Source organism: Pseudoselenomonas ruminantium, from assembly GCF_900142515.1.
Classification (GTDB): Bacteria; Bacillota; Negativicutes; order Selenomonadales; family Selenomonadaceae; genus Selenomonas_A; species Selenomonas_A ruminantium_D.
In genome coordinates, this window is the sequence record NZ_FRBC01000020.1 from 1 (window position 1) to 55,953 (window position 55,953).

Below are 55,953 nucleotides of genomic sequence, written 5' to 3' on the forward strand. Positions count from 1 at the left end.
CTTTTTTTATTGCGGGCAGACTGGAGCGGGGCAGTTCTACGAAGAGCTTGTTTTCGTTCTGCCAGGCGTGGTCGCGGCTGTCGTGGGGGGGCGGCGTCTGCTTTGTGGCAGCTTTCATTTCCCAGGGGTCGCCGTCCGTGTAGAGTATGGCTTCGTTTTTGAGTTTAGCGCTGTCGTAACGCCAATCCCAGATGGTCAGGACAGCACCTTCCAATTTTCCTTCTACCGTATGTGAACTCTGGAAGTCAATCCGGCAGTATGCGGACAGGCTTTCTGCTGTGCGATGGTCCACATGCCAGGTATAGGAGAGGCCGAAGATGCCAATGATCATCAGCAGGATACCAAGGCCAATAAATGTTTTCTTTATCATTGAATAATCCCCTTTTGCAGTTGAATTGCGAATTTACATAGACAGTATAACATATTCGACTTTTTTCTTGCAATTTCAGCGGGATGTGAGAAAATAGAAGTATTGATTTCCTTGAAATAAGTAAAAATACCACAAGGGGGCATTTTTATGGCAATAAAATTACTGGCAACAGATCTGGATGGTACTTTGCTGCGGAGCGGCAAGCCGGTTTCTGCGGGCAATATTGCAGCAGCACAGGCAGCCGCCAGAGAAGGTACGGTGGTGACCATTGCTACGGGTCGCATGTACCAGGCTGCGTTGCCGGTTGCCAAGGCGCTGGGACTGGATGTGCCCATTATTACCTATAACGGGGCTCTCATCAAATCAACGTCTGGTAAGATTTATTATGAGCATTATTTAGATGAAGATATCTGTCGGAGAATCACGGATTTCTGCGCGGAACGTAAATGGTACCTGCAGTCTTATAGCGGAGATAATCTTTATTATTCTGATTCTGGTGAATTCTCCAAACGCTATGAGCTGAGCCAGAAGGTGATTGGCGAAGAGGTGGGATATGCCGGGATGAGGAAGCAGGTCAGTAGGATGTATAAGATGTTGATCATCACTGCCGGGGCGGATGTGACACAGAACTGGATGGCAGAATTGCGGGCAGAGTTCGGTGACAGCATTTCCCTGACGCAATCGGCACCAGACTTTATTGAAATCATTGCGCCAGGCGTATCCAAGGCGGCAGGCCTGCAGAAATTGGCCGATATCCTGGATATTGATATCTGTGAGACGATGGCTATTGGCGATGCTAACAATGACCTGCCAATGCTCAGAGCGGCTGGTTTCAGCGTGGCTATGGGCAATGCGGCTGATGACATCAAAGCTGTTACCAATGCGGTGACGGGGAATTGTGATGATGATGGCTGGGCGCAGGCGGTCAATCAATATATTCTCAAACAGTAAGGCAGGTGGATATTATGGAAGAAACAGAAGTGTTGGAACAACCCAGGGAAGAAAAATTCCGGCTGGTTATTGTCACGGGTATGAGTGGTGGTGGCAAGACGCAGGCCTGCCGGTATATGGAAGATCTGGGCTATTTTGTGGTGGATAATCTGCCACCGGTCTTTATCCCGAAATTCGTGGAACTCTGCAAGCATGCTGGCGACCATGTGGGGAAAGTTGTGCTGGTTGTGGATACCCGCAGCCGTGAATTTTTCGATACCTTTATCCATGTATTGGATGATATGGACAAGGATGATGTGCCCTATGAGATGCTCTTTATGGATGCCTCTGATCCAGTGATTATCCGCCGGTACAAGGAAACCCGCCGCCGTCACCCTATGGCACCTTCCTCGCGGATCTCGGACGGGATTGCCAAGGAGCGGGAGCGGTTATCTCCTGCTCGGGCAAAGGCTACATACATCATTGATACCTCTGAACTCAAAAAGGTGGAACTGCGGGATAAGATTCACCGGATCTTTGGTAAAAGTGACGAGGAGCAGATGAGCATCAATGTGCTGTCTTTTGGTTTCAAGTTTGGCATGCCGTTGGATGCAGATATGGTCTTTGATGTGCGCTTCTTGCCGAATCCGTTCTACATTGAAGCTATGCGCCATAAGAGCGGTGCTGTGCCAGAGGTGGCGGAATATATTGCCAAATGGCCGGTTACGCAGGAATTTGTGAAACATTTGGATGGTATGATGGAGTTCCTCGTGCCCCAGTATGTGAAAGAAGGCAAGAGCCAGCTGGTCATCGCGGTGGGCTGTACCGGTGGCATGCACCGCAGCGTTTTTATCGCCAAGCATATTTTTGACCAGCTGAAGGACAAGGGTCTGCCAGTCAAACTGGAACATCGGGATTTGATGAAAAACGATGTGTGGGAACACGTGCGTGAGGAGTGCTAAGGTATGCATTTGTTAAAATGGCTCTATCCCGGCATGAAATTCAAGCGTTGGCTCCTGCTGTTTTCAGCGGGGGTGATGCTGGTCAGCCTGGGTTTGGCTTTGATTTTTAACTATAAATACTTGGACGCTATTGAGGAAACAATCTTTCAGGCAGTGTATCTCTGGAAGGGAACTTATGATTATTCGATCACTACCTTCATTGGGATTTTGGTGGTGGTTATGGGCGCTGTGCTTATGCTGGCAGCTACCCGCTATGTGATTCGTTCTGTTATCATGGTGCTTTTGCCAGATAGTTCGGAACGTCTGGTGGATATCATCTACGAGAAGCGTCGTTTAGGCAAAGGGCCTAATGTAGCTGTGGTAGGTGGTGGTCATGGGTTATCGGTACTGCTCAGGGGCATCAAGGCTGCTACCAGCAATGTCACTGCTGTGGTGACCGTAGCTGATGATGGCGGGTCTTCCGGAAGGCTTCGCGAAGAATTCGGGATTATCCCGCCTGGGGATTTGCGCAACTGCCTGGTGGCACTGGCCGATACAGAGCCCTTGATGGAAAAATTGTTCCAATACCGCTTCAAAGGGGACTCGGAATTGGCGGGGCATAGCTTTGGCAATCTCTTTATTGCGGCAATGAATGAGGTTACAGGGGATATGGAACAGGCCTTGCGGGAATCGTCGAAGGTCCTGGCCGTAAAGGGGCAGGTCCTTCCGGCGTCCAAGGACCATGTGCGGCTGGATGCCGTCATGACCGATGGTACCGTGGTGAAAGGCGAATCGCAGATTCCTGAGGTGCACAAGCAGATAAAGCGGGTACGGCTTTTCCCGGAACGGGTACAACCTGTGCAGTCGGCTCTGGATGCACTGACCAATGCCGATGCCATTATCCTGGGGCCGGGCAGCCTCTACACCAGTATTATGCCGAATTTGCTGGTAGATGGTGTAGCGGAAGCCATCCGCAAGAGCAAGGCAATCAAGATCTATATCTGTAATGTCATGAGTCAGCCGGGGGAAACCGATGGTTATACGGCTTCCATGCATGCCAAGGCTATTATCGACCATGGTGGCAAGGGCATTATTGACTATATGCTGGTCAATGATGCAACCATCTCGCCGGAGATGCAGGACTATTATGCGTCCAAGGGAGCATATCCTGTAGAGGTGGATGAGGAAGCCATCAATGCGTTGGGGGTAGGCTTTGTCAAAGCGGACATCATCAACGAAAATGAAGTGATCCGCCATGACCCGGACAAGCTCAGCAAGGCTGTGATGAATATGGTTTATCATCTGCAGCCCAGTGCTTTGAAAAAATTTGAAGTGAAATGATTTAAGGAGGCTGGCATGCCATCTTTTGCCACTGAGGTAAAAAATGAACTGGCCCGCCTGTATTATGAGGATTCCTGCTGCCGTGGGGCGGAATTGGCAGCTCTCCTGCGTATGGGAGCTACGCTTACCATTGGTGCAGGACATACCTTTGGCCTGAATTTTACCTCGAAAAATGCTGCCGTTGCCCGTAAGGTCCTGCAGCTTTTGAAAAGTGAAGGGGAGAACCTGCGGACGGAAATCACCGTGCGCCGCTCGCGGCAGCTCAATAAAAATAACAGTTATACCGTGCGGGCCGTGCCGTCGTTGAAGGTCAATGAACTTTTCCAACGCATTGGTTTCCTTCATGATGACAGCCTCAATATGGGCAATGACCGCGGCATTTTGAAAAAGCAATGCTGCCGGATTGCTTATCTCAGAGGGGCTTTCCAGGGCGGCGGCAGTGTGAACCGGCCTGAAGCGGCTTACCATCTGGAAATGGTGGCCGGCAGTTATGAATTGGGAAACCTTTTGCATGATCTATTGCGCCGTATGGGCTTTCCTGCTGGTTTTGTGGATCGGAAAGATGCGTACGTGGTGTATATAAAAGAAGGGGATTCTGTCATTGATTTCCTGGGGATGTTAGAGGCTGATGAAGCGGTGGAGAGCTTCGAGGTGGCTCGCAATGTCAAGGAAGTCCGTGAACAGGTGAACCGGCTGGTTAACTGTGAGACGGCCAATCTGCAGAAGGCTGTGGATGCTGCCGGCAGGCAGCTGGACATTATCCGGAATCTGGAAAAGAGTGGCCGCCTGGCTAAGCTTCCGCCTAAGGTGCGGGCGGCGGCCAAGGCCCGTCTGGAAAATCCCGATGCCACTCTGCAGGAACTGGCCGAAATGCTGGGCATCAGCAAGTCTGGCATAAACCATCGGATGCGAAAATTAAAAGAAATTGCAGAGTGCGGCTCCGTTTGAAGGGCTGGGTGAAGTCCGGACGGGGCGCTGTTTGCGAGAAGGAAGTGTGATTCGAAATTGCGTTATGTAAAGTACGGCTTGGGGCTTATCGCTTTTGGCCTGTTGGTTTTTATTTCCTGGCTGACCATGACTCCGGCGCCACAGGGAGTGCTGGTGTTGGAATATCATCATATCTGTGATGATATTGGTGATGACGGTGAGTCTTATGCCGTGCCGCCGGCAGATTTCCAGGAACAGCTGGACTATTTACAGCGAGCAGGGTATACTACCATTACCATGCAGGATTTCATGCGGGCGAAGAAGGGCAAGCAGGAACTGCCTGCCAAGCCTGTGATCCTCACATTTGATGATGGCTATGAGGATAATTACACCACATTGCTGCCTATCCTGGAAGAACGCCATATGAATGGTACTGTCTATATGATCACCAATAGCATTGGACGTAAGGGGTACCTCAGCTGGAATCAATTGCGGGATATGCAGAATCGTGGCATCGAATTGGGCAGCCATACGGCAAATCATCAACCTTTGACCAGTCTGGAGCGGGAGAAGCAGATCGAGGAAATGAAACTTTCCAAGCTGCTGATGGAATGGAATGGCCTGAAGACCATATACACATTCTCCTATCCCAATGGAGCCTATGATGAAACGATGCCGGAACTGTTACAGGAAAATGAGTATTTGACGGCGGTGACAGGTGATGGAGGCCTGAATACCTTTCAGACGAATCCCTATTTGCTGCAGCGGATCAATATCCCTCGGCCAAGATTGGGGCTGACGGAGTTCAAGCTGCGTATTTTCAAGGCCGAAGCCTTGACGAAATTAGGAATCAAGCAACATTTAGTGAAGGAATAAGGAAGTTAGGAACGAATGATTTTTTCAAGAAAAATATTAGCTGTGCTGGCTGCAGGGACTTTTTGCCTGCCCCAGACGGCATTGGCCCGGCATGCTGCTACCAGTGGGGCGACTACAGTCGTGCAGCGGCATGCTGTGCAGCAGCCTGCTGCTAAGACGGTGAAAGAGGGTGAGACTACGGATTTCATGGCACGCATCCAACGTATATTGGACGAGAACAAAGCCGCCAAGAAGACTGAGAAGAAAAAGGTTGTCTCCAAACCTGCCTCCTGGCCGCAAAATGTCACCCGTTGGGATATGGAGGCACGGGATGAAGGGGGCACGTTGCTTTTTTCCGATAGCCCTGAGTATGTAACGCAGAACGGGATACTCTATCAGGATACGGTATCCGGAGATGCCCGGGTGCTTTTCTATCATCTGAACAACAGCGATGAGCCGAAGAAATTGGCCGTTGTGCTTAAAAATGAATACAATGGCCGCAATGAGATCACCATCACCCGCAGTGGCAATGGCCAGCCCAGCAGCGACTATCTGCAGGTGGGGAAGGCCACGCAGATGGAATACTTTCGGGAGGAAAAGCGGCAGAAGATAATCCTGCCTGTGGGGACTTCCCGTTTGATTCAGGAAAAAATGAATATGACCATCCTGCAGCCTGGAGAACTGACTTACGGTGTCTTTGACTTCCATGCGGAACATCCTGTGCAGGTGTCCGTGCTGATGCTGGATGCTTACGGTGATCCTGTGACAGCTGCTGAAGTTTTGCCGATATTGCCCAAGGACGAGATGCGTCTGCGGGGGACTTTTCAGGGGATGGACCGTGTCCTGACCGCTAAAAAAGTCTACAATCCGGCTGAGGATGGCGGTGTTTATTTCATGCTGGCTGATGACAAAGTGGATAAATACCGTACGGGCATTGACGCTACGGATGGTAGCAGCGTGATCAATTACGGCAATTACGGCATCAATTATCGCTTGGAACTGCCTGTGGAAGCCGGGAATGTCAAATATTATCTGAGTCCGCTTGGGGGCGTATATGCTGGCGCTGTCCGCAGCTTCCATAGTACGAAAAATTACACGTTGTTCCCCACGCCGGGAGAAAGTGTTTATTTTGGACAGCACACTGCTCCGGAAACAGATGAAGTACAGACCCGCCGTGAAGCCGGTTTTTGGCAGATTGAAAAAAACACGGAGTTGGCACCGTTAGGCCAAAGCAACACGCAGGGCGAGACGGTCTTTGAATTCTCGCCGCCGGGAGCATCCAACCTGCCGGTAGCTATCGTCATGCTGCCGAATAAATAAAGCTGAAATCGTCCGAATCATTTGCGGACGTCAATATAAGGAGGATCATTTTCCATGTCTGAAAAGAAACCATTTTACATCACTACGCCGATTTACTACCCCAGTGCCAAACTGCATATTGGTCATGCTTACTGCACGACCATTGCGGACTCCATTGCCCGCTACCACCGCCTGGCCGGGGATGATGTGTTTTTCCTGACGGGCTCTGATGAGCACGGCCAGAAAATCCAGCAGAAGGCTGAAGAAGCCGGCATCAAGCCTATCGAATACACGGACAAGATCGTGGCAGGCTTCCAGAACCTCTGGAAGAAGCTCAATATCAGTAACGACGACTTCATCCGCACGACGGAGAAACGCCATGAAAAAGTGGTGCAGGAGATTTTCCGCCGCATCTATGCCAAAGGGGATATCTACAAAGGCTCTTACAAAGGCCTCTACTGCACGCCCTGCGAAAGCTATTGGACGGAACATCAGCTCGACGAGAACGGCTGCTGCCCGGATTGCGGCCGCCCCGTGCAGGAAGTTTCCGAGGAAGCTTACTTCTTCAAGATGAGCAACTATCAGGACAGGATTCTCTCCTATATCGAGGAACATCCGGAATTCATCCAGCCGGTTTCCCGCCGCAACGAGATGATCAACTTCATCAAGCAGGGCCTCGAAGACCTCTGCATTTCTCGTACGTCCTTTGACTGGGGCATTCCCGTGCCGATGGATGAGAAGCATGTCATCTATGTGTGGTTCGATGCCCTGACCAACTATCTGACGCCGATTGGCTTCCTGGATGATCCCGAGAAGTTCAACAAATACTGGCCGGCCAATCTGCATCTCGTGGGCAAGGAAATCGTGCGTTTCCACACCATCATCTGGCCCTGCATCCTCATGGCTCTTGACCTGCCGCTGCCGGAAAAGGTCTATGGACATGGCTGGCTGATTGTGGACGGCGACAAGATGAGCAAGTCCAAGGGCAATGTCATTGACCCGATCGGCCTCATCGATGAGTTTGGCGCCGACGCTATCCGCTACTTCCTGCTGCGCGAGATCAACCTCGGCCAGGACGGCAACTTCAGCCGCGATGCCCTGATCCAGCGCATCAACAGCGATCTGGCCAACGACCTGGGCAATCTGCTGCACCGTACCCTCAACATGGTGGGCAAGTTCCAGGATGGCGTGCTCGTGGCACCGCAGGGCGAAAGTGAAATCGACAAGAGCCTCAAGGCTGATGCTGCGGAAACGGTCAGCTATTTTGCGGATAATATGGATAAGATGGAACTTTCCCTGTCCATCAAGAAGGTCTGGGCCTTCATCAGCCGAGCCAACAAATATATCGACGAAACGGCTCCCTGGGCTTTGGCCAAGGACGAGACGAAGAAACAGGAACTGGCTAACGTCATGTACAATCTGGCTGAATCCCTGCGCCATATCAGCGTGCTCATCAGCCCGTTCATGCCGATCACGGCAGAGCGCATCTGGCAGCAGCTCAATCTGCCGGGGCAGTTTGCTGATGTACAGCTGGCGGATATCCAGGAATGGGGCGGCATTGCCGGCGGCCATAAGGTCGGCACGCCGGAACAGCTCTTCCCCCGCATCGAAGTAGAGAAGGAAGAAGCTCCTGCCAAGGAAGCCAAGCCTGTCAAGAAGAACAAGCAGGATAAGAAGGCTGCCAAGGTGCAAGAGAGTGAAGAAGAAGCTGAAGTCAGCATTGACGATTTTGCCAAGATTCACCTGCGGGTAGTCAAGGTGCTTTCCGCTGAACCTGTACCCAAGACGGAAAAATTGCTGAAACTCACCGTTGATTTGGGCGACGAGCAGCGCGAGATCGTCTCCGGCATCGCCAAGCATTACGAACCGGCTGACCTCATCGGCAAGAATGTGGTTATGGTCATCAATCTGAAACCGGCCAAGATCCGCGGCATCGTTTCCCATGGTATGGTGCTGGCCGCTTCTCAGGGCGACGATCTGAAAGTCCTGTCTGTGGATATGCCGGTTGGCTCCACGGTGCGCTAAGATGAGCACGATTGAACTGGTTGATACCCATACCCATCTCAATGATGGCAAATTTGCCGGTCAGGAAGCCGAGGTCATTGCCCGCTCCCGTGAGGCGGGGGTAACCCGGCTGATCAATATGGGCGATACTATGGACTCATCGGCCAAAGCTGTGGAACTGGCAGCGCAATATGAAGGTGTCTATGCCGGTGTGGGCATTCATCCGGAGGAAATATATGAACTCACGCAGGCGGATAATGATCAGCTGGCTGCGTGGGCACAGGAAAAACGTGTGGCAGCTATTGGCGAAATCGGTCTGGACTACTATTGGGAAAAGGATGAAGCCAAACGGGAATTGCAGCGCCGGATGTTCATCCATCAGCTGGACTTAGCCCGGCAGCTGCATTTGCCTGTCTGCATCCATGACCGGGAGGCCCACGGAGACACGCTGGCCATCCTCAAAAAAGAGGGAAAAGGTATCCGGGGCGTGTTGCACTGCTTCTCGGGCAGCTGGGAAATGGCTCAGGAAATCTATAAAATGGGCTGGTATATCGGCGTGGATGGCCCTTTGACCTACAAGAACGCAGCCAAACTTCCCGAGATTGTGGAAAGATTTCCTCTGGAGCGCATTTTAGTGGAAACAGATGCCCCATATCTGGCACCTGTACCCATGCGCGGCAAGCAGAATGAACCCGCTTTTGTGGCCTATGTGGCGGCGAAAGTGGCCGAAATCAAGGGGATTTCCGTGGAAATGGTGGCTAAACAAACCTCAATCAATGCTGAGGAATTATATGGCATCTGAACCCTGAAAATGACCGTTTTTAGGCAAAAGTGGTGGGCGAACACTGAAAAGTGGCGTTCACCGCTTTTTTATTCCCATTTTTCATGTGTTTTTCAGCAAAATGTGGGAGAATAGTAGCATGGAATTTGACAAGGTATTAAATTCCATGCTATACTACGCAAAGTTCTTCACCAAGTTTACAAGGGGGCTTTCAATGAGTATAAAAAAGATATTATCCTTCAACCATAAAGAAAAAAAAGTCATGCTGTGCCTGATGCTCGCAGCTATGATGATGATGACAACGGGGTTTACCAAGACCACGTTGCCGGACGACTGGCATCAAGTGACCATTGTGGCCGATGGCAAGACAATTACGACCACGACGAATCATACGAACCCAGCCTTTATTTTAGGCAAGAATGGTGTGAAACTTAGCGCCAATGACGAATACCATCTGGAAAAGGATGGCAAGAACACGAAAATCACCGTTTACCGCGCGGTCCCGGTAACGGTATCGTATAATGGTCAGGTAAAGAATATCATGACCAGCAAGCAGACCGTAGGCGACGCCCTGATCGAGTTGGGCTACAATCTGGATGATGTGGAGGCATCCCAGGGACTGGATAAGAAGATTCAGGCAAACATGGACATAGTATTAACTGACAGTGCCAAAAAGAAAGCGGCATTGCAGCGTATGCGTGAAGAACAAATGCGTCCTAAAGTACAGACGGAAGAGGGAGTTCTGAATTACTCGGTTGTCTATACGATGGAAGCAACGGCTTACCTGCCTACCGATGGCAGCCCTGAAGGCCTTACGGCCATGGGGATTCCTGCCCGTCGTGGCGTAGTGGCCGTGGATCCAAGGGTCATTCCCTTAGGTTCGAGAGTATTTATTCCTGGCTACGGTGTAGCCATTGCCGCCGACACCGGCGGTGCCATCAAAGGCCAGAAGGTTGACCTGTGCATGGAGACCTATGGCGAATGCATGAACTTCGGCAGAAGAAATATCGAAGTTTACGTACTGGTATAAGAAAAGAGAGGCTTCAGCCTCTCTTTTCTTATGCCGGTTTTTGCTGGAAAGTGTTGCAATTACAGAAAAAGCCACTGCAAAGCAGTGGCTGAAATCTCTAATGGAGCGGGCAATGGGAGTCGAACCCACCTCTAAAGCTTGGGAAGCTTTCATTCTACCGATGAACTATGCCCGCAACGACTTTTTTAGTATAGCATTTTTATTTTTCCTTTGCAAGGGGGAATTTGCAAGGGAAAGCACGAAATTATATAGTTCATAGAGACTGTTAGAGATGAAGGCAGATTATTTTACAGGAGGAAAAGCATTATGGGACTTTTGCAAGCAGGAATGGGTGCCGTAGGCGGCGTGCTGGGCGACCAGTGGAAGGAATATATCTACTGTGACAGTCTGCCGCCTGATGTGCTGATGGCCAAGGGGCACAAAAAGACTGGTTCGGGTTCGTCCAACAAGGGGGATGACAATATCATCTCTCAGGGGTCCCGTGTGGCAGTGAACAATGGCCAGTGCCTCATCATTGTGGAAAATGGCGAGGTAGTGGATATCTGTGCCGAGCCGGGCGAATACACTTACGACAGGGAGACGGAACCCTCGCTTTTTGCCGGTGACTTGTCTAAGACCATTCCCAAGGTCTTTGCGGAAATCGGACGACGTTTTTCTTTTGGTGGGGATACGGGCCGTGACCAGCGTGTCTATTATGTGAATACCAAGGAAATCTATGGCAACAAGTTTGGCACGCCCTCGCCGATTGCCTTCAAGGTGCGGGATGATACGTTGAACTATGAGCAGACCATTCAGATTCGCTGTTTCGGTGAGTATAGCTACAGGATTACCAATCCCATTCTGTTCTATACCAATATCGCCAGCAATGTCAGTGATACATTCAACCGCGAGGAGATTGACAGCCAGCTGAAATCCGAACTAATGATGGCTTTGAAGCCGGCGATGGCGAAAATCTCGGCCATGCGGGTGGGCTATGATGAACTCGAGGCCCATTCGGCAGATATTGCCGATGCCTTGAACGAGAATCTCAGCCAGAAGTGGGGCAATCTGCGTGGCATTGAAGTGGTATCGGTAGCCGTGGCCAGTGTGAGCCTGACGGATGAAAGCCAGGCCGTGCTGGAGAAATTGCAGAAGATGCAGGAGGCCGCAGTATTGGGCCGTGATCCGTCGCTTATGGCTGGTTTTTATGGGGCAGCGCAGGCCGATGCCCTGCGTGATGCTGCCAAAAACGAGGGTGGTGCCGCTGTTGGCTTCATGGGTATGAATATGGTCGGTCAGACTGGTGGCGTCAATGTGGGCGATCTGATGGCACAGGGGCAGGCGCAAAGAGCGGCGCAGGCCGCACAGGCTCGGCCCGCAGCTCCAGCGGCGAGTGCCGGGGGCTGGACCTGTGCCTGCGGCAAGGCTGGCAATACGGGCAAGTTCTGTTCGGAATGCGGGGCAGCCAAGCCGGATGATGGCTGGACCTGTGAATGTGGGGCAAAGAATACAGGCAAGTTCTGTTCAGAATGTGGCAAGCCCCGTCCTGCTGGTGACTGGGTATGCAGTTGTGGGGCGAAGAACAGCGGCAAGTTCTGTGCAGAGTGCGGCAAGCCGCGTCCATGAGTGGCAATGTTGATTGGGAGGTGAATTTATGGCCAGTAATTCTGTGGCTTATAAATGCCCTAATTGTAGCGCGCCACTGGATTTCAAGCCGGGGACTCAGAAGATAACCTGTGATTATTGTGGGACAGAGCTGGACGCGGCAGCGCTGGAAGACCTGTTTGCCAAAAAGGAAGCCATGGCGGCAGAGGCGGCTGATAAACAGGATGAGAAATGGGATACGAAGGTGGCTGGCGGCGATTGGACGGCAGAGGAAGCTGCAGCGTTCAAGACCTTTGTCTGTGAGTCCTGTGGGGCAGAGATCGTGGCCGATGGCAATACCATGGCTACAGAGTGTTGCTATTGTGGTCATGCGGTGATGATTCCCCAGCGTTTTGACGGCATGCTGCGGCCGGATTATATCATTCCGTTCAAGAAAACGAAGGAAGAAGCCAAGGCCGCGCTCAAGGAATTCTACGATGGCAAATGGCTGCTGCCAAGTCTGTTCAAGTCGCAGAACCGTATCGAAGCGATTCAGGCCATGTATGTGCCGTTCTGGCTCTTTGATTCCGATGTGGATGCTTATGCCACCTTCAAGGCAGAGAAGGTCCGTGTCTATGAGACAAGTGATGAGCAGGTGACAGAAACCAGTCATTACCGTTGCCTGCGTTCTGGCAGCATGAGTTTTGCCAAGATTCCTGTGGATGGCAGCGAGAAGATGGCCGATGACTATATGGAGAGCATTGAGCCTTTTGATTACAGCGAGATGGTGCCGTTCAGCAATGCTTATATGACGGGGTTTTTGGCAGATAAGTACGATGTGGATGCAGAGACTTCTGCTCCCCGGGCTGATACGCGCGTGCGGCAGAGTGCTATCGATGTGCTGACGGAGACGGTTGAAGGATTTGATAGCTGTTCCTGTGAGGAAGCCACGGTGAAGAAACAGGCGGGCAATGTGGTCTATGCCATGGCACCAGTATGGATTGTCACCACCCGTTATGAAGGCCAGCCTTATACGTTCATGATGAATGGCCAGACGGGGAAAGTGGTGGGCAGTCTGCCCTATGACCAGAAAAAATCGCTGTTCTATGCAGCATTGGCTTTCGCGGTCACTTTGCCCATCGTTTATTATGTGGCGAAGTTTATATTGAGTCTATGTTGAGCCAGGAGGTATGGATATGAAAAAACTGATGATACACCTGGCTTTGGCAGTGGTCTGTATTGCCATGGTGCTGGGGAGTGCGGCACCGGTTATGGCAGCTGCACAGCAGGCACAGGTGGAGCAGAAGGCTGCCCGCCCTGCAAAGCCGGAGACAGTTGGGCCGGTGGTAGATCAGGCGAAAATCCTGACGCAGGCGCAGGTGGGGAAACTCACAGAGAAAATCAAGGCCGTTGAGGAAAAACATCAGGTCAAAATCGGCATCTATATCATGCAGAGTCTGCCGGCAGGTATGGTGGCTGGCAAGATGGCTAATAATGTTCTGGATAAGTATTATGCCAATGGGCAGAATGGCAGTATCGTGTTATTGCTGGCCATGGGCAGCCGGGACTGGTATATTTCCACAGACAACACGATGCGGCAGCGCATTGTGGATGGTGTGGGCATTGATGGCTTGAAGGAAATGTTCCTGGAAGATCTGTCTGATGGGAATTATGCGGAGAGCTTTGGTGCCTTTGTAGATGGTGTGGATAAATATCTGGCCTATTATGAGGAAACCGGAGAGCCTTATGATCCGGCAGAAGAATTCAGCTGGGTGGCAGCTGTGGTAGCCGTGTTGGTGGCCCTGGTATTTGGCTGGGGGTTCCGGGAATACCTCATCAGCTGCATGAGTAATGTGGCTCCGGCGGCTGAAGCCTCCGCTTATCTGAAGCAGGGCAGTTTCCAGCTGGCGCAGAGCCATGATAATTATCTTTATACTACGGTCACGCGTGTGGCCAAGTCCAAGGATAATGATAGCTCATCTTCCAGCAGTGACAGCAGTCACGGCGGGGGCGGCGGCAAGTTTTGAGCTGAGGTCATAAATCAAACAAGTGGAATAAAAAGACAGGTGGTACTGTTTCTGGCGCGTTTGGCGCGTAAGAAACAGTACCACCTGCTTTTTATGTTTTTGTCAGTCGGCTACGTTTTCCAAAATACGGATTTCATTGCGCATGATATAGGCGGTCTGTTCGGGTTTGCTGCCATTTACGAGGTAGTCGAACATCACCTGCATGGCGCGGCGCCCCTGCTGGTGGGGATGCTGGTAGAGGGCGGCTTTGATCAGCCCTTTCTGCATCATGTCGATGGTGCTGGGAATGGTATCGAAGGCCACGATGGTGATATCCTGGCGGTTGGCTGCCTGAATGGCACGGGCAGTTCCGTAGCCACCGGAGGATACGACAAACAGAGCGTTGATCTCCGGATGTTCGTCAATCAGCTTGCGGGCAGCTTCATAAGCCTGCATATCATCATCGGCAGTCTCCTCGACACCTAACAGGGTGAAGTCATGACCCGCCATAACCTCCTGAAATCCCTGCAGGCGCTGCTGGTGCCCCAGCATGTTGCGGGAGCCAAGGAGCACTGCTGCCTTGAGGCTGGGAGGACAGATCATCTTCATGAGGGCACCGGCGGTGCGGCCGCCCTGCAGATAATCGCTGCCCACATAGCAGTGGCGGCGGCTGGATTCGACATCGTTGTTGAGCGTGACTACGAACAGGCCGTCTGTCACGCATTCATTGATCTTTTCGATAACCCTGGTGTCGTTGACGGGATTGATGATAAGTCCGCTGCATTGCGTTTTGAGTTCGTCGATGATGCGGCACTGTTCAGTGGCATCGAAGCCCTTCATGCTGCGCCAAATGACTTCCAGACCGTAAGAAGCAAAGCGGTCGGCAGCATGGTGCATGGTGGTGAGTACGTCGTCAAAGAATTGTACGCCTTCGGAGGCAATCAGCACGCCTAGTACAGGATGTTTTTTGCGGGCTGCCAGAGCTTTGCCAGCGGGGTTAGGGTGGTAGTTGAGTTTTTTTGCCATTTCTACGATGAGGCGCTCTTTCTCGGGCTTGACGTTGCCACGTTTGTTGAGAACCCGGTCAACTGTGCCCCGGGACACGCCACAGAGCTCGGCTATTTGCTTTATCGTAACCATTGGTTGTACCTTCCTTTGCCTAGTGTTATTCTCTAGTATAGTATATTCGCAAAGGAAGGGCAAATCCCTTTCGTGCTCGGGCAAAAAAGTTATGGGACTTTTACAAATGCTGCGTTATAAAAATATCTTCTCGTAAGAGGCGTTAAAAGCGTAAAGGGGGCAAAAATCCCCCCACAACCGCCATTGTGGGGGGATTTTCTGATTCTATGTTCTCCGTTGATTTCATTAATAGCATTATGTATCAGGAGAGGCAATATTCTTTGTTATTGATATTTCAATTGATCTGTCCGTGGTATTCGACTTCCCGGACTTCCCGGATTTGGTTTTGCTCGTCTACCATAACTACCTTAGGCTTATGGGTACGGCCTTCTTCTTCGGTGAACAGGGCATAGGCCATGATGATGACGATATCACCTGGCTGGGCGAGACGGGCGGCGGCGCCGTTGAGGCAGATGACGCCGGACCCTCTGGGGCCGGGGATGGTGTAGGTTTCGAGGCGGGCGCCGTTGTTATTGTCTACAACCTGTACGCGTTCGTTGGGCAGGATGCCTGCCTTTTCCATGAGTTCCTCGTCGATGGTTATGCTGCCCATGTAGGCGAGGTTGGCTTCGGTTACGGTGGCGCAGTGGATTTTTCCTTTGAGCATATGTAAAAGCATGGTTATTTGTCCTTCCTTTAGGCAGAGAGTATCACATTGTCAATCAGGCGGGTCTTGCCAATCTTCACGGCGATGGCCAGCAAGGTGTCTTCGTTGGCCTCCGTCAGTGGTTTGAGGGAGGGGTAGGCATAGGCCTTGACGTAGTCGATGCTTGCCATGGGTTCCTTATTCAGTTCCTCGGTAACGATGTTTTCCAGCGCCGAAATATTCCGTTCGCCTGCGGCATAAGCCTGCTTGGCAACCTTAAGGCTGCGGGAGAGCACGAGGGCTGCTTCTTTTTCCGTGGCGGATAAATAGGTGTTGCGGGAACTGCGGGCAAGGCCGGACTTTTCCCGGGCAATGGGCACCATGTTGATATGGACATTGATATTGAGGTCTTCCACGAAACGGCGGATGACCGTTACCTGTTGGGCATCTTTCTGGCCGAAGAAGGCTTCGTCAGCCCGGGCCAGGTTGATGAGTTTCGTCACGACCGTAGCTACGCCGCGGAAATGGCCGGGGCGCTGAGCACCGCAGAGCTTATGGGTGATATCGCCGTCCACATTGACATAGGTGCAGTAACCTTCGGGATACATTTCGGCGGGTTCCGGATGGAAGACGGCGTCCACGTTCACGCTCTCAAGCTGTTCACAGTCGGCAGCAAACTGGCGGGGGTAGGCATCGTAGTCTTCGTTAGGGCCAAACTGGGTGGGGTTCACGAAGACCGAAGCGATGACGATATCGCATTTTTCCCGGGCGGCCCGCATAAGGGTCAGATGCCCTTCATGCAGGGCACCCATGGTGGGGACGAGACCAATGGTCTTGCCCTGTTTTTTTGCCTGAGCGGCATATTCTCTGATGGCTTTGACGGTGGTTAAGATTTCCATGATATCTGCTCCTTAAAATAGATTTAAGGCAAAAGAAAAAGCGTATCTTTGGGTAGATAGCCAAAAGATACGCATGTTTACTGATTGCGAGAGTAACCTGAAAAGACGCAGGGTTCCTGTATGCTGTCCTGGTTCCGCAGAATCCCGGCAGTGAAAGGCGTTTGCGTGCAAAGTTATTCTGATTCATAAAAGTATGACTCACAGCAATGATGTCATCTTTTGCCATGAGTCATATTTTAGCACTTATACGCTTATTGGTAAAGAGCGGTTATTTTTTCTTTTTGCTCTTGTTGAATTCGTCGAGGATCTGGCGCTTGGCAATCTTGCCCGTGGAAGTGCGCGGCAGTTTTTCCATCAGGTGGAATTCGCGGGGAATCTTGTAGAGAGCCAGGTTGGCCTGCAGGAATTTCTTGAGTTCCCGTACATTGATATCCTTGCCGTCGTGGGTGCTGTAGAAGCAGGCTCCTGCCTGGCCGCGCAATTTGTCCTCGATGCCGATGACGGCTGCTTCGAAGATACCAGGGAACTGGTAAACAAGTTCCTCAACCTCGCGGGGATAGATATTTTCCCCCATGCTGATGATCATGTCCTTGATGCGGTCCACGATGTAGATATAGCCTTCCTCATCAGCGCGGGCCACATCGCCGGTATGGAACCAGCCGCCGCGCATGGCATCCTGGGTTACATCCGGCAGGTTCCAATAACCAAGCATGATGTTCTCACCCTTGATGATGAGCTCACCGGCTTCGCCCTGAGGTACCTCTTTGCCTTCGCCATCGATGAGTTTCCACTGGATGCCCGGCACGATTTTGCCGCAGGAGCCTACGATGGGTTTTTCCGGTGGGTTCATGGTGACAACTGGCGACGTTTCGGACAGGCCATAGCCCTCACAGATATCTACACCGAACTTGTTGATGAAGTCCTGCTGTATCTGCAGGGGCAGCGTCGTGCCGCCGCTGACCACGAGGCGCAGGGATTTCATGTCCTCAGTTGTGGCAAGCTTCGTCAGCAGGCTGCAGATGGAAGGCACGATATAGAGGTCGGTGACCTTCTCGTCCCGGATGACGGCGATGGTTTCTTTCGGTGTGAAAGAGTCGAGAATGACCACTTCGGCACCGCAGAAGAACGGATAGAGCACGGAGCAGGTCCAGCCAAAAGCGTGGTACATGGGCAGCACACAGAGTACATGGTGTTCGGCTTTGCAGCCCATGCCGTTATCCCGCATCTGCTCGCAGTTGGCCACGAGGTTGCGGTGGGAAAGTACCGCGCCCTTGGGATTGCCCGTGGTGCCGGAGGTGTAGATGGTTGCACAGGGCTTGTGTTCGTCGAAGTCAGCGCGCAGGACTGGCGCCTCTACAGCTTTTTTATCGGCTTTGCCCATGGTCTTGATATCGTACTGAGTGACTTTGAGGTCGCAGCGCAGGGCGGCCAGTGCGTCCACCAGATTCAGCGGCTGGTAGGTAAGGAGTACCTGAATGCCGGAATCCTTGATGATGTAGGCGATTTCGCGATTGCTGAGCTGGAAGTTGATGGGCACGGCGATGGCACCCAAAGAAACGATTGCCATATAAGCGAGTACGAAATCCGCGCTGTTGCGGGAGAAGATACCGACACGGTCACCTTCCTTGACACCAGCAGTGTGCAGGCGGTTGCGGCAGTTGTTGACCGCCGTCTGTAATTCTTTATAGGTAAAGCGACGCTCATGGTCTACAATGGCCATAGCATCTGGTTTTCCTTGTAAAATGAGCTCATGCACAAACATGATATTACCTCTTTCTGTTTTACAAAATTGATTATTGACTTATATAGATAAATTTTATACTAGGTCATAAAGAAAGTAAAGAGATTTATTTTTGTCCATGAATTATCCGTGTTGTTTTGCTTCTAATTTATCGATACGTTTGTAGGCAGCGATAAATTCCTGAGCAATGGTCTTGAACCCTTCGGCGCTCATAAGCTGATCCTCAGCATGCAGGATGAGCAATGATATGTTGATTCCCTGATCTGAACCAGCTTCGCGGGCTAAAAGTTCTGTATGGGCCTTATGTCCCTCTACAAAGTTTTCATCTCCTTCGGTAATAAGTTTTTCGGCTCTTTCGTAGTTTCCGGCTTTTGCTGCCTGAATGGCTTCGATGTAACAACTGCGGGCTGCACCGACACCGGAAATGATTTTAAAAGCGATGAGTTCGAATTCTTCCAAGGGTAAATCCACCTTTCATAAAAGCATGATCTAATCAATAGATATTAGATTCTATAATGGAAATTCCTGCTTTTATATAGCAGGATAAAGATAATAAATTTTGATGATATAAAAACTATTATTTATTTTTTATAAATGTAAACGATATCTATGACAAATGTCATGGGGATTTTTGACAAGATATGACAGACTTCAGCTGACTTTAATCGGGTTTTCTCGTATAATTCTTATTGTCAGAAAAAAACAAAGCTTAAATATCTTGTAGTAATGGGGTTTGGTACAAGATAATGATTCCGAAAGGGGAATGAATTATGGAAATCGCATTTTGCCGTATTGATGACCGTCTGATCCATGGTCAGGTCGCTACTGTTTGGACGAAGGTAACGGGCTGCAACCGTATCATGTGCTGCAGTGATGAAGTCGCGCAGGACACGATGAGAAAGAAGCTCCTGCTGCAGGTTGCTCCTCCGGGAATCAAAGCTTACGTCGTGCCTGTGGAGAAGGCCTGCGAAGCTTATAAGAACCCGAAGTATGATGCGTTCAAGACGTTGTTCCTGTTCACGAAGCCGGCCGATGTGGTCCGTGCGGTGAAGGGTGGCATCCCGTTCAAGTCCGTAAACCTGGGTGGTATGACGTACAAAGACGGCGATACGCTGATTTCCAGTGCGGTTGCGGTCAACCCGGATGATGTCAAAGCCCTGCTCGAACTGCAGGAAATGGGCATCGAAGTGGAAATCCGCAAACTGGCCAGCGAGCCGAAAGGGGATTTGATGTCGGCTCTGAAGGCTAAAGGTTTGGCTTGATTTTTTAGGGAATCATAGAATACTTTAGGGGGAAATATTATTATGACGAGTGTACAATTTATTTTGCTCATCGTTGTGGCCGCCATTGCTGGTATGGGAAGTGTGCTCGATGAAGCGCAGTTCCATCGTCCGCTGGTTGCCTGCACGTTAGTTGGTCTTGTCCTCGGTGATATGACGACTGGTATTATCTTAGGTGGTACGCTGGAAATGCTGGCTCTGGGCTGGATGAACGTCGGTGCAGCCATGGCACCGGATGCGGCTCTGGCTTCTGTCGTTTCGGCAATCCTCGTAATCGTCGGCCACCAGTCCATCGGTGCTGGTATCGCTTTGGCCGTACCTCTTGCCGCTGCTGGCCAGGTGCTCACGATCTTCGTGCGTACGATTACGGTATTCTTCCAGCATTTAGCCGATAAATTCGCGCTCGAAGGCAACGCTTTCGGCATTGAGATGTGCCATATCGGCGGTCTGCTGCTGCAGGGCATCCGCGTAGCCGTTCCGGCTGCTATCGTCGCCGCTGTTGCTGGTACGGACACGGTCAACTCCATGCTGGCTTCCATTCCGGAAGTAATCACCCGCGGCCTGCAGGTTTCCGGTGGTTTCATCGTCGTTGTCGGTTATGCGATGGTCATCAACATGATGAACGCCAAATCTCTGATGCCGTATTTCTTCCTGGGCTTCCTGATTGCCGTATTCACGAACGTCAACCTGATCGGTTTCGGTGCTATCGGCCTCATCGCTGCTTACTTCCACATCCGTGGCCTGCAGCGTGAACTGAACGGTGCTGGCGCTGGCGGCTCTTCCGATCCGCTGGATGCAATCGACGATTCCGATCTGATGTAATAGGAGGCACGACTCATGGAAAAACAGCTCACAAAAGGCGATCTCGTATCGATTTTCATTCGTTCCAACTTCCTGCTCGGCTCCTTCAACTTCGAGCGTATGCAGGCTATCGGCTTCTGCGTGTCCCTGATTCCGGCACTCAAGAAGCTCTATAAAGATGATCCCGAAGAATACAAGCGTTCCCTGAAACGCCATCTGGAATTCTTCAACACCCAGCCGTTCCTGGCAACCCCGATCATGGGTATCATTGCCGCTATGGAAGAGAAAAAAGCCAACGGCGCCGATATCGGTGAGGACACCCTTTCCGGCGTCAAAGTAGGTCTGATTGGCCCTCTGGCTGGTGTGGGCGACCCGATTTTCTGGGGCACGCTGCGTCCGGTGCTGGCAGCTCTCGGTGCTGGTGTGGCTCTCACGGGCAGCATCGTCGGCCCGCTGATCTTCTTCATCGCCTTCAACGTGATTCGCCTGCTGACCAACTGGTACGGCGTAATGTACGGCTATGATAAAGGTACGGAACTCGTCAACGAAGTAGGCGGCAACCGCATGCGCTACCTCACCGAAGGTTCCTCCGTACTCGGTCTTCTCGTCATGGGCGCCCTCGTGGCCAAATGGACGACCGTCAATATGCCCTTGGTACTGTCCTCTTACACGAACAGCCAGGGCGAACAGGTGGTCACCACGGTTCAGAGCCTCTTGGACAGCCTGATGCCTGGCATCGTGCCGCTGCTCATGACATTCGCTTGCATGTATCTGTTGAAAAAGGGTGTTAATCCTCTGGTTATCATCCTGGGGCTCTTCGCCCTTGGCATTGCCGGCTACGCTGTTGGTCTTTTCGCCTAAGATAAGTCCAGTAGTAGTCTACATACACATTCCATTATATATTCATTCCCAAAAAAGCTCCGCGATTTTTCGCGGAGCTTTTAGGTATATATAATATAGAAAGGAGGTCAAATCCACATATGCCGCAGGCACAGGGCGATGAAGCAGACGACAGACACGCCGAAGGTGAAGTATTCCACGCATTTCACGGGATAGGCATAGTGCAGGGGGATATCCATGACCCGCGGCACGTTGCTGGCCAGAAGGGATGAGGCTATGGAAACATAGAGCAGCACGTTGATGATGGGCATGGACAGATGGGCAGAGAAAGCCCGAATCAATAGGTAAAGGGCGAAGGCAATGAAGAAATAGGCAATCTTGTCTCCGTGCAGTTTCATGTTCATAGCATCACTTCCTTGTCAGCAGATTCGATAATAGATTTCGGATAATTATTTATATTCATTCATTCGCTTTATCGGGCGGAAAATCCTGCTGTTGGGCAGGATTTTTGTGTGGAAGCAACGAAAAATATGCAGGGAAATGTTCTATAAAAGTTACATTTTACTCTTGAAAAAAGTTAAAAATATGTTAAAATGTAAAACATATTAATTTACTAGGTTTTATTGATTATTCAGCAAGAGAAAGAAGGAATCATTATGGCAGACGAAAACAAGACCGTGGCCAAGGCCCGGGAAGAGGCCTTGCGGGCTCATAATCCCAAGGCCAGTCGCAAGCAGCTGGTGCTGTGGTTCAGTGCGCTGATCATCGGCGGCTTTTTGGGCTTTTTAGGCATTGCGCCGCTCAATGAATTGTTCAACTTTATCGCCACGGTATTCACGCGGCTGTTCCAGTTCATTGCAGTGCCGACGATTGCGCTGGCGGTCATCACGACGCTGGCCGCACTGGGAGGCCAGAAGGAAACAGGGCGCATCTTTGCCCATGCGGTAAGTTACACGTTCTTGACGACGTTGGCTGCTGCTGCTGTGGGGCTGGGACTTTATATCCTGATTTCGCCGGGCAACCTGCCGGCAGAAATCGTGGGAGCAGGTGCAGCCAACGTGCCCTTGGATAAAGTGGGCAAGCTGACCTATTATGACCATATCCTCTCGGTCATCCCGAACAATGTCCTGCAGCCGTTCCTGGCGGGCAACGTGCTCTCGGTGATGCTGATTGCCGCCTCCGTTGGTTTGGGGCTGGCCTTTATGCCGAAAACAGAAAACCGCGAGGTGCTCCTGAAAGGTCTGCATGGCTTGCAGGAACTGCTGTTTACGCTGATCCGGGCAATTCTCTGGGCACTGCCGGTGGGCATCCTGGCTTTTGCTGGCCAGCTGTCGGCGCAGATCGAAGCGGGTGTGATTGTGGGGGCACTCAGCCAGTATGTGGCGGTGGTCATGGGCGGCAATCTGCTGCAGATGTTCGTCGTTCTGCCGCTGTTTTTGCTTCTGCGTGGACTGAATCCGCTGGATGTGTTCCGCAAGATGTCTCCGGCCATTGCGGTGGCACTGTTTACCAAGAGTTCTGCTGGTACGCTGCCGGTGACGCTGGCTTCTGCTGAGAACAATCTCAAGGTCAATCCCAAGGTTTCCCGTTTTGTGCTGCCCATCTGCACGACCATCAATATGAATGGCTGCGCGGCGTTTATCCTCGTGACTTCGTTGTTTGTGATGCAGAATGCTGGTTTTGAGCTCACGTTAGGTACCATGATTGCCTGGGTGTTTATCGCGGTGCTGGCGGCTATCGGCAATGCGGGCGTACCGATGGGCTGCTATTTCCTGACGCTTTCGCTCATGAGCTCCATGGGCGCACCTATCGGCTTGATGGGAGTTATCTTGCCAATCTACACCATTATTGATATGATAGAGACAGCAGAAAATGTCTGGTCCGATGCCAGCGTTTGCGCCATGACAAATCATGATTTGGCTGGTGAGCTGGAGGAGGCAAGTCCGGTAATCCAGTCCTGAAGGAGTGGAGCGGAATGCCCGTCAAAAAAATAGTTGTTTGCATGCTGCTCCTCGTGCTGTGCCTTTGCGCCGGCTGCGGGGAGCAGTCTGACGTAAAAAAGAGTGATATCGTCCTCGATACGGCGGTGACACTCACGGCCCGTGGCGAGGATGCCCAAGCCGCCATCGATGAGAGCATGGCCAGGCTCAGGAATATCGACAATATGGTCAATCCCAATGTGCCGGCCAGCGATGTGAATAAGCTGGCCCAAAATGCCGGCACGGGCAAATGGGTGGCTCTGCAGCCGGAGACCTTCAAGATGCTGGTTGTGGCGCAGGATTATGCCCGTAAGACTAATGGTGCCTTTGATGTGACCACGAAACCTTTGGTGGATCTATGGGGCATCGGCACCGACCATGCCAAAGTGCCAACGCCAGCGGAGCTTTCCGAGGCGCAGAAAAAGGTAGGCTGGCAGAAGCTGGAACTGGACGAGGGGACGCAGAGTGCCCGTCTGCTCCAGAAGGGCATGGGCGTGGATTTGGGCGGTGTTGCCAAGGGCTTTGCCGTGGACGAGGTACGCAAGATATATGCCCGCTATGGTATCAAGGACGGCCTGATCAACTTGGGCGCCAGCTCCATGTATGCGCTGGGCGTGAACCAGGAGGGGACAGCCTGGCGCATCGGCTTGCGCCATCCCCGCAAGGAGGATGCACAGGAGAAGATGGCCATCCTGCCCTTGACGAATGAAGCGTTATCCACGTCGGGCGATTATGAGCGCTTCTTTGAGGCGGGGGGCATTCGCTATCATCATATCATTGATCCGCGCACCGGCTGGCCTGCTAAGAGCGGAGCCATGAGTGTGACCATCGTAGCAGCCGATACCGTGGAAGATGGCGGCATGCTCACAGATATCCTGACGACGGCGGTATTTGTGCTGGGACCGGAGCAAGGGGCACGCTTTCTGCGCGGGCAGGATGGCATTGAAGGGGCTGTCACGGATGGCCGCTATCAGCTTTGGACGACTGGTGATTTAGCGAAGGAACTTGTGGACGTATCGCCTGATTTTCATTTTTGGCAGGAGAGTGGAGAAGGATTATGATGGATGGAATGTTACAGCGCAAGACGGAAAAGCTCAAGGCTCTGCTCACATCCTATGGACAGGTGGCAGTGGCTTTTTCCGGGGGAGTGGACTCCACGCTGCTCCTGAAGGTGGCGCGGGATGTGCTGGGAAAAGAGCGGGTGCTGGCCATAACGGCGGAAAGTGATTTCGTGCCGGTCAGTGATGTGCGTGAAGCGCAGGACTTCTGCCAGCAGGAAGGGGTACAGCATCAGCTGGCCGTGTTGGAGCCGCTGCGTCATTATGATGTGCGCAGGAATCCCGCTGACCGTTGCTACTTCTGCAAGCGGCTGGTTTTTGGCAGGTTGCGGGAAATCGCCGGTGCCGCAGGTATCGTGCATCTGTTGGATGGTTCCAACGTGGATGATCAGGGAGATTACCGCCCCGGCGCCAAGGCCGTTAAGGAGCTGGGGGTCCTGAGCCCTTTGCTGGAAGCGGGCTTCACCAAAGCTGACGTCCGCGCCCTGTCGGCAGCTTTGGGACTGAAGACCGCGCAAAAGCCCTCGGCGGCCTGTCTGGCTTCCCGCATTCCCTATGGAGAGGAAATCACGCCGGCCAAGCTGAAACGCGTGGAGGAGGCGGAAAATTTCCTTCATGAGGTAGGCTTCCTGCAGGTGCGGGTGCGCAGTCATGCGGATTTGGCACGAATCGAATTGCCCAAGACGGATATCGCCGCCTTTATGGACGGTCATTACGAGCAGGTTGTCCCAAAACTCAGGGCCCTGGGTTTTGCCTATGTGACGTTGGATTTGGAAGGCTATCGTACAGGCAGCCTCAATGAAGCTTTGAAAGGAAAATGATATGCCCAAAAGCAATCTGACAACGTTGTGTTATGTCGAACGCGACGGCAAATACCTGATGATGCACCGGGTAAAGAAGGAAAACGACATCAATAAGGATAAATGGGTAGGCATCGGCGGCCACTTCGAAGCCGACGAAAGTCCCGAAGAATGCCTGCTGCGGGAAGCCCGGGAAGAAACGGGGCTCACTTTGACGGATTACAAGCAGCGGGGCATCATCACCTTTATCTCCGACAGATGGCAGACGGAATACATGTTTCTCTACACAGCCACGGCCTATGAAGGAAAAATCGGGGAGTGCAACGAAGGCACATTGGAATGGATCGACAAGGATGCGGTCTATGACCTGCCCCTATGGGAAGGCGATAAGATATTCTTCCGGCTGCTGGAGGAAAAACATCCCCACTTCTCTCTGAAGCTTCGGTATGAGGGCGAAGAATTGGTGGAAGCGGTGCTGGATGGTAGAGACATCCAGACGCACAATAAAAAAGCTGCCCCCCTTCAGGGGGAAGTGAGTCCGTAGGACTCGAAAGGGGGAACTCTTTGACAAGTCAGGTATTTACCAACTTGTCAGAGAGTTACCCCTTCTGCCCTTGTGGGCACCTCCCCCTGAAGGGGGAGGCAGGATATTTTAGCTTATTTGTTCAAAATCCGAGGCCGGGTGCTTGCAAAGGGGGCAGATGAAGTCGGCGGGGAGTTCGTCGCCGATGTATTCATAGCCGCAGATCTTGCAGCGATAGACATGTTTGCCTGCCGGGGGCGGGGCTGTCTGTTGTGGTTTGGGTTTGATGTTTTGCTGATAGTAGTTATAGGTGGCGGAGGGAATGTTCGTCAGAACATCCATATCTGTGACTGACGCGATAAAGAGAGTATGGGAGCCCAGGTCGATTTCCTGGGTTACCCAGCCGGCGATATAGGCGTTGGTGCTGGCGGTGATGATGGGCGCCCCATTGGCGCCACGTTTCCAGTCCGTAAAGCCCGCAAATTTGTCTACGTTCCGGCCGGATTGGAAGCCGAAGTGTTTGAAGAGGTCGAAACTGGCGGCTTCGCTGATGATGGAGGCGGTGAATTTCTTGCTGGCCGCTACGAGTTCGCGGGTGTAGTTGGCTTTGTTGACGGCAATGGTGATCTGGTCCGGGGTATTGGCCACCTGGCAGACCGTGTTGATGATGCAGCCGTTGTCCTTACCATCGAGGTTGGCAGTGAGGACGTAGAGGCCGTAGGGGATATTGAATAGAGTCTTCGGATTCATGGGGAAACCTCCTTTCGTTTACCGTTTAACTACGCTGTTTATGGGAAAAATCCTGCCACGAAGACGCCTGAATGACCGTAATATTTTTCTTCAGCTGAGGCGGCTGACTCCGCCAAACGCTTCGGAAAAACATCACGTCCAGCCGGGCTTAGTGTATGCAGAAATACGGTGAGGGGAAGAGTAGTTAGAAGCCATCAGGATTTTGTAGGCAAGGTTTATGACTTTGTTCTTCACCACTAAGCAGTGGATGGGACCAATCCAGATGTCCGTCCGCTGTTCCACAGCGCTAGAGGATTTCAATATACAAACAGGAATTTCCACCACAACTTGGAAAAACAAGGAATGACACAAAGTATGTCTCGTGTAGTCCACTGCATTGACAACGGGCCTATGGAAGGATTATGGGGCATTCTTAAACGAGAGATGTACTATGGCCGGCGTTTTACCAGCAAGCGTGATCTTATGTGTTCGATTGAAACATACATTCATTATTACAACCACAAACGTGTGCAACGGAATCTTGGCATCCTGACACCGATAGAGAAATATATCTTGTATTTAGCCGCGTAAAAAGGCCGACAGACGAATCTGCCGACCAAAGAAATTTTATATTTTTTATTGTCCTCTTGACGGGGAACAGCCCATTGTGCTGGGGGTTAATGGTTGGCCAGTTTGTAGATTTCGATGGCCGCTATCTTGTCGATGGGGTGGAAGTTGGCTACTGTTTTGGTGCCGCCGGCGGTGCAGGAGTCGGCAAGTTTCGCCAGAACGTCCTCGCTTTGGATGCCGATGCCCAGTTCGGTGAAGTTGGTGGGCATATGGATTTCTTTGAAGTAGGCGACAGTCCGCTTAATACCGGCTTGGGCACGTTCTTCCTCGGTGCCGTCTTTGATGTTCCAGACTTTTTCAGCGAACTTTGCAAAGCGGGGGATATCATCCCGATAGACGTATTTGGCCCAGGAGCCCCAGACTGCAGTGAGGCTGGCACCGTGGGTGACATCGAAGCGGCCGGAAAGTTCATGGCCGAGCTTGTGGCAGGCGAAGTCTTTGCAGCGGCCTAGTTCAGTGAGGCCGCAATGAGAGATGGTGCCGGCGTACATGATCTCGCTCATGGCATCATAATCGGTCTGATTTTTGATCGCGCGGTAGGAGCAATCGATGACCGTGGTCATAAGAGCCTCGGCGATGCGGTCAGTCAGGGCATTTTCTTCCTTGACATTAGTGAAGTATCGCTCCAGTGTATGCATAAGGATATCTGCGATGCCGCAGACCAGCTGTTTTTTCGGCACGGTGAAGGTCAGCTCTGGATTCATAAAGGCCAAAGCCGGACGGTTGAAGGGGGTATTGAGTCCTGCTTTTTTGCCTGTTTCCTCGTTGGTGATGACGGCAGAATCGCTGGTCTCACTGCCGGCTGCAGAGAGTGTCAGCACGGCGCCAACGGGCAGGCTTTTTTCGAGCTTCACAGTGCCATTCCAGAAGGACCAGACGTCGATTTCAGGATTAGCGGTACCGTGAGCGGTGGCCTTTGCGGAGTCAATAACGCTGCCGCCGCCGATAGCGAGGATAAAGTCTGCCTTGAAGTCGATGGCCTCTTTTACGGCTTCACGAACCCATGAAAGTCGGGGATTTGGCTGGACACCTCCCTTGCTCTTGGTGAACAGGCCGGCAGAGTGCAGCTGGTTTTCGATTTTGCCTAGCAGGCCGCTTTTGACAATGCTGCCGCCTCCATAGACGATGAACACCCGATGGGCGTTATAGGTGGGGAGCTTTTCGGCAACTTTTTCCTCGGCGCCACGGCCAAAAACGATTTCTGTAGGAACTTTGAAGTTGAATGCTTGCATAGTGATACCTCCATAGATTGCTTGCTATCATATTGAGTATTATATAAAAAAAGGAAAAATCCTGCTATATATTTGTGGAAAATACGTCTGCATGCGGGAGGATATTTTCTGGTGTTGAGACGGATAAGCCTTTAGATGCTCCGGGTGACGCCAAGGGATGAGGCAGGGAGAGGGAGTGTGTTTTCACTGGTGTTTTTTGTTGACACTGACTGATGTCTTTGCTATTATAAGAAAGGGAAACTGTAAACAAATTCTCCAAACTCAAAATGAGGCTGGACTTCGCAAGTGGCGGGGCAGTCAATTTGAGTTTTATTTTCGTGTTTTCACTTCCGCGGTACAGAGATGCCGCAAGAATCCTGAGGAGGAATTCACTAATGATTGAACGCTACACCAACCCGGAGATGGGTCATCTTTGGTCCATCGAGAACGAATGGCAGCAAATCCTGAATGTGGAGCTGGCTGCCTGCGATGTTATGGCAGAACTGGGCGAAATCCCGGTGGAGGCTGCGAAGAACATTCGCGCCAAGGCAAAGTTTGACGTGAAGCGCATCAAGGAAATTGAATCCGTGACGCATCATGATATCATTGCCTTCCTGACCAACGTCGCTGAAAATGTTGGTGAAGATTCCAAGTATGTGCATAAGGGGCTGACGTCCAGCGACGTAAAGGATACCGCTTATTGCATGATGATGCGGGATGCTGCAGACATCATCCTCGACGACCTGCGCAAATTCCGTGAGGTTCTGCGCCGCCGCGCCGTGGAATTCAAACATACGCCTTGCATTGGCCGTACCCATGGCATTCATGCTGAGCCCATGACCTTTGGCCTCAAGATGGCTCTCTGGAGTGCAGAGATTGAACGCGATATCGACCGTGTGGAACATGCGAAAAAGACGGTTTCCGTCTGCAAGCTCTCCGGTGCGGTTGGCACTTACTCCAACATCGACCCGGAAATCGAGCAGCGTGTGGCCAAGAAGCTGGGCTTGACTCCGGTTCCCCTGGCAACCCAGGTTATCCAGCGTGACCGTCATGCTGAATTCGTGACGACGTTGGCTATCGTTTCCAGCACGCTGGAAAAAATCGCTACGGAAGTCCGCAACTTGCAGCGCACGGATATCCGTGAAGCTGAAGAGTACTTCTCCCCGGGGCAGAAGGGTTCTTCTGCTATGCCGCATAAGCGCAATCCCATCAACTGCGAACGAATCTCCGGTATGGCCCGCCTTGTACGTGGTAACGCTGTCGCAGCGCTGGAGGATATCACCCTCTGGCATGAGCGCGATATTTCCCATTCCTCCGTTGAGCGCGTGATCCTGCCGGACAGCACCATCAACGTGGATTATTGCACTCGCAAGCTCACGAACATCATCGATAAGCTGCTGGTTTATCCGGATAAGATGCTCCATGATATGGAACGCACCGGCGGCCTTATCTACAGCCAGCGCATCATGCTGAGTGTTGTCAGCAAGGGCGTGCTGCGTGAGGATGCTTATAAGTGGGTACAGCGCAATGCCATGAAGCGCTGGATGGAAGGTCAGGATTTCCGCACGAGTGTGGAAAATGACCCGGATATCACGAAGTATCTGACGAAGGAAGAAATCGACGATTGCTTCGATTACAAGTATTTCCTGCGTCATGTCGATATGATTTTTGAACGTTTCGGACTTTGATTCTGGAATCAAAGCATTAAGGAGAGAGACATATGTCAACAGTAGTAGTAACCGGTACCCAGTGGGGCGATGAAGGTAAGGGGAAAATCGTCGATTATCTGGCTCAGCAGGCAGATACGGTAGTCCGTTTTCAGGGCGGCAGCAATGCCGGTCATACGGTCATGGTAGACGGCGAGGCCTATAAGCTGCGCCTGATGCCTTCCGGAATCCTGTTCAAAGGTTCCCATTGCATTGTCGGCAATGGCGTGGCTTTTGATCCCATGGTCATGCTGGAGGAAATGGATGGTCTGGCTGCAAGAGGCGTTGACCTGTCCGGCATCCGCATTTCCAACCGTGCTCATGTGGTGCTGCCGTACCATCGCCTGATGGATGGCATCGGTGACGAAGCCCGCGGTGACAACAAGATCGGCACCACCAAACGTGGTATCGGCCCCTGCTACATGGACCGCGACAACCGCATCGGCATCCGCGTCTGCGACTTGATGGATGAGGAAGAATTCGCTAAGCGTCTGCAGGAGAACCTGGAAATCAAGAATAAGGAACTGAAGCTCCTCTATGACCATGAGCCGCTGTCCTATGATGAGATCCTCAAGGAATATCTGGGTTATGCAGAGCGCCTGCGCCCCTATGTCTGCGATACCATTGCTCTGCTGAATGACGAAATCAAAGAGGGCCGCAAGATTCTCTTCGAAGGTGCTCAGGCTACGATGCTGGATATTGACTATGGCACTTATCCGTATGTTACCGCTTCTCATCCCATTTCTGGTGGTGTAGGCGTGGGCGCTGGCGTGGCTCCCAACAAGATCGACAAGGTTGTGGGTATCGTCAAGGCTTACTGCACCCGTGTGGGTGAGGGACCCTTCCCCACGGAACAGCTCAATGCTATCGGCGAGAAGATCCGTGAAGAAGGTCATGAGTACGGTGTTGTTACGGGCCGTCCCCGTCGTACGGGCTGGCTCGATGCCTGCGTGGTCCGCTATGCCGGCCTGATTTCCGGTATCGACTACATGGCTGTGACACGTCTCGACATTCTCGACAACTTCGAGGAGATCAAGATGTGCGTGGCCTACAAGTACAAAGGCGAAATTCTCAACGAGATTCCGGCCAGCCTCAAGGTGCTGGCGGAAGTTGAACCGGTCTACGAGACTTTCGAGGGCTGGAATACGGATATCAGCAAGGTGCGCAAGTACGAAGATCTGCCAGAAAACGCCAAGAAATATCTTGAACGCATGGCAGAAGTGACCGGCATCAAGCTGGGCATCGTATCCGTTGGCCCGAACCGCGATGAAACCATCGTCCTGGCACAGGATATTTTCTAAGATTATGAATAAAAACAGGTATTTCCGCTACCGTATCGTTTCGGAAATACCTGTTTTATTTTTAGGCTGTTGAAGTGGCTATTGCAGTAATTTTAAGACATTGCCGCTATTTTTGTTAGCCTGTGCCAGCATGGCCTGTGCAGACTGGTTTAAGACATTGGATTTGATATAGCCGGTCATTTCCTTAGCCATATCGGCATCACGAATCAGGCTCTCCGCCGATTCGGTGTTTTCCTCGCCGGTCACCAAATTGCTTTCTGTTTGGTTAAGCCGCATCTGATAAGCACCCATGCGGGTGATCTCATTCAAGGCATAATCAACAGCATGATCCAAAAGCCCCATGGCTACCAAAGCTGCCTCCAATGGAGTAACGTGGGCATTTTCTATCCCCATGTCCTTGGGCCACATGGCATTGATGAATACCCGCAAATTCTGGTTGGCCTTAGGTCCGGTATGAATAATCAAGGGATCTCCGATCACAAGGTCGGTACTTTCGAATTCGTTCCGTGGTTCGCCATAAATGCCATTGATGAACTGCAAGGGGCACTTGTCATCATTTTTTAAGAAATAATAACTGCCGTTGATTTCAGCTAAACGCAAGTAGTGCAATTCATCAATCAAAAGATTAGATGAAGTTGTGTCAAAGGTGTTGGAGGTCACATATTGTTTTATGGGCATTTGGCCTTGTGCAGATTTTACGGCATTAAATACTGCCTGTGCCAAATCTGTTGCGTTGGTCACGTTTTGAATACCTACGGTATAAGCCCGGGCAAAACCATTGACCAGTTGGCCGGCTGGGGGCGTTGGAGAAGTAGTATAGGAAGAGGAAGTGGTACTGGCATCAAAAATAAAATTAATATACTGTGAACATTCGCCACAAAGGATGGCGAATCCCTTTCCGTCCAAAGCACTGGGGTAATTTACCGATAGGTTGGAAAAATCCATGGCTACAGCAATTTGTTTACGCTGGGCACTATTAGGTGGTCGTAGCTGACCTTGTCCCACCCAGTAATTCCAATTCCCGTTGCCGCTGCCCACATAACTGCTGTCTACTGGTACACCGGTTCGTCCGCCGGAAATGATGCGATTATCCGAAGCACAGGTGTTAAAGGCTGGCTGAAAACCGCTGATTAATGTGTTTTGTCCGCTGCCTCCACTTCCAGAGGTGTCCAGCCGGTATTGGGCATAGTCCCCCGTCAGTAACAGTCGGCCATTGTAGTTGGTGGTGGCTGTGATCTCCGTAATGCTTTCCATGCGGCTGGAAAATTCTTTTTCGAGAGTCTCTCTGTCCAAATCTGTATTGTGGTCGTTAGCCGAATTGATGGCTAACTCCTTCATGGAGCGCAGGTTATTGATAATTTCCTGCATGCCGCCTTCGGCGGTAGCTACTAAATTCCTGCCGGTTTGTGTGTTTTGAATATCCTGCCCCAGGGATCGGATCATCACGCGCATCCGTTCCGAAATGGAGTAGCCAGAAGCATCATCACCGGCACTGTTGATGCGCATCCCGCTGGCAACCTTCTGTAGCTGCTGGTTCCGGCTGGAATCATTTTTCTTCATTTGTCCCAGCGCCATCATACTGCTGCTGTCATTGCGAATTGTCATAGCCATAGGAAAAGTCCCTTCTTCCTTTTGTAATCCCTGACAAAACAATACATCTTATATACTATATTGTATAATAATTTTTTTTATTTCGGCAAGTCTTTTTTGGAGAAAATAAATCGGGGACAACTGCCTGTGAATGTATGCCCCCTCCAATTTATTATAAAAAATCTTTCTGCAAGGGGGATATTTTCTTTTTATGGCGAACAATTACACTAATAGAAAACCATGGCGCACTGTTTATGTATACATTACTTAAATTTACAAAAACAGTGGATTTTTATGCAAATATCTGCTATGATGTAAAAGTATATAAGAAATAGATATATTTAATATGTAAATTGAGTTATATTGATTGTGTAATTGGAGGCGGGTTTCATGAAGGCTGAGATTAGCGTCAAGTTGGCGCGGTGTAAAGGCTGCGGCATCTGCGCGGCTTTTTGCCCCAAGTCGGTTCTCGGAATTGACGAGCTGGGCAAAGTCGTTGTCGCACATCCGGAAGACTGTATTGGCTGTGGGCAGTGTGAGCTGCGCTGTCCGGATTATGCAGTATTTGTGGATAAAGTTACAGCAAAGGGGGGCGCAGCATGAGTGAGGCAAGATTGATGCAGGGCAATGAGGCCTGCGCGGAAGCTGCTATTGCGGCTGGAGTGAACTTCTTTGCAGGGTATCCGATCACGCCGTCCACGGAGATTGCAGAGACCATGGCCAAGCTACTGCCGAAAGCTGGCGGCAAGTTCATCCAGATGGAAGATGAGATTGCCTCCATGGGCGCAATCCTCGGTGCTTCCCTGGCTGGCTGCAAGGTGATGGACGCTACTTCCGGCCCGGGCTTTTCCTTGAAGCAGGAACTTATCGGCTATGCTGCCTGTGCGGAGATTCCCTGCGTGTTGGTGGATGTGCAGCGTGTCGGTCCCTCCACGGGTCAGCCGACCGCGCCTTCTCAGGGCGATGTGATGCAGGTGCGCTGGGGCACGCATGGTGACCATCCGGTGATTGCGCTCTCTCCCTGGAGTGTCCGCGAAACCTATGATGCCACGGTGATGGCGGTGAATTATGCAGAGCGTTTCCGTACGCCGGTTATGCTGCTGATGGATGAGATGGTCGGTCATCTGCGGGAAAAGGTGGAACTGCCCGAGAAAATCGATATCTATCCGCGCCGTAAGCCGACGAAAACCCGCGCTGAAGGCTATCAGCCTTTCGCGTCGGAGGATGATCTGGTGCCCAATGTGGCAGATTTCGGTGAGGGCTATCATATCCATGTGACGGGCCTCATCCATGATGAGACAGGGTTCCCGGTGGGCAGCCCGAAGGTCACGGAGGATTCCATCCGCCGTCTGCATGAGAAGATTGCGCGGGCCGGTGAGGAAATCATCCATACGGAAAGTTACTTCATGGAAGATGCGGAGTATGCCGTGGTATCCTTTGGCGGTACGGCCCGTACGGCTTATGAGGCGGTGCGCGAAGCTCGTGCCGCCGGACAGAAGGTTGGACTGGTGCGCTTGTTGACCATCTGGCCTTTTGCCGATCAGGTGATTGCGGAACTGGCTAAGAAAGTCAAGGGCATTGTGGTGGCCGAGCTCAACTACGGCCAGATTGTCCATGAGGTACGTCGTGCGGCAAATGGTGCCTGCCCCGTGAGCCTTTGCGGCAAGTATAATATGCGGGCATTTGAACCCGCAGAGATTTTGGCCAGCATTCATGAAATGGTAAAGGAGGTTGAAGGCTGATGGCAGCAGAAAGAGAATATGAACAGTATTTCCGTCAGAATCGCCTCCCGCACCTCTGGTGCCCCGGCTGCGGCAATGGCATTGCCATGAAGGCAATCGTGCAGGCGATAGCGAAGCGCCCGGAACTCAATCAGGATAATACGGTGATCGTGTCCGGTATCGGTTGTTCTTCCCGTGCTTCAGGTTATATGGATTTTGATACGCTGCATACGGCGCATGGGCGCGCGATTCCCTTTGCCACGGGCATCAAACTGGCAAGACCAGAACTCAATGTGGTGGTTATCACCGGTGATGGTGACTGCACAGCTATCGGCGGCAATCACTTCATCCACGGCTGCCGCCGTAATGTGGATCTGACGGTGGTTCTTTTCAACAATAATATCTACGGCATGACCGGCGGACAGGCATCTCCGATGACGCCGACAGGCCGCAAGGCTACCACAGCGCCCTATGGTTCCGTTGACCGTCCTTTTGATGCCTGTGCCCTGGCCGAAGCAGCTGGCGCCACTTATGTGGCTCGCTCCACGGCTTACCATGTGCAGCATCTGACGGATATGATCGCCAAAGCCTTTGACAATCATGGTTTCTCTTTTGTAGAAGCGCTGGTGCAGTGTCCCACGGCCTATGGGCGCAAGAATAAACTCGGTTCTCCTGCTGATATGATGAAGTGGATGCGGGACAACGCCGTGATGAAGGCGGCCTGGGATAAGCTCAATCCGAGTGCGGTTGAGCCGGAAAAATTCCCCATTGGCCTGCTCTATGAAGCAACAGCCATGGATTATGATACAGCCTATGATCAGGTCATTGAACGGGCAGGAGGGATGAAGTGATGAAAAAGCAATTAAGACTCTCCGGTTCCGGTGGTCAGGGCGTGATTACGGCAGCAATCCTTCTGGCAGAAGCAGCTGTAGCCGAGGGGAAAGAGGCGGCTCAGAGCCAGTCCTATGGACCTGAGGCCCGTGGTGGTGCATCCAAGGCCGAGGTCATCATCAGTGATGAGACGATTTACCATCCTCATGTGGAAACGCCGGATCTTGTTCTGGCCATGACACAGAAGGCTGCGGATAAATACTACAGCGACCTGCATAAAGACGGCCTGCTGATATTGGATGACAGTCTGGTGCCGGAAACGCCGGACTTCCCGAATGTCGTGCGCCTGCCGATTACGAAGCTGGCGGTAGAAGAACTAGGCAAGGCTCTGTTCGCCAATATCGTAGCCTTGGGGGCTTTGGTGCGCATCACCGATCTGGTGCAGTTTGATACGGTCAAGGCGTTTGTCGCCAAACGCGTGCCGCCCCATACGGTTGAAGCCAATATGAAGGCCTTGCAGTTGGGCTGGGATGCAGCAGAAAATATCTGAATGGGAAAGCCGCTTTGTTAAGCGGTTTTTTCGTGTTTGCTCGTTTTCTAATCAAATTATAATTTGTCAAACACTTGCAAATTGCTATTATCTATGCTAAGATTAACAAGGTCTTGGAAATGGATTAGGATTTGCTGAGGAAACATGGACACTCATGGAAAGAATAATCCGCCTTCAAGACGAATATTAACACTATATTATTGAAGGAGGAGTTTCTTATGAAGAAGACTCTCGTATCCGCTCTGACGACCGCTCTGGTTGTTGGTGCAGCTAGCACGACTTTCGCAGCTAGCAACCCGTTCTCCGATGTACCGCAGGGTCATTGGGCATATGATGCCATCAACCAGCTGGTTGAAGACAACGTAATCAATGGTTATGGCGACGGCACGTTCCGCGGCGACCGTACCATCACTCGTTACGAAGCTGCTAAGATGGTAGCACAGGCTATGGCTAAAAACCCGACTGGCAACGATGCAGCTGTTGTTGACAAACTGAAAGCTGAGTTCGCTGATGAACTGAACAACCTCGGTGTTCGCGTTAGCAACCTCGAACGCAATGCTGACAAAGTGAAATGGAATGGCGTTGCTGAGTACACGGCTACGAGCAAACATGAAAAGGTATATGGCGATAAGACGAAGACCAACAACTCCAACCTGTTGTTCCGTCTCGAGCCGAAAGCTGAAGTTAACGACAACTGGCATGTAAATGCTCGTCTCGATGCTAATACGCAGCTGCACACGGACCGTGGCAACAACGGTAACGTTGAACTGAAGCGTGTATGGGCACAGGGCGACTATGACAAGTTCACCGTTAAACTCGGTAAGTTCGCTTCCCTGAACGATGACAGCATTGCTGATACGCCGTTCTCCGGTGCTGAAGTTTCCTTCGGTAACGTTGTAAAGGCTAAAGTTGGCGCTGGTCGTCTGAGCGATGGTATTTTCAATGCTGACCCGGCTAACTATCAGTATGTTGGTCTCGAAGCTAGCAAAGAAAAGCTCTCCGGTGGCCTTGCTTGGCATCACCTGAACAGCAACTCCATCAAGAACGTTGCTGGTTACAAGAAAAATGGCGTTTCTGACGAAGCTAACATCGTAATGGTTAAGGGTGGTTATGCATTCGACAAGAATGTAAGCGCAAATGCTTGGTACTCCAACAACCACGATGCTGATCGTTACGAACAGGCTGCCAGCGCTGAAGTAGACTACAAGGGCGCTCAGAAAGAAAACCAGGGCACTTGGGGTGCATGGCTGGCTTACCGTCATCTCGGCGGCAATGCTCTGATCCACAGCACTTATGATGTTATCGATGCCAACTACAAAGGTTGGGAAATCGGTGGTAACTACACGGCCTTCAAGAACGTTGTAGCTACGCTCCGTTATGGTAACGAAAAGGGCATCTTCAACAAGAACGTTAAGGCTCAGAACTTCTTCGGCCGCGTTGAATTCTTCTTCTAATCTCTGGATTAGCAGATATACGCAAATGACAAAGACCTCCGCTTCGGCGGAGGTCTTTTTGAGTTGCATTAAGCATTGATTTGTGCTAGACTTGATGTAGAGAAAAAGACCACCGACAGATGGCGTGTTTCCTGCCGTTGCAGTGGTCAGTGCACAGTGAATGCACCAAGGTTATTAGAAAGTAATCTTGGTGCATTGTCAATTTAGCGTACAATTGGGGAAAGAAGGCAGATTATGAGTAGTATCCGTATCGGTATCTTAGGCTATGGCAATCTGGGCCGGGGCGTGGAATGCGCTGTGAAGGCCAATGATGATTTGGAACTGGTGGCAGTGTTCACCCGTCGTGATCCCGCACTCCTGACCATCAAGACTCCTGGTGTACCGGTGGTCAATGTCAGCGATGTGGAAGAATGGGAAGACAAGATTGACGTGATGATCCTCTGCGGTGGCAGTGCCACGGATTTGCCGGTACAGACTCCGCACTATGCCAAACTCTTCAATGTGGTGGACAGCTTCGATACCCATGCTCGTATTCCCGAGCATTTTGCAAATGTGGACAAGGCTGCCAAGGAAAATGGCCATGTCGGCATTATCTCTGTGGGCTGGGACCCGGGACTTTTCTCCTTGGCGCGTGTCTATAGCAATGCAATTCTGCCCGATGGCAAGGACTATACGTTCTGGGGACGGGGTGTGTCCCAGGGGCATTCGGATGCCATTCGCCGCATTGCAGGTGTGGCCGATGCCCGTCAGTACACGGTACCTGTAGAAAAAGCACTGGCTGCTGTCCGTGCTGGCGAAAATCCAGACCTCAGCACACGGGAAAAACACACGCGTGAATGCTATGTGGTGCTGGAAGAAGGTGCAGATGCCGCCAAGGTTGAGCAGGAAATCAAGACCATGCCCAATTACTTCGACGAATACGATACAACGGTGCATTTCATCAGCCAGGAAGAATTGGATCAGAATCATAAAGGCCTGCCACATGGCGGTTCGGTGATCCGCAGTGGTATTACTGGCCATGATGGTGAAAACAAGCACGTGATTGAATTCAAGCTGAATCTTGATTCCAATCCGGAATTTACTACCAGTGTGCTTGTCTGCTATGCCCGAGCAGCTTACCGGCTGGCGAAAGAAGGGGCAACCGGCTGTAAGACGGTGCTCGATATTGCGCCCAGCTATCTCTCGGCCAAAAGTGGTGAAGAATTGCGAGCACACCTGCTGTGATTTGCTGTAATATAATGGAAAAGGAGCTGTGGATTTTATCCATAGCTCCTTTTCGCATGTCATCAATTATGGGCTTGCAGGGCTTTCCACAGCACTTGTGAGCTCAGGGAACTGACAGCATGTCGTTCAAACGCTTCTTGCATTTTTTTTCCCAGACCGATAGTATCTGAGAGTGTCGCATCCGTTGCTTCTTTCAGGAGAAAGATATTTTCTTCCAGTGCAGAAAAACTAATGCCTGATTCCAAAACGTCCGAACCTCCTATATAGTTGTTTGGTTGTACAACCATTTATGATTATACTAAAACGAAATGTCGTTTGGCAATTAAATTTTTGACAAGGATAAAGAGGAATTGTATAATAAATTGCATTGTGACACTTGAATGAGGAGGATTTCTATGATAACGCCAGAACTTATTGCTCGTATAAATGAATTGTCTCGCAAACAGCGCTCTGTGGGATTGAATGAGGAAGAGAAAAAAGAACAGAAGAATCTGCGGGAGATATATCTGGAAGGTATACGCGGCCAGATGCGTCAGATGCTGGATAATATTGAAATTGTGGATGATCCGAAGACCGCAGATAACAGCATGGAGGCATCTTTGACCAAAGATACCCGTATTACCCATATTAACGAAGTGGCTATCAATCTGCGCCCCTATGTGAACTGATGTGAATTTATGTACGTGAAAAGGGACTGCCACCCATGGATAGCAATCCCTTTTCAAAGAAGGGGTCCAAACTGCCGCTGCTTTAAATGCCCAAAACCTGCGACTGGCAGGTGGGTGCCCTAAGTCTGGCTTCCGCATGACGCCGAGGCGAACTTCCACCAGAATCAAATCAGGCTCCCTGTAAAAAATGTAGGTTGGACATTCTAAAAGCCCGCGCACACCCCAGGCTTATCCTTCTTTGTTAGTATAGTAGCATAAAAAAAACACAAGTGCAAGACTTGACAAATACAAACTTTTGAAAATATTTATTTTATTTGCTCATATCCGTAAAATATTTGTCATTAAGGGCTAAATCATATATAATTAAGCGTAGATAATGTTGTTTTAAAGGAGAACATACCATGGAAAATAAATTCAGTGTGGCTATCAGTTATGGTCACGATTTAGGTTGGATTGACTATGATGGTGACAGCAGGACTGCTGTTGTCAATATTAAAAATGATGAGGCCAAGAGCCTGACCGAAAAATATCTGGCAGAAACGCATAGCATTAAAGTGCCCCATGCAACATTGATGGATTTTACGGCGGAAGATGTTGATCCGCTGGCTGATGTAAAGAGCTTCAAACTGGCCCTGACCAGGCTGTGGAATGCTACGAAGGTTCATGTTGATTGGAGCCGTCCGGTGGATTATGTGAAAGCGCATCCCAGTTATTGATGGCAAGCCCCCATTGGGGGCTTCTTTAGCATTTTAGGAGGGAGACATATGAAATTTCGTAGAAGGGTAGCTTCCTTGCTGGTGCTGTTGTGCATGCTGTGTGCCCAATTCGTGCAGGCAGCGGCCAATCCGGATTCTTTCCATGAAAACTACAAGCTGGTGCAGATGGTAATCCTGTCCCGGCATAATATCCGTGCGCCGCTGGCGGGCCCGGGATCGCCAATGTATGCAGCCACAGATCATGTCTGGCATGATTTTGGCGTGAATAAAGGCGAGTTGACGAAACATGGCGGACAGATGGAAAAAGAGATGGGGGCGTATTTCCGCTTGTATGCGGAGCGGGAAGGCTTGTTTCCAACAGGTGAGCCGCTGCCGCAGGAGCAGGTCTGGTTCCGGGCCAACGCTTTCCAGCGTACTATTGCTACAGCCCGGAATTTTGCCGTAGGTTTTTCACCGGGACAGGAAATCACTGTACATTACAAAGGGAATGTAGGGGATGCTGATCCGCTATTCATGCCGGGGACAGAGGATCGTGGGGCCGAGTTTGTCACCCGCAACCAGCAGGAACTGGCGGCTCTGGGCGGTAGTGAGGCTTTGCTGGCCGCGGCTGCACCTGGCGTGCAGGTGGCGGCAAGGGTGCTGGACAGACCTGTCATTGACCTGTCCACCGTGACGGTGGGCGTGGATACCGGTTTTGTGGTAGAAGGCGCCTTGCGTCCCATCATGATGGCCTGCGATGCCCTGATCTTGCAGCATTATGAACTGGGGGACAAACGCGCCAGCTTCGGCCATGAACTCAGCTTCCAGGAATGGCAGCAGCTGGCTGCTGTGAAGGATTTGGGTGTTCATGTATACCGTCAGGTGCCGACTTTTGCAAGAGCTGTGGCAAGGCCTCTGCTGACGGAGATGCAGGCGGAGCTCGACAGCCATTCGCAGAAATTCACCTTCCTCTGCGGTCATGATATCAATATTGCTCCGGTGATGGGAGCTTTGGAAGTCAAGGACATGGTATTGCCGGAAACCATCGAACAGGAAGCTCCCATCGGCAGCAAGATCGTGGTAGAGGAATGGAAAAATAAGAAAGGGGAGAGCTTTGTCAATCTGAAGCTGGTCTATCCTAAAACCAGCCAGCTGACAGGCGCTGTTCCTCTGAACGCCGATAATCCGCCTGAGGCTGTGCCCCTGCATCTGAAGAATATTCGTCCCAACAAGGATGGCCTGCTGTCCATGCAGGATTTCCAGCAGCGGATCACGGATGCCATCAGTAGTGATGAAGAACTTTTGGCAAACCGTTGAGTTAATGAAATCTTGCAAAATAAATCGATTCCGTCTATAATGGTAACTATGTTTTTTAGGAGGAATCATTTACAATGGCAAGAAAAGTGAACTACGAAGAAAAGATCAACGCTCTGGAAGCAAAAATCGAAAAGAAGCAGAGTGAATTGAAAGCACTCAAGGCACAGGTTTCGGAGCTGAAGGCCAAGAAGGCTAAAAGCGATTATCAGGAACTGACTGAATACATGCTGGCTAATAATCTGACGGCTGAAGAAGTCCTGGCTTGCATTAAGGACTGAATATCATAAAACATGGAACAGGGCCCAAAAGGCCCTGTTTTTTGCTGGAAATTTCCCATCTATGCTGTCTTTATGATATAATGCCGGTAAGGAAATATGGGGAATATCGAAATTGACATAATGATTATGAATGCATTGCTTATCAGGAGTGTAAAATGGATAATGAATTAGTCAAAGTCAAAATAACACAGGGGCTGCGTACTGCATTTGAAGACAGGTCCATTCAATCAGACTGTGAGTATCGGCCGCAATTTGTATTCAATGATTTCCGCAAAGGGCGCAAAGTTTTGGCTTCATTAGAGCGCGAATTGGTTCATTGTGATTGTTTTGCGATTAGCGTGGCCTTTATCACAAAAAGTGGTTTGACGCCTTTGCTGACTGTTTTTCGAGATTTGGAGCGGCGAAATATTCGTGGCAGGATTATCACCACCGATTATTTATGCTTTAGTGAACCTGCTGCTTTGGCGCAGTTGCAGGAATTCAGCAACATTGAATTGCGTTTATATCATGCAGATAATCAAATCGGTTTTCATACGAAGGGGTATATTTTCCGGCGTGGCGATATATATCGCATCATTGTGGGCAGTTCTAACCTTACAGCCAACGCTTTAACACGTAACGAAGAATGGAATACGCAGCTGATTTCACAGGCGCAGGGCGAATATAGCTATTCCCTGGTTACCCGCTTTGAACAGTTATGGAATGACGAAAAATGTCTGGATTATCATTTGGTACAGGCAGATTACCAAAATGCCTATGCGCACAATAAACGTGCCCAAATGCTTATGTATACGCCGTCAGCGGGAAAATCATCCTGCTATGATATTTCTGGTGAGGATGGTCTGGATGAATATGTGGCGGAATCTTTGTCATCTGTCTATGGCCAAAAGTCAGCTTTAGTGACTTTAAATCCCAATGCGATGCAACGGGATTTTATCGAGAATATGCGGCAGTTGCAGGCGGTGGGGGCCAAGCGTGCTCTGTTGATTTCAGCTACGGGTACAGGGAAAACATATGCCTCAGCTTTTGCGGTAAAGGATTTTGCGCCACGCAGATTATTGTTCATCGTTCACCGTGAACAAATCGCCAAGCAGGCACTGAAAAGCTATCGCAAAGTTATCGGTGCTGGTGTAAGTATGGGCCTGTTATCCGGGACGAATAAGGATACGGAGGCAGAATATATTTTTTCCACAATGCAAACCATGGCCAAGGAAAATATATATACCCAATTCTCGCCGGATGCGTTTGATTATATCGTCATTGATGAAGTTCACCGTGCCGGGGCTGAGAGTTATCAGCGGATTATTAACTATTTCAAGCCCCGGATGTATTTGGGCATGACAGCTACTCCGGACCGCAGTGATGGTTATGATATTTATAAGCTGTTCGATTACAATATTGCTTATGAAATCCGGCTGCAACAGGCACTGGAGGAAGACATGCTTTGTCCCTTCCATTATTTTGGCATTACCGATATCCAGTTAGCCGATAATCCCGAGGTGGAGGATGATAATCTGGCGAATTTTGCCCGCTTAACCAGCGATGAACGCGTACTGCATATTATCAAGGAAGCTGGTTTCTATGGATTTAGTGGAAAGCGTGTAAAGGGACTGATTTTTTGCAGCCGCAATGAGGAAGCCGAAGAACTGTCACGAAAATTCAATGAACAGGGGCTGCGCACAATCAACTTATCCGGCAGTAATAGCCAGGCGCAACGCGAAGAGGCAATTGACCGTCTGGTTTCAGATGAGCGTGCAGATTATCTGGATTATATCTTTACTGTGGATATATTCAATGAAGGTGTGGATGTTCCAGAAATCAATCAGGTCATCATGCTCCGCCCCACGCAAAGCCCGATTGTCTTTATCCAGCAGTTGGGACGCGGTTTACGTCAGTACGCGGATAAAGAATATGTCGTCATTCTGGATTTTATTGGCAATTATTTAGGGAATAACTTCATGATTCCTATGGCTCTAGCTGGTGACCGCAGCTATAACAAAGATAATATCCGCCGCTGTTTGCTGGAGGGTTCAAGGATTATTCCTGGCGCTTCCACCATTCATTTTGATGAGATTGCCAAGAAGCGCATATTCCAATCCATAGATGCCACGAATATCAGCGACTTGCGCCGTATAAAAGAAAGCTATCAGAACCTGAAACACAAACTGGGACGCATTCCAAAATTGCTGGATTTTGACCGTTATGGGGAGATGGATGTAATTTGTATCTTCCAGAATAAATCCTTAGGTTCTTACCATGCTTTTCTCAAAAAATACGATAAACGTGATTACAAGGTAAAATTCAACGACAAAGAGGAAATGTTCCTGAAATTCATTTCGATGAAATGGGCCGAAGGAAAGCGTCCTCATGAGCTGGAACTTTTAGATATTTTGCTAACAGAACCAATGGATATATTTCCGCGTTTGAAAGAACGGTTGCAAGATAAATGGCAAATCGGTTTTAAGTCCAATACGGTAACCAATCTGGTTAATATCATGACGGCTAATTTTATAACGGGGTCTGGGGCAAAATCGGTTAGTGACTGTATTTTTATTGAACAGCTTGCTGATGAATATGTTATAGCGGATGGTTTTGCAAAATGCCTGGCCAATGAGGTGTTTAAACAAGCCGTTGCGGAATTGGTGAAATTTGGCCTGCACCGTTATCAGCTGAATTACAGCAATCCATATAAGGATAGTGGCTTCCAGTTATATCAGAAATACGAATATGAAGATGTTTGCCGTATCTTAAATTGGGATCAGAATGTCGTACCCTTGAATATCGGCGGCTATAAGTATGATGATACAACTAAAACATTCCCTGTATTTATTAACTATGATAAGGGTGATGATGTGCAGGATTCGCTGAATTATCATGACCGCTTCATCAATAATTCACAGCTTATTTCCTTATCTAAAAATAAACGTACATTGCAATCGGATGATGTAACGCGCTTTCAGAATGCAAAAGCATTGGGGATTGATGTGGACCTTTTCGTGCGCAAAAATAAAAACGACAATATAGCTAAAAGTTTTTATTATCTTGGCCGCATGACGATGGAACGGGGCGAAGCCGTAAAGATGCAGGGGACTGGTGATGATGCTGTTGAAATGTTCTGGAATCTGGATGTTAGTGTACGGGAAGATATTTACGATTATATCACCAGTGAAAATGCTTGATTTTGGGAGATGTGTGAATGAAAACTATAAATGTAGTTGCCGCTGTAATAAAAAAAGGAAATAAAATTCTGGCTACCCAACGCGGTTATGGTGAATTCAAGGACGGCTGGGAGTTTCCTGGTGGTAAGATTGAAGCTGGAGAAACTCCTGCGGAAGCAATCGTCAGAGAAATAAAAGAAGAACTCGATGCTAAAATCAAAGTGGAGGATAACCTCGGCCTTATCGAGTATGACTATCCTAATTTTCACTTACATATGGAATGTTTTTTATGCTCGCTGGTTTCAGCTGATCTGACATTGTTAGAACATGAGGATATGAAATGGCTTACTGCCGAAACTATGGACAACGTTGACTGGCTACCTGCAGATGTGGAAATGGCCAAAAAAGTACAGGAAATATTAAAAACAGAAGCTTTGTCCCAGTAAAAGTCCATGGATAATTTTATCCGCTGAACACGTCAAAGACACAACCAAAAGGCCCGCGCAAATGCGCGAGCCCTTGAATTCACTGGCAGAGAGGGGGGATTCGAACTTTCATCGGCCAGCCTTTTTGCCCGCCCTGATGTTATCCACTGGAGCGCACCTGACCCGTCAATCGCCAGCGGACTGGTCGGCTCCGCTCCTTTGTCCAGTCATCCGCTGCGCCGCCAAGATGCCGAGAACAACCGACAACGCTACGGCCTGCGGTGGCCGGATTGTAACGCGCGGGAGGTGCGTCTGCACGTCCCGCAAGTAGTTAATGGGCGGAAATAAACTTGAGGTGTCAGATTGGAGCCACAGGTTCAGAGATAAAAAGTAGCAGCGGGCGGCTGACCAGTCAAATGCCAGCAGCATGTGTACGATGGCGATATTGGGGAAATGTCGGATTTTATGACATTATGCGTTGATAAGGCTGACAGACCTAAGTAAACTGATTATAAAGGTGGCGTTGACTCATGCACGAAAGATTAAAGTTGGCTCGAAAGGCGTTGCATTTGACGCAGGAGTTTGTGGGCAATCAGATGGGGATGGCGCGGACGACGATTGTGGCCATCGAGTCGGGCAAGCGGGACGTCAGTGCCAGTGAACTGGCTGCTTTTGCGGAACTGTATGGTATCTCTATGGATGAGCTTGTGCATGGAAGGGCACCGGCAGAGGGAAAGACGGCGCAGTTCGCCCGGGCGTTTGCGGAATTGCAAGCTATGGATCAGGCAGAAATCATCAATCTGATGCAGTTCAAGAAACGCTATCGGGAGCAGTTGAATGATTGACTTATTGATAACGTGCCCTTAGTGGGTACCTGTAGCTATCGTATAAGGAGATTGAATATTGCATATGAAAGAAGATAGTGTTGTATCAAGTACTGAGCAATTACAGCTTATAAATACCATAAAGACTCAAATTCGTCAGGTTCAGTACCAGACCATTCTAAAGGTCAACAGTCTATTGGCAGATTGGTACGCTGTTGAATGAACATGTGGCTTACGGCAATTCTTTTGTCGATCGTCTGGCAGCGGAAATTGCCCATGATTTTCCGGGAGTAACGGGTTTTTCTGGGCGTAATCTGCGGTACATGAAGAAGTTTGCTGCAATTACGGATCAGGAGATTTTGCAGACACTGTCTGCACTTTTCGTATGCCTACATATTCATATATCCTGCCCGTAATCCATTACGCCCCGGGCGATGGCTCTGGCGATGTCTTCGCCGTGCAAGGTAAGGATACCGACGTCTTCGCTGTCGATAAAGCCGGTTTCGACGAGGACGGCTGGCATGGTGGTATGGCGCAGGACGCAGAAGGAGGGATGGGCTTTGACACCGCGGTCTTTGTAGCCTTGGTCAAAGGGGGAGAGGCTGGCTACGAGCTGGTTTTGGATGGCTTGGGCGAGTCTTCCGCCCGCGCCGTTTTTGTCGTAGCAGTAGGTTTCTGCGCCCCGCCCGCCTGGTAGGTGTCCTCGCCTTCGTGTTCGTGGGAGTAGACGGTATAGGTGCCGTCGCCGCGCAGGTCTTCGCTGATGTAGAGGCAGGCGCCCAGGGCGTTCATGCCGTTTTCGAACAGGCGGCGGCCGGCAATGGTGGCACAAGGTCAATGCCATCAAAGTCCAGCATGGCATAGCGGGGCAGGATTTCCCGGGCCACATCCCAGGCCAGGCTGGCGTAGAGCTGGGCCCAGAGCCTTGCCATATGGCCATAGCCAAAATCCCCCAGGGCCAGCGAAATATCTAAGACATCGCCGCCGGACAGGTCAAAATCCGCCGTCAGGTCAAGAACATGGGGGGCGATATGCAGGGGCACCCGCAGACAGAGGCCCGCATCGGTCAGACGCTCAGCCAGCAACTGATGCCAATAGCCGGCCAGTGTCGGTTTGCCCGCAGGCGTCATGGCCAGCCCTTCTTCCCGTTCCAGACAATCCCCGATATAAAGGGCCTGAGGCCCGTCAATCCGCACCTTTACGCTTTGTTCCATATTCGCTGCCACTCCTTTCTCGCAGACCATTGCCAGCCTGGCCACGGGCTGGCCGTTGACCAGTTCGCGGACCTTGACGCTCAGGATGCCAGCGATAATCTGTTCCCCAAGCGGCTCAAATCCCTGCGGCAGGAAATTTCCCTGCGGCAGAGCGAGATGGCGCAAATCTTAGGGGTGCCCCTTACCACCTATGCCAACTGGGAGCAGGGACGTTCCTTTCCCAGCGTTGACCGCCTGCCGCGCATCGCGGCCTTCTTCGATGTGACCGTTGACTACCTCATTGGCGCCAATCGGAGCACCGTGAACCGCCGCATTGTTGAGCAGCTGGCCGTCCTCTCGCCGGAGCAGCGGCAGGCTGTGGAGTTAGTTTTATCCAGTATGAACAGCAGTAATAAAAGCAGCAACAAATCTAGTAATAAATGACCATAAGATTAGCGGTGTTTTGGCAGAACCTACCCACTACTATTAAATAGAAGGTTATGTCTTCTCATTGGGTTCGTCTTAGGGAGGCTGGGGGGCCTTGCGTCCCAAGGGTAAGCGGCTATCCACAGGGCACAATGTGCCCGCAGTTGTACCCACAGTTGTACCCGAAGATGTGCCTGCAATAGTACCAACATTGCCATTTATCCACCGGATAATCACAAGAAATCCACAATTTATCCACATGGTTATCCACAGAAATGTGGATAAGTCCACGCCTTTCCTGTGACTAGTAAGGAGTGACAGGAAATGACAACGACAAAGAAAAAGGCACATCGTTGTGCCGGCGAAGGTTCGATTTACAAGGATAATACCCGTGACCGCTGGATCGCGCAGATAACCGTGGGCTTTGACGGGCGGACTGGCCGCCTTATCAAGCGGACGAAATACACCCGCACCCGCAAGGATGCCCAAGCGGCTTTAGAGGAACTCAAGGAGAAATACGCAAGTCAGACGGCGCTTTTGGCCTGCAGCATGACGGTGGGCCAGTGGCTTGACCGCTGGTTTGATACCTATTCGCGGCCCCATATCCGGCAGAATACAGCGGCGGGGTATATGCTGATGATAGACCTGGCCAAGGAATACGTGGGCAACATTGACCTTGGATTCTTGTGCAGTTTCGACCTGCAGAATATCATCAACAAGCGAATCTATGCCCACTATCGGCAGGCCCAGTATTTCCGGACGGTCATGCGCATGGCTTTCCGGCGGGCGGTGAAGTTAAAGCTCATCCCCGAAAATCCCGCCGAGGATTTGGAACTCCCAAAGAAACCGCCGAAACGGCCCTTGGTGGCTCCCACCAAGGAACAGCGGGAGGCCCTCATTGAGGCCCCGTCCATCTATTACTGCTGGCGGCAGATGATGCTCACGGAGTTCATGACAGGTTTGCGCCGCGGGGAACTTTTGGCCATTCATTGGGAGGATTCGAATTTGGACGAAGGCTGGTTTAAAGTCCGCCATGCCCTGGTCAACGGACGGAAGGAGGAGGGCATGGAAGCCTATCCCGTCTATTTGAGCGAGCCTAAGATGGAAAAGAGCCGCCGCCAGCTTTATCTGCCGCCCGCCCTTTGCAAGGAGCTTGCGGCCTACAAAGTCCGGCAGATGAAACTTCGCTTGCAGAATGGCCATTGGGAGCACCCCGAAATGGTGTTCACGGATAAGGATGGGGCCTACATCAGCCCCTGCGTCTTTTCCTCTCAATACGTCAAAATCCGCAAGAAACTGGGCATCAAGACCATCTTCCACATGCTGCGCCACGATATGGCCAGCCGCATGAAGGCGTCCCACCAGTTTGACATCAAGGATATTCAGGAGCAGCTGGGCCACAGCACCATCCAAATTACTATGGATATTTATACAAATATCAATGAAGAAAAAAGGCCGCAGTCAGCAGCTGGCTCCAGGACGACATGGAAAATGTCGTGGACTTCGGAGAATGTGATAAAAGTAAATCATACCAACGGAAATGAAAAAAGGGGATGACCAGCGCAGAAAAATCTGCATGATCGTCCCAACCTGTCTGACGGAAAAATGACCTTTGACGCCCTTTGGCGTCAAAATCATTGCCCGCCTGTTGCCCGCAGCGCACCCAAAAAACACGCACAAAAAAAGCCCGCGCAATCGCGCGAGCCCTTGATTTCACTGGCAGAGAGGGTGGGATTCGAACCCACGGTGGCTATTAACCACACTTGATTTCGAGTCAAGCACCTTCGACCACTCGGACACCTCTCCGTATGTTCAGAATTGAACAAGAAATATTATAACACAATAGGCTAGTGGGTGTAAAGAAGAAGTTTTGTACCCAGTGAAATCTTGCCGTTGAGTTATGGGGGCGTGGTTATGGATGATTGTCCATATTCTATTGCTTTAAAAATTTTCTTATTATATACTATTCTTAGCGAATAACGGAACGAAGGAAGGGATTTGCTCTATGGATGAAAAGTATGTTTTGGCATTGGACTCAGGGACAATCAAGAACCGCGCAGTTATCTTTGACTCTAAAGGAGAAATGGTTTCCTATGCGGAGAAGAAAATCAGTGTGAACAAGCCTCATAAGGGCTGGGTGGAGCAGGATCCGGATGAGATATGGAGCACGCAGATATGGGCAGCCAAGGAAGCAATCCAGCTGGCGAAGATCTCCCATCGGGACATTGCGGGCATTGGTGTGACAAATCAGCGGGAAACCACAATCGTCTGGAACAAGAACACGGGGCGTCCTGTTTATCCGGCTATCAGCTGGGAGTCTCAGCAGACGGAGGGAATCTGTAAGCGTTTGGTGGAACAGGGTCTCCAGGAAGAAATCCGGCAAAAGACTTCCTTAATTATTAATCCGTATTTTTCGGCGACAAAACTTTGCTGGATCCTGGAAAATGTTCTGGGAGCTCGGGAACTGGCAGAGAAGGGGGAGCTGCTGTTTGGCACCGTGGACACTTGGCTGATGTGGAAACTCAGTGGCGGTGAAATCTTCGCCACGGATTATTCCAATGCGTCCCGCACCATGTTGTTCAATTTGCGCAAATTGGAATGGGATGCAGAAATCCTTGAGCAGCTGAGGATTCCCCGTAAGATGCTGCCAGAGGTCTGTCCCTCCAGCCATGTATTTGGAGAAACAGATGCTGCCATGATTGGTTCCCGTATTCCGATTGCGGGCTGTATCGGCAATCAGCAGGCGGATCTGTTTGGCGAAGCTTGCTTCAAGAAGGGCATGGCTAAGAATACCTATGGTGAAGGCTCGTTCTTCCTGATGAATGCGGGTAAGAAATACCATAGTTCGAAAAACGGTTTGATCACGACCATCGCCTGGGGCATCGGCAAGGAAATCACCTATGCGCTGGAAGGCAGTGTGTTCGTGTCCGGTGCTACACTCAAATGGGTGAAGGAAGGGCTGGGGCTTATCGATTCTATGTCCGATTCCGAATGGCTGGCCAAGCAGGTGCCGGATTCGGACGGCGTGTATTTCGTGCCGGCATTCCGCGGCCTGTCTGCACCCTATTGGGATACGGAAACCACGGGCATGATCATCGGGATCAATGAGGACACCCAGCGGGCGCATATCGTACGGGCTGCTTTGGAGGCCTTGGCTTATCAGGTTCGTGATGTCTATGAATCCGTGGTATCTGATACTGGCATGGATATCAAGAGCCTGCATGTGGACGGCGGTGCCAGCCAGAATCACGCGCTGATGCAGTTCCAGGCAGATCTTTTGAATATCCCGGTAATCCGTCCCTACATTGCGGAAACCACGGCTTTAGGCGCTGCCTTTATGGCTGGCCTGGCCACTGGCGTCTGGGAAAGCGTGGACGAACTGAAAAAACTTTGGCGCGAAGGGATGCGCTTTAAACCGGCTATGAGTGAACGGGGCAGAGCCGCCCTTTACGATGGCTGGCAGGAAGCAGTTTCCCGCGTTATGGGGTGGCCGAACAAGTAAGGCACATCTACATACGCAATAACGACGAGTGGGGCGGGCAGCCCTGCCGAACGCGAAGCGTTTTGCCTTAGGGCGTCCGAAAGGGATTTTTGCCAACCGCTATATTATCGGGAAAAGTCTGCTGTCTGAGCGCAGCGAGTTTTGACTTTTTCCGATACTTGATTGAACGGCAAAAATCCCTTTCAGCCCGTAGGCAAAAGCGGAGTCTCGGCAGGGCTGTCTGCCCCACGCTGCTACGCATTGACAATAATTTTAAGTAGGCATTTTCTTCGTATTGTGCTAAAATGTAACTTAGTATGTAAGAAAGGCGGGAATCTACATGAAAATAACGATTGGCAGCGATCATGGTGCTGTGCAGTTGAAAGAAGAAGTGAAGATGGTGCTGAAGGAATACGGCGACATCGAAGTGACGGATGTGGGCACTTTTGGCACGGATTCAGTTGACTATCCGGACATTGCCGAGAAGGTCTGCGCTGATGTGACGAGTGGCAAGGCTGACCGGGGCATCGTGCTTTGCGGCACGGGCTTGGGCATCTCCATTGCCGCCAACAAGATCAAGGGCATCCGTTGCGCACTCTGCAATGATGTGTTCTCGGCCAAGATGAGCCGTCAGCACAACGATGCCAATGTGCTGGCTATGGGCGGTCGAGTACTGGGCTTTGGCCCTGCCGGCGAAATCGTTCGGGCCTTTGTGGAAGGCAAGTTCGAAGGCGGTCGTCATGAGCGCCGTGTCAACAAAATCATGGCACTGGAAAATAAGTAAGTCAAAAGTAAGTTTGAAGCAAGTTAGGTAGTGAAAGTAAGGTAAAGCGTTTTTGGTCCGGGCCGATGGCCCAAAGGAGGAGTCTCATGAATCTTATGGAAGTTCTGCAGCAGTCTGATCCGGAGGTAGCAAAGCACGTAAATAGCGAACTGAACCGTCAGCGGGAAAAGTTGGAGCTGATTGCATCGGAAAACATCGTCAGCCCCGCAGTCCTGGCTGCACAGGGCAGCGTGCTCACCAACAAGTATGCGGAAGGTTATCCCGGCAAGCGTTACTATGGCGGCTGCGAATTCGTGGATGAAGTGGAGACTCTGGCTATCGAGCGGGCCAAAAAACTCTTTGGTGCAGAGTATGCCAATGTGCAGCCGCATTCTGGTGCGCAGGCCAATATGGCCGTATTCTTTGCCCTCTTGCAGCCCGGCGATACGGTGATGGGCATGAATCTTAATGATGGTGGTCATCTGACGCATGGTTCGCCGGTCAATATGTCCGGCAAGTATTTCAACATTGTGCCGTACGGAGTGGACAAGGAAACGGAAACCATTGACTACGATGCGCTGGAGGCAAAGGCCAAAGAATGCAAACCGAAGCTGATTGTGGCAGGAGCGTCTGCCTATGCGCGCACCCTTGATTTCCCGAGACTTTCGGAAATCGCTCATGGTGTCGGTGCTTATCTGATGGTGGATATCGCCCATATCGCGGGGCTCGTGGCAGCTGGGGAACATCCAAGCCCGATTCCCTATGCGGATGTGGTGACGACCACCACCCATAAGACGCTGCGCGGTCCTCGCGGCGGTATGATTCTCTGCAAAGATGCAGAATTTGGCAAGCAGTTCAACAAGGCTGTTTTCCCTGGTATCCAGGGGGGGCCGCTGATGCATGTTATCGCGGCCAAGGCTGTAGCTTTGGGCGAGGCTTTGCAGCCGGAGTTCAAGGAATATGCTCAGCAGGTGGTCAAGAATGCGGCAGTCCTCGCTAAGACTTTGCAGGAGGAAGGCTTCCGCATCGTATCTGGCGGCACGGACAACCATCTGATGCTCGTTGACCTTACCAATAAGGGCATTACGGGCAAGGTGGCACAGACGGTGCTCGACGAGGTCAATATCACCGCCAACCGCAACACCATCCCGTTTGAACCGCTGTCTCCGTTCGTGACCAGCGGCCTGCGTCTGGGCACGCCTGCTCTTACTACCCGTGGTTTCAAGGAAGCTGACTTGCAGGAAGTCGGCAAGATCATTGCTCTTGTGCTGAGCGATGTGGAAAATGAGGAAAAGAAAGCAGAAGCACGGCGCCGGGTTGCGGCTCTGTGTGAGAAGTACCCGCTTTATGCAGGTATGTAAGAAGGAGAAAGAAACATGTCGGAAAAGCTTAATGTAACGGTAATCGATCATCCCCTGATTCAGCATAAACTCACCATGATGCGCCAGAAGGACACGGGCACGAAAGACTTCCGCGAATTGCTGGAAGAAATCGCAATGCTCATGACCTATGAGATCACGCGTGATTTCCCGTTGAAGGATATCGAGATTGAAACGCCGGTGGCTAAATGTACGTCCAAGGTTCTTTCGGGCAAGAAAGTAGGTGTGGTGCCTATCTTACGTGCTGGCCTTGGCATGCTGAGTGGTGTCGTTAACATGATTCCTGCTGCCCGCGTTGGTCATGTAGGTATGTACCGTGATCCTAAGACTCTGAAGCCGGTGGAATATTACTGCAAGCTGCCCGGTGATGTGGAAGAGCGTACGCTGATCGTGGTCGATCCCATGCTGGCAACTGGCGGCAGTGCCTCCGCAGCCCTGTCTCTGCTGAAGGAAAAGGGAGCAACGTCCCTGATCCTCATGTGCCTCGTAGCCGCTCCGGAAGGCATCAAGGTCATCAATGAAGATCATCCGGATGTACCGCTCTATGTGGCTGCCGTTGATGAAAAGCTCAACGAAAAGGGCTACATCGTACCGGGCCTGGGCGATGCTGGTGACCGTATCTTCGGCACGTTGTGATCCTGACAATAAGTAGTGAAGCCTTCCCTATGGGGGAGGGGGACCGTGAAGCGGTGGAAGGGGCCTCTATATGGAAGCCCCTTCCGTCAGCCTATGGCGGACACCTTCCTCCACGGGGCAGGCAATAAAGGTGGAAAGTAATTTTGAGTAATTTAGAAGTAGGTATTGTGGGCCTGCCTAATGTGGGCAAGAGCACGCTGTTCAATGCCATTACCAAGGCTGGTGCAGAGGCGGCGAATTTCCCGTTCTGCACCATCGAACCGAATGTAGGTGTCGTAGCCGTTCCCGATGAACGTCTGAATGTCCTGCATGAGATGTATGATTCCAAGAAGACCACGCCGGCATCTGTCCGTTTCGTGGATATCGCGGGCCTTGTAAAGGGCGCTGCCAATGGTGAAGGTCTCGGCAACAAGTTCCTCGAGCATATCCGTCAGGTGGATGCCGTGGCTCATGTGGTGCGCTGCTTCGATGATGCCAATATCACCCATGTGGAGGGCGGCGTAGATCCCCTGCGCGATATTGATATCATCCAGACGGAGCTTTGCCTGGCAGATTTGGAAGTCGTAGAGAAGCGCATCATGCGTCTGGCTAAGATTGCCAAATCTGGTAACAAGGAGGCCAAGGTGGAGGATGAGATCCTGCGCCGCATCAAGGAAAGCCTCGATAATGGCAAGCCGGCCCGTCAGGTGGAACTTTCTGCGGATGATCTGGAAATGATCAAGGACATCAACCTGCTGACGCTGAAGCCGACGCTGTATGTCACCAATGTGGCTGAGGATGAAGTGGCAACGGCCTATGATGAGAATCCTTATGTCCAGAAGGTCAAGGAATTCGCCAAGGCGGAAAATGCCGAAGTTGTGGCCATTTCTGCCAAGGTAGAAGCAGAGATCGCGGAACTCGATGCTGAAGAAGCCAAGGCATTCCTCGAAGATCTGGGTGAAACGGAAAGTGGTCTCGACCGTCTCATCAAGGCGGCCTTTGATCTCTTGGGCCTGCAGACGTTCCTGACGGCTGGCCCGGATGAATGCCGCGCCTGGACGATTACCAAGGGTACCACGGCACCAAAAGCTGCCGGCAAGATCCATACGGACTTCGAGCGTGGCTTTATCCGTGCGGAAATCGTCAATTATGATGACCTCGTGGCCAACGGCAGTGTCGCTGCCGCCCGTGAAAAAGGTCAGGTTCGCGTGGAAGGCAAGGATTATGTCATGCAGGACGGCGATGTGGTGAATTTCCGCTTCAATGTCTAAGTGAATACAAAAAAACTCCCTTAATTGGGAGTTTTTTTGTAAAGTTCCGGACGCCGGTCACCAAATACATCCATGCTCTCTTTGATTTGATTTTGTATCAGCAAGCGTAGATTGCCTTGCAGGATTGTTTCATCTTCGCTCGCTTCAGCAAGGATTTCGCCCCAGGGATCAATAATGGCGGAATGACCGGCCAATTGTTCTTCCTGGCTGTCCATGCCCGCTTCGTTGCAGGCAATGACGAAAATCTGGTTTTCGATAGCTCGGGCGCGGATAAGCGTTTGCCAGTGGATCAGTCGTTTTAGTGGCCAGGCGGCTGGGATGAAGAGTACCTGGATGCCTGCCAGAGCAAGTTTCCGGGTCACCTCTGGGAAGCGCACATCATAACAGACAATGATCCCGCATTTGATACCGTCCAGCGTGAAGGTCACAAGGCTGTTACCGGCTTCAAAATCGTTGTGTTCGCCGCTGGGAGAAAACAGATGGGTCTTATGGTAAGCAGCCACCATATGTCCTGTACGGTCAAATATATAGCTGGTATTGAATACTTTCGAGCCAATGGCATTGGCGACTGTGCCGCCGACAATATTGACTTGATATTTTTGGGAAATAGTGGCGAGGGCTTTACGGGTTTCTAAGCCATCAGCATCAGCATAGTCAAGGACCGGTTGAGGATAAAATCCCAGTCGCCATAACTCTGGCAGCAGGAGTACATCAGGACGTGATTTCATGGCTTGGGCTGCCAAACGGTAGAGTGCGGCGATGTTTCGTTCCGGCTCTCCC

Annotated in this window: 56 protein-coding genes, 2 tRNA genes, 1 other RNA gene and 1 pseudogene (1 of these 60 only partly in view); 43 read left to right on the forward strand and 17 right to left on the reverse strand. The window is 50.9% G+C overall.

Annotation, left to right across the window (positions count from 1 at the left end; translation table 11 throughout):
- On the reverse strand, positions 1 to 370 hold a 370-nt coding region (locus tag BUB68_RS10115), incomplete at its 3' end, for a hypothetical protein (protein ID WP_073090903.1).
- Between the two features lie 147 nt (positions 371 to 517).
- Here BUB68_RS10115 and BUB68_RS10120 point away from each other — a divergent pair.
- The 9 genes from BUB68_RS10120 to BUB68_RS10160 all read left to right on the forward strand — a co-directional run bounded on the left by BUB68_RS10120 (position 518) and on the right by BUB68_RS10160 (position 10,478).
- Positions 518 to 1,321, forward strand: coding sequence for a Cof-type HAD-IIB family hydrolase (locus BUB68_RS10120; protein WP_073090906.1), 804 nt, complete (start codon positions 518 to 520; stop codon positions 1,319 to 1,321).
- Positions 1,322 to 1,335: 14 nt separating this feature from the next.
- Positions 1,336 to 2,262, forward strand: coding sequence for an RNase adapter RapZ (gene rapZ / locus BUB68_RS10125; protein WP_073090909.1), 927 nt, complete (start codon positions 1,336 to 1,338; stop codon positions 2,260 to 2,262).
- Positions 2,263 to 2,265: 3 nt separating this feature from the next.
- A complete protein-coding gene (locus BUB68_RS10130) occupies positions 2,266 to 3,582 on the forward strand; it encodes a gluconeogenesis factor YvcK family protein (RefSeq protein ID WP_073090912.1) in 1,317 nt (438 codons plus the stop codon).
- A gap of 15 nt (positions 3,583 to 3,597) precedes the next feature.
- A complete protein-coding gene (whiA, locus tag BUB68_RS10135) occupies positions 3,598 to 4,530 on the forward strand; it encodes a DNA-binding protein WhiA (RefSeq protein ID WP_073090915.1) in 933 nt (310 codons plus the stop codon).
- A 57-nt stretch (positions 4,531 to 4,587) separates the two neighbouring features.
- A complete protein-coding gene (locus BUB68_RS10140; protein WP_073090918.1) occupies positions 4,588 to 5,385 on the forward strand; it encodes a polysaccharide deacetylase family protein in 798 nt (265 codons plus the stop codon).
- 15 nt (positions 5,386 to 5,400) lie between these two features.
- Positions 5,401 to 6,684: a hypothetical protein gene (locus BUB68_RS10145; RefSeq protein ID WP_073090921.1), complete on the forward strand. Its 1,284-nt coding sequence runs from the start codon at positions 5,401 to 5,403 to the stop codon at positions 6,682 to 6,684.
- A 54-nt stretch (positions 6,685 to 6,738) separates the two neighbouring features.
- Positions 6,739 to 8,688, forward strand: a complete 1,950-nt coding sequence (gene metG, locus BUB68_RS10150; protein WP_073090923.1) for a methionine--tRNA ligase — start codon at positions 6,739 to 6,741, stop codon at positions 8,686 to 8,688.
- Between the two features lies 1 nt (position 8,689).
- The gene (locus BUB68_RS10155) at positions 8,690 to 9,469 is read left to right on the forward strand and encodes a TatD family hydrolase (RefSeq protein ID WP_178139509.1); all 780 of its coding nucleotides are present in this window, start codon (positions 8,690 to 8,692) and stop codon (positions 9,467 to 9,469) included.
- 193 nt (positions 9,470 to 9,662) lie between these two features.
- Positions 9,663 to 10,478, forward strand: a complete 816-nt coding sequence (locus tag BUB68_RS10160) for a G5 and 3D domain-containing protein (protein ID WP_073090926.1) — start codon at positions 9,663 to 9,665, stop codon at positions 10,476 to 10,478.
- 101 nt (positions 10,479 to 10,579) lie between these two features.
- Here BUB68_RS10160 and BUB68_RS10165 read toward each other — a convergent pair.
- A tRNA-Gly gene (locus tag BUB68_RS10165) sits at positions 10,580 to 10,653 on the reverse strand.
- Positions 10,654 to 10,784: 131 nt separating this feature from the next.
- Between BUB68_RS10165 and BUB68_RS10170 the strand changes: the two genes are divergently transcribed.
- From BUB68_RS10170 to BUB68_RS10180, 3 genes are read left to right on the forward strand one after another with little or no spacing between them, the layout of a single operon-like run.
- Positions 10,785 to 12,083 (forward strand): SPFH domain-containing protein, encoded by a 1,299-nt coding sequence (locus BUB68_RS10170; RefSeq protein WP_073090929.1) that lies wholly within the window; start codon positions 10,785 to 10,787, stop codon positions 12,081 to 12,083.
- Between the two features lie 28 nt (positions 12,084 to 12,111).
- Entirely contained in the window at positions 12,112 to 13,221 is a 1,110-nt protein-coding gene (locus BUB68_RS10175; RefSeq protein WP_073090932.1) for a TFIIB-type zinc ribbon-containing protein, read from the forward strand.
- Between the two features lie 16 nt (positions 13,222 to 13,237).
- Positions 13,238 to 14,068, forward strand: a complete 831-nt coding sequence (locus BUB68_RS10180; RefSeq protein WP_073090935.1) for a TPM domain-containing protein — start codon at positions 13,238 to 13,240, stop codon at positions 14,066 to 14,068.
- A gap of 102 nt (positions 14,069 to 14,170) precedes the next feature.
- Here BUB68_RS10180 and BUB68_RS10185 read toward each other — a convergent pair whose 3' ends face one another.
- The 5 genes from BUB68_RS10185 to BUB68_RS10205 all read right to left on the reverse strand — a co-directional run bounded on the left by BUB68_RS10185 (position 14,171) and on the right by BUB68_RS10205 (position 18,911).
- A complete protein-coding gene (locus BUB68_RS10185) occupies positions 14,171 to 15,187 on the reverse strand; it encodes a LacI family DNA-binding transcriptional regulator (RefSeq protein ID WP_073090938.1) in 1,017 nt (338 codons plus the stop codon).
- A gap of 274 nt (positions 15,188 to 15,461) precedes the next feature.
- Positions 15,462 to 15,845 carry an aspartate 1-decarboxylase gene (gene panD / locus BUB68_RS10190; RefSeq protein WP_073090940.1) on the reverse strand — a complete coding sequence of 128 codons (384 nt, stop codon included), beginning with the start codon at positions 15,843 to 15,845 and terminating at the stop codon, positions 15,462 to 15,464.
- A 17-nt stretch (positions 15,846 to 15,862) separates the two neighbouring features.
- The gene (panC, locus tag BUB68_RS10195) at positions 15,863 to 16,711 is read right to left on the reverse strand and encodes a pantoate--beta-alanine ligase (protein WP_073090942.1); all 849 of its coding nucleotides are present in this window, start codon (positions 16,709 to 16,711) and stop codon (positions 15,863 to 15,865) included.
- A gap of 268 nt (positions 16,712 to 16,979) precedes the next feature.
- Complete coding sequence (locus BUB68_RS10200) at positions 16,980 to 18,473, reverse strand: class I adenylate-forming enzyme family protein (protein ID WP_073090944.1); 1,494 nt, start codon at positions 18,471 to 18,473, stop codon at positions 16,980 to 16,982.
- Positions 18,474 to 18,575: 102 nt separating this feature from the next.
- Positions 18,576 to 18,911 (reverse strand): PTS lactose/cellobiose transporter subunit IIA, encoded by a 336-nt coding sequence (locus BUB68_RS10205; RefSeq protein ID WP_073090947.1) that lies wholly within the window; start codon positions 18,909 to 18,911, stop codon positions 18,576 to 18,578.
- 311 nt (positions 18,912 to 19,222) lie between these two features.
- Here BUB68_RS10205 and BUB68_RS10210 point away from each other — a divergent pair, with 311 nt between their 5' ends.
- From BUB68_RS10210 to manZ, 3 genes are read left to right on the forward strand one after another with little or no spacing between them, the layout of a single operon-like run.
- A complete protein-coding gene (locus BUB68_RS10210; protein ID WP_073090951.1) occupies positions 19,223 to 19,714 on the forward strand; it encodes a PTS sugar transporter subunit IIB in 492 nt (163 codons plus the stop codon).
- 42 nt (positions 19,715 to 19,756) lie between these two features.
- Entirely contained in the window at positions 19,757 to 20,554 is a 798-nt protein-coding gene (locus BUB68_RS10215; protein ID WP_073090954.1) for a PTS mannose/fructose/sorbose transporter subunit IIC, read from the forward strand.
- Positions 20,555 to 20,569: 15 nt separating this feature from the next.
- Positions 20,570 to 21,394 carry a PTS mannose transporter subunit IID gene (manZ, locus tag BUB68_RS10220; protein ID WP_073090956.1) on the forward strand — a complete coding sequence of 275 codons (825 nt, stop codon included), beginning with the start codon at positions 20,570 to 20,572 and terminating at the stop codon, positions 21,392 to 21,394.
- A 107-nt stretch (positions 21,395 to 21,501) separates the two neighbouring features.
- Here the strand turns inward: manZ and BUB68_RS10225 are convergent, their stop codons facing one another.
- Positions 21,502 to 21,777, reverse strand: coding sequence for a hypothetical protein (locus BUB68_RS10225; protein ID WP_256625872.1), 276 nt, complete (start codon positions 21,775 to 21,777; stop codon positions 21,502 to 21,504).
- 252 nt (positions 21,778 to 22,029) lie between these two features.
- Here BUB68_RS10225 and BUB68_RS10230 point away from each other — a divergent pair, with 252 nt between their 5' ends.
- The 4 genes from BUB68_RS10230 to BUB68_RS10245 are packed head-to-tail and all read left to right on the forward strand — an operon-like array spanning position 22,030 to position 25,754.
- Positions 22,030 to 23,334: a dicarboxylate/amino acid:cation symporter gene (locus tag BUB68_RS10230; RefSeq protein WP_073090959.1), complete on the forward strand. Its 1,305-nt coding sequence runs from the start codon at positions 22,030 to 22,032 to the stop codon at positions 23,332 to 23,334.
- A 14-nt stretch (positions 23,335 to 23,348) separates the two neighbouring features.
- Positions 23,349 to 24,413 carry an FAD:protein FMN transferase gene (locus BUB68_RS10235; RefSeq protein WP_073090962.1) on the forward strand — a complete coding sequence of 355 codons (1,065 nt, stop codon included), beginning with the start codon at positions 23,349 to 23,351 and terminating at the stop codon, positions 24,411 to 24,413.
- A complete protein-coding gene (larE, locus tag BUB68_RS10240) occupies positions 24,410 to 25,231 on the forward strand; it encodes an ATP-dependent sacrificial sulfur transferase LarE (RefSeq protein ID WP_073090965.1) in 822 nt (273 codons plus the stop codon). Before BUB68_RS10235 ends, larE begins: the two co-directional genes overlap by 4 nt.
- 1 nt (position 25,232) lies before the next feature.
- Positions 25,233 to 25,754, forward strand: coding sequence for an NUDIX hydrolase (locus BUB68_RS10245; protein WP_073090967.1), 522 nt, complete (start codon positions 25,233 to 25,235; stop codon positions 25,752 to 25,754).
- 108 nt (positions 25,755 to 25,862) lie between these two features.
- On the opposite strand, the gene BUB68_RS10250 is transcribed toward BUB68_RS10245, so the two are convergent.
- Positions 25,863 to 26,483: a flavin reductase gene (locus BUB68_RS10250; RefSeq protein WP_073090969.1), complete on the reverse strand. Its 621-nt coding sequence runs from the start codon at positions 26,481 to 26,483 to the stop codon at positions 25,863 to 25,865.
- A 342-nt stretch (positions 26,484 to 26,825) separates the two neighbouring features.
- Here BUB68_RS10250 and BUB68_RS15835 point away from each other — a divergent pair, with 342 nt between their 5' ends.
- The gene (locus BUB68_RS15835) at positions 26,826 to 27,053 is read left to right on the forward strand and encodes an IS3 family transposase (RefSeq protein ID WP_081371957.1); all 228 of its coding nucleotides are present in this window, start codon (positions 26,826 to 26,828) and stop codon (positions 27,051 to 27,053) included.
- 86 nt (positions 27,054 to 27,139) lie between these two features.
- Here the strand turns inward: BUB68_RS15835 and BUB68_RS10260 are convergent, their stop codons facing one another.
- Positions 27,140 to 28,324: an iron-containing alcohol dehydrogenase gene (locus BUB68_RS10260; protein WP_073090972.1), complete on the reverse strand. Its 1,185-nt coding sequence runs from the start codon at positions 28,322 to 28,324 to the stop codon at positions 27,140 to 27,142.
- Positions 28,325 to 28,698: 374 nt separating this feature from the next.
- On the opposite strand from BUB68_RS10260, the gene purB reads away from it, so the two are divergent.
- Both purB and BUB68_RS10275 read left to right on the forward strand, forming a co-directional pair.
- Positions 28,699 to 29,991, forward strand: a complete 1,293-nt coding sequence (gene purB, locus BUB68_RS10270; RefSeq protein ID WP_073090977.1) for an adenylosuccinate lyase — start codon at positions 28,699 to 28,701, stop codon at positions 29,989 to 29,991.
- A 32-nt stretch (positions 29,992 to 30,023) separates the two neighbouring features.
- The gene (locus BUB68_RS10275; RefSeq protein ID WP_073090980.1) at positions 30,024 to 31,310 is read left to right on the forward strand and encodes an adenylosuccinate synthase; all 1,287 of its coding nucleotides are present in this window, start codon (positions 30,024 to 30,026) and stop codon (positions 31,308 to 31,310) included.
- Between the two features lie 78 nt (positions 31,311 to 31,388).
- Here the strand turns inward: BUB68_RS10275 and BUB68_RS10280 are convergent, their stop codons facing one another.
- Complete coding sequence (locus tag BUB68_RS10280; RefSeq protein ID WP_073090983.1) at positions 31,389 to 32,921, reverse strand: flagellin N-terminal helical domain-containing protein; 1,533 nt, start codon at positions 32,919 to 32,921, stop codon at positions 31,389 to 31,391.
- Between the two features lie 369 nt (positions 32,922 to 33,290).
- Between BUB68_RS10280 and BUB68_RS10285 the strand changes: the two genes are divergently transcribed.
- The 6 genes from BUB68_RS10285 (at position 33,291) to BUB68_RS10310 (ending at position 38,680) form a co-directional block, all read left to right on the forward strand.
- On the forward strand, positions 33,291 to 33,503 hold the full coding sequence (locus BUB68_RS10285; RefSeq protein ID WP_073090986.1) for a 4Fe-4S dicluster domain-containing protein: 213 nt from the start codon (positions 33,291 to 33,293) through the stop codon (positions 33,501 to 33,503).
- A complete protein-coding gene (locus BUB68_RS10290) occupies positions 33,500 to 34,642 on the forward strand; it encodes a 2-oxoacid:acceptor oxidoreductase subunit alpha (protein ID WP_073090988.1) in 1,143 nt (380 codons plus the stop codon). Before BUB68_RS10285 ends, BUB68_RS10290 begins: the two co-directional genes overlap by 4 nt.
- Positions 34,642 to 35,472 carry a thiamine pyrophosphate-dependent enzyme gene (locus BUB68_RS10295; protein WP_073090991.1) on the forward strand — a complete coding sequence of 277 codons (831 nt, stop codon included), beginning with the start codon at positions 34,642 to 34,644 and terminating at the stop codon, positions 35,470 to 35,472. Before BUB68_RS10290 ends, BUB68_RS10295 begins: the two co-directional genes overlap by 1 nt.
- Positions 35,472 to 36,002: a 2-oxoacid:acceptor oxidoreductase family protein gene (locus BUB68_RS10300; protein WP_073090992.1), complete on the forward strand. Its 531-nt coding sequence runs from the start codon at positions 35,472 to 35,474 to the stop codon at positions 36,000 to 36,002. The genes BUB68_RS10295 and BUB68_RS10300 overlap by 1 nt, the downstream gene beginning before the upstream one ends.
- A 218-nt stretch (positions 36,003 to 36,220) precedes the next feature.
- Positions 36,221 to 37,456, forward strand: a complete 1,236-nt coding sequence (locus BUB68_RS10305) for a putative porin (RefSeq protein ID WP_073090994.1) — start codon at positions 36,221 to 36,223, stop codon at positions 37,454 to 37,456.
- 234 nt (positions 37,457 to 37,690) lie between these two features.
- Positions 37,691 to 38,680 carry a diaminopimelate dehydrogenase gene (locus BUB68_RS10310; protein WP_073090996.1) on the forward strand — a complete coding sequence of 330 codons (990 nt, stop codon included), beginning with the start codon at positions 37,691 to 37,693 and terminating at the stop codon, positions 38,678 to 38,680.
- Between the two features lie 62 nt (positions 38,681 to 38,742).
- Here BUB68_RS10310 and BUB68_RS10315 read toward each other — a convergent pair whose 3' ends face one another.
- On the reverse strand, positions 38,743 to 38,925 hold the full coding sequence (locus tag BUB68_RS10315; RefSeq protein WP_073090999.1) for a hypothetical protein: 183 nt from the start codon (positions 38,923 to 38,925) through the stop codon (positions 38,743 to 38,745).
- 150 nt (positions 38,926 to 39,075) lie between these two features.
- Here BUB68_RS10315 and BUB68_RS10320 point away from each other — a divergent pair, with 150 nt between their 5' ends.
- A complete protein-coding gene (locus BUB68_RS10320) occupies positions 39,076 to 39,348 on the forward strand; it encodes a DUF896 domain-containing protein (RefSeq protein ID WP_073091001.1) in 273 nt (90 codons plus the stop codon).
- Between the two features lie 59 nt (positions 39,349 to 39,407).
- Here BUB68_RS10320 and ssrS read toward each other — a convergent pair.
- Positions 39,408 to 39,580: non-coding RNA, 6S RNA (gene ssrS, locus BUB68_RS10325), on the reverse strand.
- Positions 39,581 to 39,749: 169 nt separating this feature from the next.
- On the opposite strand from ssrS, the gene BUB68_RS10330 reads away from it, so the two are divergent.
- From BUB68_RS10330 to BUB68_RS15840, 7 genes and pseudogenes are all read left to right on the forward strand, one after another.
- Positions 39,750 to 40,064 (forward strand): hypothetical protein, encoded by a 315-nt coding sequence (locus BUB68_RS10330; protein ID WP_073091003.1) that lies wholly within the window; start codon positions 39,750 to 39,752, stop codon positions 40,062 to 40,064.
- 48 nt (positions 40,065 to 40,112) lie between these two features.
- Positions 40,113 to 41,360, forward strand: coding sequence for a histidine-type phosphatase (locus BUB68_RS10335; protein WP_073091005.1), 1,248 nt, complete (start codon positions 40,113 to 40,115; stop codon positions 41,358 to 41,360).
- A gap of 74 nt (positions 41,361 to 41,434) precedes the next feature.
- Positions 41,435 to 41,638, forward strand: coding sequence for a protein kinase (locus tag BUB68_RS10340; protein ID WP_073091007.1), 204 nt, complete (start codon positions 41,435 to 41,437; stop codon positions 41,636 to 41,638).
- Between the two features lie 287 nt (positions 41,639 to 41,925).
- Entirely contained in the window at positions 41,926 to 44,817 is a 2,892-nt protein-coding gene (locus BUB68_RS10345; RefSeq protein WP_218587694.1) for a DEAD/DEAH box helicase, read from the forward strand.
- A 17-nt stretch (positions 44,818 to 44,834) separates the two neighbouring features.
- Positions 44,835 to 45,242, forward strand: a complete 408-nt coding sequence (locus BUB68_RS10350; protein WP_073091009.1) for a (deoxy)nucleoside triphosphate pyrophosphohydrolase — start codon at positions 44,835 to 44,837, stop codon at positions 45,240 to 45,242.
- Between the two features lie 509 nt (positions 45,243 to 45,751).
- On the forward strand, positions 45,752 to 46,066 hold the full coding sequence (locus BUB68_RS10355) for a helix-turn-helix domain-containing protein (protein WP_073091010.1): 315 nt from the start codon (positions 45,752 to 45,754) through the stop codon (positions 46,064 to 46,066).
- Positions 46,067 to 46,245: 179 nt separating this feature from the next.
- Positions 46,246 to 46,461, forward strand: a pseudogene (locus BUB68_RS15840) (DUF1016 N-terminal domain-containing protein); the annotation flags it as partial.
- Here the strand turns inward: BUB68_RS15840 and BUB68_RS15845 are convergent.
- Positions 46,443 to 46,934: an N-acetylmuramoyl-L-alanine amidase family protein gene (locus BUB68_RS15845; RefSeq protein WP_371914859.1), complete on the reverse strand. Its 492-nt coding sequence runs from the start codon at positions 46,932 to 46,934 to the stop codon at positions 46,443 to 46,445. The pseudogene BUB68_RS15840 and the gene BUB68_RS15845 sit on opposite strands and share 19 nt — an antisense overlap.
- Positions 46,834 to 47,424: a hypothetical protein gene (locus tag BUB68_RS15435; protein ID WP_256625877.1), complete on the reverse strand. Its 591-nt coding sequence runs from the start codon at positions 47,422 to 47,424 to the stop codon at positions 46,834 to 46,836. The genes BUB68_RS15845 and BUB68_RS15435 overlap by 101 nt, the downstream gene beginning before the upstream one ends.
- Between BUB68_RS15435 and BUB68_RS15650 the strand changes: the two genes are divergently transcribed.
- Entirely contained in the window at positions 47,416 to 47,682 is a 267-nt protein-coding gene (locus BUB68_RS15650) for a helix-turn-helix domain-containing protein (RefSeq protein ID WP_256625879.1), read from the forward strand. The genes BUB68_RS15435 and BUB68_RS15650 overlap by 9 nt on opposite strands.
- A 306-nt stretch (positions 47,683 to 47,988) precedes the next feature.
- Positions 47,989 to 49,221 (forward strand): tyrosine-type recombinase/integrase, encoded by a 1,233-nt coding sequence (locus BUB68_RS10380; protein WP_073091016.1) that lies wholly within the window; start codon positions 47,989 to 47,991, stop codon positions 49,219 to 49,221.
- A 160-nt stretch (positions 49,222 to 49,381) separates the two neighbouring features.
- On the opposite strand, the gene BUB68_RS10385 is transcribed toward BUB68_RS10380, so the two are convergent.
- Positions 49,382 to 49,470 (reverse strand) — tRNA-Ser (locus BUB68_RS10385).
- Between the two features lie 199 nt (positions 49,471 to 49,669).
- Between BUB68_RS10385 and glpK the strand changes: the two genes are divergently transcribed.
- The 5 genes from glpK to ychF all read left to right on the forward strand — a co-directional run bounded on the left by glpK (position 49,670) and on the right by ychF (position 55,173).
- Entirely contained in the window at positions 49,670 to 51,166 is a 1,497-nt protein-coding gene (glpK, locus tag BUB68_RS10390) for a glycerol kinase GlpK (RefSeq protein ID WP_073091018.1), read from the forward strand.
- Between the two features lie 319 nt (positions 51,167 to 51,485).
- Positions 51,486 to 51,929, forward strand: a complete 444-nt coding sequence (gene rpiB, locus BUB68_RS10395) for a ribose 5-phosphate isomerase B (protein WP_014425753.1) — start codon at positions 51,486 to 51,488, stop codon at positions 51,927 to 51,929.
- Between the two features lie 86 nt (positions 51,930 to 52,015).
- Entirely contained in the window at positions 52,016 to 53,269 is a 1,254-nt protein-coding gene (gene glyA / locus BUB68_RS10400; RefSeq protein WP_073091019.1) for a serine hydroxymethyltransferase, read from the forward strand.
- A 15-nt stretch (positions 53,270 to 53,284) separates the two neighbouring features.
- The gene (upp, locus tag BUB68_RS10405; protein WP_073091020.1) at positions 53,285 to 53,923 is read left to right on the forward strand and encodes a uracil phosphoribosyltransferase; all 639 of its coding nucleotides are present in this window, start codon (positions 53,285 to 53,287) and stop codon (positions 53,921 to 53,923) included.
- A gap of 143 nt (positions 53,924 to 54,066) precedes the next feature.
- Positions 54,067 to 55,173, forward strand: coding sequence for a redox-regulated ATPase YchF (gene ychF, locus BUB68_RS10410; RefSeq protein WP_073091022.1), 1,107 nt, complete (start codon positions 54,067 to 54,069; stop codon positions 55,171 to 55,173).
- 20 nt (positions 55,174 to 55,193) lie between these two features.
- On the opposite strand, the gene BUB68_RS10415 is transcribed toward ychF, so the two are convergent.
- On the reverse strand, positions 55,194 to 55,953 hold the 3' portion of the coding sequence (locus BUB68_RS10415; RefSeq protein ID WP_073091025.1) for a carbon-nitrogen family hydrolase. It continues 35 nt past the right edge of the window; 760 of the gene's 795 nt are visible here — the last part of the coding sequence; the start codon falls outside the window, past its right edge; it ends in the stop codon at positions 55,194 to 55,196.

Excerpts from the sequence above, each read along its gene's own strand:
- BUB68_RS10120 (WP_073090906.1), top strand. The coding sequence starts at position 518 with ATGGCAATAAAATTACTGGCAACAGATCTGGATGGTACTTTGCTGCGG.
- rapZ (WP_073090909.1), top strand. The coding sequence starts at position 1,336 with ATGGAAGAAACAGAAGTGTTGGAACAACCCAGGGAAGAAAAATTCCGG.
- BUB68_RS10130 (WP_073090912.1), top strand. The coding sequence starts at position 2,266 with ATGCATTTGTTAAAATGGCTCTATCCCGGCATGAAATTCAAGCGTTGG.
- whiA (WP_073090915.1), top strand. The coding sequence starts at position 3,598 with ATGCCATCTTTTGCCACTGAGGTAAAAAATGAACTGGCCCGCCTGTAT.
- BUB68_RS10145 (WP_073090921.1), top strand. The coding sequence starts at position 5,401 with ATGATTTTTTCAAGAAAAATATTAGCTGTGCTGGCTGCAGGGACTTTT.
- metG (WP_073090923.1), top strand. The coding sequence starts at position 6,739 with ATGTCTGAAAAGAAACCATTTTACATCACTACGCCGATTTACTACCCC.
- BUB68_RS10155 (WP_178139509.1), top strand. The coding sequence starts at position 8,690 with ATGAGCACGATTGAACTGGTTGATACCCATACCCATCTCAATGATGGC.
- BUB68_RS10160 (WP_073090926.1), top strand. The coding sequence starts at position 9,663 with ATGAGTATAAAAAAGATATTATCCTTCAACCATAAAGAAAAAAAAGTC.
- BUB68_RS10170 (WP_073090929.1), top strand. The coding sequence starts at position 10,785 with ATGGGACTTTTGCAAGCAGGAATGGGTGCCGTAGGCGGCGTGCTGGGC.
- BUB68_RS10175 (WP_073090932.1), top strand. The coding sequence starts at position 12,112 with ATGGCCAGTAATTCTGTGGCTTATAAATGCCCTAATTGTAGCGCGCCA.
- BUB68_RS10180 (WP_073090935.1), top strand. The coding sequence starts at position 13,238 with ATGAAAAAACTGATGATACACCTGGCTTTGGCAGTGGTCTGTATTGCC.
- BUB68_RS10185 (WP_073090938.1), bottom strand. The coding sequence starts at position 15,187 with ATGGTTACGATAAAGCAAATAGCCGAGCTCTGTGGCGTGTCCCGGGGC.
- panD (WP_073090940.1), bottom strand. The coding sequence starts at position 15,845 with ATGCTTTTACATATGCTCAAAGGAAAAATCCACTGCGCCACCGTAACC.
- panC (WP_073090942.1), bottom strand. The coding sequence starts at position 16,711 with ATGGAAATCTTAACCACCGTCAAAGCCATCAGAGAATATGCCGCTCAG.
- BUB68_RS10200 (WP_073090944.1), bottom strand. The coding sequence starts at position 18,473 with ATGTTTGTGCATGAGCTCATTTTACAAGGAAAACCAGATGCTATGGCC.
- BUB68_RS10210 (WP_073090951.1), top strand. The coding sequence starts at position 19,223 with ATGGAAATCGCATTTTGCCGTATTGATGACCGTCTGATCCATGGTCAG.
- BUB68_RS10215 (WP_073090954.1), top strand. The coding sequence starts at position 19,757 with ATGACGAGTGTACAATTTATTTTGCTCATCGTTGTGGCCGCCATTGCT.
- manZ (WP_073090956.1), top strand. The coding sequence starts at position 20,570 with ATGGAAAAACAGCTCACAAAAGGCGATCTCGTATCGATTTTCATTCGT.
- BUB68_RS10225 (WP_256625872.1), bottom strand. The coding sequence starts at position 21,777 with ATGAACATGAAACTGCACGGAGACAAGATTGCCTATTTCTTCATTGCC.
- BUB68_RS10230 (WP_073090959.1), top strand. The coding sequence starts at position 22,030 with ATGGCAGACGAAAACAAGACCGTGGCCAAGGCCCGGGAAGAGGCCTTG.
- BUB68_RS10235 (WP_073090962.1), top strand. The coding sequence starts at position 23,349 with ATGCCCGTCAAAAAAATAGTTGTTTGCATGCTGCTCCTCGTGCTGTGC.
- larE (WP_073090965.1), top strand. The coding sequence starts at position 24,410 with ATGATGGATGGAATGTTACAGCGCAAGACGGAAAAGCTCAAGGCTCTG.
- BUB68_RS10245 (WP_073090967.1), top strand. The coding sequence starts at position 25,233 with ATGCCCAAAAGCAATCTGACAACGTTGTGTTATGTCGAACGCGACGGC.
- BUB68_RS10250 (WP_073090969.1), bottom strand. The coding sequence starts at position 26,483 with ATGAATCCGAAGACTCTATTCAATATCCCCTACGGCCTCTACGTCCTC.
- BUB68_RS15835 (WP_081371957.1), top strand. The coding sequence starts at position 26,826 with ATGACACAAAGTATGTCTCGTGTAGTCCACTGCATTGACAACGGGCCT.
- BUB68_RS10260 (WP_073090972.1), bottom strand. The coding sequence starts at position 28,324 with ATGCAAGCATTCAACTTCAAAGTTCCTACAGAAATCGTTTTTGGCCGT.
- purB (WP_073090977.1), top strand. The coding sequence starts at position 28,699 with ATGATTGAACGCTACACCAACCCGGAGATGGGTCATCTTTGGTCCATC.
- BUB68_RS10275 (WP_073090980.1), top strand. The coding sequence starts at position 30,024 with ATGTCAACAGTAGTAGTAACCGGTACCCAGTGGGGCGATGAAGGTAAG.
- BUB68_RS10280 (WP_073090983.1), bottom strand. The coding sequence starts at position 32,921 with ATGGCTATGACAATTCGCAATGACAGCAGCAGTATGATGGCGCTGGGA.
- BUB68_RS10285 (WP_073090986.1), top strand. The coding sequence starts at position 33,291 with ATGAAGGCTGAGATTAGCGTCAAGTTGGCGCGGTGTAAAGGCTGCGGC.
- BUB68_RS10290 (WP_073090988.1), top strand. The coding sequence starts at position 33,500 with ATGAGTGAGGCAAGATTGATGCAGGGCAATGAGGCCTGCGCGGAAGCT.
- BUB68_RS10295 (WP_073090991.1), top strand. The coding sequence starts at position 34,642 with ATGGCAGCAGAAAGAGAATATGAACAGTATTTCCGTCAGAATCGCCTC.
- BUB68_RS10300 (WP_073090992.1), top strand. The coding sequence starts at position 35,472 with ATGAAAAAGCAATTAAGACTCTCCGGTTCCGGTGGTCAGGGCGTGATT.
- BUB68_RS10305 (WP_073090994.1), top strand. The coding sequence starts at position 36,221 with ATGAAGAAGACTCTCGTATCCGCTCTGACGACCGCTCTGGTTGTTGGT.
- BUB68_RS10310 (WP_073090996.1), top strand. The coding sequence starts at position 37,691 with ATGAGTAGTATCCGTATCGGTATCTTAGGCTATGGCAATCTGGGCCGG.
- BUB68_RS10320 (WP_073091001.1), top strand. The coding sequence starts at position 39,076 with ATGATAACGCCAGAACTTATTGCTCGTATAAATGAATTGTCTCGCAAA.
- BUB68_RS10330 (WP_073091003.1), top strand. The coding sequence starts at position 39,750 with ATGGAAAATAAATTCAGTGTGGCTATCAGTTATGGTCACGATTTAGGT.
- BUB68_RS10335 (WP_073091005.1), top strand. The coding sequence starts at position 40,113 with ATGAAATTTCGTAGAAGGGTAGCTTCCTTGCTGGTGCTGTTGTGCATG.
- BUB68_RS10340 (WP_073091007.1), top strand. The coding sequence starts at position 41,435 with ATGGCAAGAAAAGTGAACTACGAAGAAAAGATCAACGCTCTGGAAGCA.
- BUB68_RS10350 (WP_073091009.1), top strand. The coding sequence starts at position 44,835 with ATGAAAACTATAAATGTAGTTGCCGCTGTAATAAAAAAAGGAAATAAA.
- BUB68_RS10355 (WP_073091010.1), top strand. The coding sequence starts at position 45,752 with ATGCACGAAAGATTAAAGTTGGCTCGAAAGGCGTTGCATTTGACGCAG.
- BUB68_RS15845 (WP_371914859.1), bottom strand. The coding sequence starts at position 46,934 with ATGTGGCCCGGGAAATCCTGCCCCGCTATGCCATGCTGGACTTTGATG.
- BUB68_RS15650 (WP_256625879.1), top strand. The coding sequence starts at position 47,416 with ATGGCGCAAATCTTAGGGGTGCCCCTTACCACCTATGCCAACTGGGAG.
- BUB68_RS10380 (WP_073091016.1), top strand. The coding sequence starts at position 47,989 with ATGACAACGACAAAGAAAAAGGCACATCGTTGTGCCGGCGAAGGTTCG.
- glpK (WP_073091018.1), top strand. The coding sequence starts at position 49,670 with ATGGATGAAAAGTATGTTTTGGCATTGGACTCAGGGACAATCAAGAAC.
- rpiB (WP_014425753.1), top strand. The coding sequence starts at position 51,486 with ATGAAAATAACGATTGGCAGCGATCATGGTGCTGTGCAGTTGAAAGAA.
- glyA (WP_073091019.1), top strand. The coding sequence starts at position 52,016 with ATGAATCTTATGGAAGTTCTGCAGCAGTCTGATCCGGAGGTAGCAAAG.
- upp (WP_073091020.1), top strand. The coding sequence starts at position 53,285 with ATGTCGGAAAAGCTTAATGTAACGGTAATCGATCATCCCCTGATTCAG.